We start from the raw sequence: 56,350 nt of genomic DNA, 5'->3' as shown, positions 1-56,350 counted from the left end.
GACGCCGCGCTGGCCGAGGCCAAGAAGAATGCGCAGCCGGGCCAGCTCGACGTGCGCACCGGCAACTTCAGCCTTTCGCCGCGCTACACCAAGGACGGCAAGATCAACGGCTGGCAGGGGTCGACCGAGCTCGTGCTCGAAGGCCGCGACTTCGCGCGCATCACCCAGACGGCCGGGCGCATCAGCACGCTCAGCGTGGGCAACGTCGGTTTCGGCCTGAGCCGCGAACAGCGCGCCAAGACCGAGACCGAGGCGCAGAACATCGCCATCGACAACTTCAAGCAGAAGGCCGGCGAGTTGGCCAAGGGCTTCGGCTTCGGCGGCTACACGCTGCGCGAGGTGTCGGTGAACGCGAACGACAGCGGCCCGATCCGTCCGCGCGTGATGGGCATGCAGGCCAAGTCGTTCTCGGCCGCCGATTCGGCCGTGCCGGTGGAAGCGGGCAAGACCAGCGTGGTCGTGAACGTCTCCGGCTCGGTGCAGCTCAAGTAAGAAGGCAAAGAGCGCAGCGCCGGCGAGCGAGTGCCGCCGGCGTTTTTTCGTTGTCTCTGTTTATTTACTGAGCCGTCCAGCCGCCATCCATGGCCCAGGCGACGCCCCGCACCTGATCGGCCGCGGGAGAGCTCAGGAAGACGGCCAGCCCGCCCAGTTGCTCGACCGTCGTGAACTGCAGCGAGGGCTGCTTTTCCCCCAGCAATTCGTTCTGCGCCTGGAGGGCTGAAATGCCTTCGCGGGCCGCGCGGTCGTCGATCTGCTTTTGCACCAGCGCCGTGAGCACCCAGCCCGGGCTGATCGCGTTGCAGGTGACGCCGGTGGTGGCGGTTTCGAGCGCCACCGACTTGGTCAGGCCGACGATGCCGTGCTTGGCTGCGACATAGGCGGACTTCTGCGCCGAGGCCACGAGCCCGTGCGCCGACGCCACGTTGATGATGCGGCCCCAGTTGGCCTCGCGCATCGCGGGGATCGCCAGGCGCGTCGTGTGGAAGGCGCTCGTGAGGTTGATCGCGAGGATCGCGTCCCAACGTTCGGTCGGGAAGTCCTCGACCTTGGCCACGTGCTGGATGCCGGCGTTGTTGACGAGGATGTCGACGCGGCCGAACTTCGACGCCGCGAACTTCATCATGTCCTCGATCTGGTCGGGCTTGCTCATGTCGGCCCCGTGGTACTCGGTGCGCACGCCGAGCGCCTCGATCTGGGCCTTGGGAGTGTCGGCGTCGCCGAAGCCGTTGAGCACGATGTGTGCGCCCTGTTGGGCCAACGCCTTGGCGATGGCGAAGCCAATGCCACTGGTGGACCCCGTGACAAGCGCGGTTTTGCCTTTGAGCATGAAGATCAATCTCCGGATGAATTAGGATGCAACGAGACCATTATCCGCACCCGAACCCCTCCGTTTCCATGACAGAACCGACCCTTCACGACGTGGCCTGCAACGACGCCCAGGGCGGTCATCGCATGGCCTATTGGCAATGGGGTGACGCGCAGAGCGCACATGTCGTGATCTGCGTGCACGGGCTGACCCGTCAGGGGCGCGATTTCGACGTGCTCGCGCAGGCCATCGTGGCGCGCGCGGGCGGCGACGTGCGCGTGGTCTGCCCCGACGTGGTCGGGCGCGGGCGCAGCGACTGGCTGCGCGATCCCGCTTTCTATCAAGTGCCCGTGTATGCCGCAGACATGGTGACGCTGATCGCGCAGTTGCATGGCGAGCATCCCATCGACACGCTCGACTACGTCGGCACCAGCATGGGCGGGCTGATCGGCTTCGTGCTGGCCGGTCACAAGGAGCTGCCGCTGCCACGGCCCATTCGCCGTTTCGTCGCGAACGATGTCGGTCCCACGGTCGAGCCCGCTGCCATCCAGCGCATCGGCGCGTATGTGGGCAAGAGCGGCCAGTTTCCGAGCGTGCAGGCCGCGGCCGACGCGATGTGGGCCCTGTCGACCACGTTCGGGCCGCACACGCCCGAGCAGTGGCGCGCGCTGTCGCAGCACATGGTGGTGCCGGCGTCCGAGCGCAGCGTCGACGGTGCCGCCAAGACCGCCAGCGCCGGCGCGGTGGGCGAGGGCGCCTGGGTGCTGCACTACGACCCGGCCATCGGCGTGCCGCTGCGCGCCATCACGCCCGAGATCGCGGCGCAGGGCGGGGCGGTGATGTGGAGCCTGTACGACGCCATCGAGGCGCGCGCGCTGCTCACGCGCGGCGCGGTGTCCGACCTGCTGTCGCCCGAGACGGCGGCGGCGATGACGCAGCGCGGGCCGCGTGCCACGCTCGTCGAGTTCGAGGGCGTGGGGCACGCGCCGACTTTCGTCGATCCCGCACAGGTCGCCGTCGTCACGAATTTCCTGTTCGATTGAGGGCATCGTGAAGCGAGAGTCTGCGAACCTTCAGACGGCACCCCTGTCCGACGGCGTCATGGTCGATTACCCGCTGTCGGCCGCCACGGCCGACCGCTCGCCGGTCATGGAGAACATGCTGGCGCGCGCCCGCGCGTTCGCCGAGCCGCTGATCGCCGACGAAAAGCTCGACACCGGCGAGAACACGCTGGCGCACGCCGATGCGGTGGCCGCCATCGTTGCGAAGATGGGCGGCTCCGAGGCGATGCAGGCCGCGAGCTACCTCGTGTATTCCTGCCAGCACCTGAACCGCCCGCAGGAAGTGATCGCCAAGGTCTTCGGCGACAACTTCGCAGCGCTCGCGGTCGAGACCACCAAGCTCGTGCGCGTGCAGGAGCAGGCACGCACCGCCTCGCAAGGGCACCACGCCGAAGGCGCCGGCGCGCAGACCGAGAACGTGCGCAAGATGCTGCTGGCGTTTTCGCGCGACCTGCGCGTGGTCATGCTGCGGCTGGCCTCGCGCCTGCAGACGCTGCGGCACGCGGCAGCCAGCAAGCAGCCCGCGCCCGAGAGCGTGGCGCGCGAGTCGCTGCAGGTGTTTGCGCCGCTCGCGAACCGGCTGGGCATCTGGCAGGTGAAGTGGGAGATCGAAGACCTCTCGTTCCGCTTTCTCGAGCCCGAAACCTACAAACTGATCGCCCGCCTGCTCGACGAGAAGCGCATCGAGCGCGAAGGCCACGTCGAGCAGTTGCGCTCGCAGCTGGAGCACGAACTGCAGGCCGAAGGCGTCAAGGCCACGGTGCAGGGACGCCCGAAGAACATCTACAGCATCGTCAAGAAGATGCGCGGCAAGTCGCTCGACTTCGAGCAGGTCTTCGACATCCTCGCGCTGCGCGTGGTGGTGCCGGACGTGAAGGACTGCTATGCCGCGCTGGCCTGGGTGCACTCGCACTTCCAGCCCATCGACGAAGAGTTCGACGACTACATCGCACGGCCCAAGCCCAACGGCTACCAGTCGCTGCACACGGTGGTGCGCGAGATCGTCGACGGCAAGGTGGGCAAGCCGATCGAGATCCAGATCCGCACCGAGGAAATGCACGACCACGCCGAACATGGCGTGGCCGCGCACTGGGCTTACAAGGAAGCGGGCCACAAGGGCTACGCCGGTGTCTGGGCGAGCGGCGAGTACGACGCCAAGATCGCCGTGCTGCGCCAGCTGCTGGCCTGGGAACGCGACCTGTCGGGTGGGTTGCAGGGGCAGGGGCTGTTCGACGACCGCATCTATGTGCTCACGCCCGATGCCGCCATCGTCGAGTTGCCGCAGGGCGCCACGCCGGTCGACTTCGCCTACACGGTGCACACGACGCTGGGGCATCGCTGCCGCGGTGCGCGTGTCGATGGCGCGATGGTGCCGCTGAACACGCCGCTGTCGAACGGGCAGACGGTCGAGATCATGGCGGCCAAGGAAGGCGGTCCGTCGCGCGACTGGCTGAATGCGGAGCTCGGTTATCTGGCGAGCCACCGCGCACGCGCGAAGGTGCGCGCCTGGTTCAACGCACAGATCACGCACGAGACCGTGGCGCGTGGACGCGAAGCCGTCGAGAAGCTGCTGCAGCGCGAAGGCAAGACGGCCATGCGGCTCGAAGACCTGGCTTCGCAGCTTGGCTTCAAGTCGGCGGACCATCTGTTCGAGGTGGTCGGCAAGGACGAGTTTTCGCTGCGCAACATCGAGACGCTGCTGCGTCCGCCCGAGCCGGCACTGAATCCCGACGACGGCGTGCAGATCAAGAAGGCGCGCGGCAGCGAGAAGTCGGGCAAGGGCGGCGTGCTCGTGGTGGGCGTGTCGTCGCTGATGACGCAGCTTGCCAAGTGCTGCAAGCCGGCGCCGCCGGACGCGATCCGCGGCTTCGTCACGCGTGGTCATGGCGTCAGCGTGCATCGCGCGGATTGCAGCAACTTCCGTACGATGGCCGCGAAGGACGGCGAACGCGTGATCGATGTCGAATGGGGCCTGCCGAAGAAGGGCGCCGATGCACCGGTCTACGCAGTGGATGTGGCTGTGGAAGCGGCCGACCGCCAGGGTTTGCTGCGCGATATCTCCGATGTCTTTGCGCGCGAGAAGATGAACGTGATCGGCGTGCAGACGCAGTCGATCAAGGGCACGGCGTGGATGACTTTCACCGTGGAAATCGCCGATGCCGCGCGTTTGACGCAGGTGTTGAGTGTGGTGACTGCAGTGACTGGTGTGCGATCTGCACGTCGGCGCTGAAAAGGGCCATTTCTCCTGCTATACTCGATGCTTCTCTTAGGCGCGTAGCTCAGTTGGTTAGAGCACCACCTTGACATGGTGGGGGTCGTTGGTTCGAATCCAATCGCGCCTACCAAATTCAAACACGGGTTGCAGCGATTTCGCTGCAACCCGTTCGTCGTTTGGACGACGTGTTTGTCTCTGGATTCGCCCGGTCGTCCTGAGTGATCGGTGCAAGCAAAAAACCTTTCGCGGGCAGCCCTTCACGCGGTGCAGGCAAGGTGCCTGAGCCATGTGGTTGTGCTACCTTGAGCGGTCTGCCAACCTTCTCGAATTTCCTTGATAAGCGATCTGATGAATACGCGATCAACGTCTGTTGATCGGGCGCACGCCGACCACCGCGTGGCCGCATTGCTCAAGCAGGCCCCTCTTGAATTCGCGCGCGCGGTCTACGGCATCAATGACCTTGCCGCCGGCCGTGCCGACACCATGGCCGCACGCGAAGTGGCGCGTGCGCAACGACAGGGCATGCCGGTGACCGAGGAGCGCGCCGAGCAGCGCGCACGCGCCTATCTTCCGACGGCGGGGCAGGAGCATTGCCCCCGGTGCTGGGTGGTCTACGGGCAGAAGATCCCGCTGCGATTCAGGTTGTCGACCCCGGAGCGTCCCGAAACTGCAGCGTGTCATGCGTGCGGCGCCGAGTACGCGACGGCGCCGGACGCCTGAAGAAGAATCACGGTCAGGGTAAACCTTGTCGCGATGCAGCAAAACCGCTCCCTAGAATCATCCGATGACATGGGCGTCCATGTGAAGGAGTCTGTAGTGCAGAGCAAGAAGTCCGGGGTGAAGCCGGTCCAGCGTGTGATCAAGAAGTACCCCAACCGACGGCTCTACGACACGGAGACATCCACGTACATCACGCTGACCGAGGTCAAGCAGCTGGTCATCAAGAACGCGCAGTTCGTGGTGCGCGACGCCAAGACCGGCGACGACCTCACGCGCAGCATCCTGCTGCAGATCATCCTGGAAGAAGAGGCCGGCGGCGCGCCGATGTTCACCGAGCAGGTGCTGGCCAACATCATCCGTTTCTACGGCCAGGCCATGCAGGGCTACATGGGCCCGTACCTCGAGAAGAACATCCAGGCCATGACCGAGATGCAGGCCCAGCTCGCCGAAAAGGCCGAGGGCCTGACGCCCGAGATGTGGTCGCGCTTCATGACCATGCAGTCGCCGATGATCCAGGGGCTGATGGGCAACTACGTCGAGCAATCGAAGAACGTTTTCCTGCAGATGCAGGAACAGATGCAGAAAAACACCGAGCAGGTGCTGGGCGCCTTTGGCATCAAGCGCCCCTGAGCGCCGCGCGGCGGCCCGCCCGAATGGGGTGACTGCCCGATGAATGCCCCGCTGTCACCGATAGCTGGGACAATAGAGGCCTATGAGCGAAGTTGCCTCCCCTGAACGTACCGTCACGCCGACCGCCCCCAAGGTCGGCTTCGTCAGCCTTGGTTGCCCCAAGGCCTTGACCGATTCCGAATTGATCCTGACCCAGCTGAGTGCCGAGGGGTATCAAACCGCCAAGACTTTCGAGGGCGCCGACCTCGTGATCGTCAACACCTGCGGCTTCATCGACGATGCCGTGAAGGAAAGTCTGGACACCATCGGCGAAGCCCTCGCCGAGAACGGCCGCGTGATCGTCACCGGCTGCCTGGGCGCCAAGACCGGCGACCAGGGTGGCAACCTCGTGCGCCAGATGCACCCCAGCGTGCTGGCCGTCACCGGCCCGCATGCCACGCAGGAAGTGATGGACGCGGTGCACGCCAACCTGCCGAAGCCGCACGATCCGTTCATCGACCTCGTGCCCAACACCTTCGGCGTGGCCGGCCTCAAGCTGACGCCGCGGCACTACGCTTATCTGAAGATCAGCGAAGGCTGCAACCACCGTTGCACCTTCTGCATCATTCCCTCGATGCGCGGCGACCTGGTCTCGCGTCCGGTGGGCGATGTGCTCAGCGAAGCCAGGGCCTTGTTCGAGGGCGGCGTGAAAGAGCTGCTGGTGATCAGCCAGGACACCTCGGCCTACGGCGTCGATGTGAAGTACCGCACTGGCTTCTGGGATGGCAAGCCGGTCAAGACCCGCATGCTCGAACTCGTGCGGACGCTGGGCGAAATTGCCGAGCCGTATGGCGCCTGGGTGCGCCTGCACTACGTGTACCCGTATCCGAGCGTCGACGAAATCATTCCGTTGATGGCGAGCGGCCTGGTGCTGCCGTACCTCGACGTGCCGTTGCAGCACAGCCACCCCGACGTGCTCAAGCGCATGAAGCGGCCGGCCAGCGGCGAGAAGAACCTGGAGCGGATCGCTCGTTGGCGCGAGGTCTGTCCCGAACTCGTGATCCGCAGCACCTTCATCGCCGGTTTCCCGGGCGAGACGGAGCAGGAGTTCGAGCACCTGCTCGACTTCATCCGCGAAGCCGAGATCGACCGTGCGGGCTGCTTTGCCTACAGCCCGGTCGAAGGCGCCACCGCCAACGACATTCCGGGCATGCTGCCCGAGACCGAGCGCGAAGCGCGCCGCGCCCGCTTCATGGAAGTGGCCGAGGCCGTGTCGATCGCCAAGCTGCAAAAGCGCATCGGCTCGACGATGCAGGTGCTGGTTGATTCAGCGCCGGCGCTGGGCCGCAAGGGTGGGGTGGGGCGCACGTACGCCGATGCGCCGGAGATCGACGGCACCGTTCGCCTCCTGCCGCCCGAGAAGATCAGCAAGACGATGAAGGTCGGCGAGTTCACGCGTGCACGCATCGTGGGCGCTGAAGGCCACGACCTGATCGCGTTGCCCGTTTGATGCGCCTGATTCAAACGGCCAAGAAAAAAGCCACCGGAGGCCGGTGGCTTTTTTCAGAAGACCTGGTAAGGGTCTGTTCAATCTTGGTGCCCAGAAGAGGACTCGAACCTCCACGATGTTACTCGCTAGTACCTGAAACTAGTGCGTCTACCAATTCCGCCATCTGGGCTGATTTTGCTTCTCAGCAAAGACTACGATTATATACACAAATTTGGCGCGCTCTTTTGAGCGTGTCGAAATTTCAGCTTCTGCGCGACATCGCTCGTGCGGCGGGTGTCCTGCCGAAGGCGGGTGGGTGCGATCGTGCGTGCATGGCCGGCGTCGAGGGGTGCGATCTGACGATCGCGTCGCCCGTTTGATGCAGTTTCGAGCGGCCATGAAAAAAGCCACCGGAGACCGGTGGCTTCAATCGGATGACCTGGTAAAGGTCTGTTTAAACTTGGTGCCCAGAAGAGGACTCGAACCTCCACGATGTTACTCGCTAGTACCTGAAACTAGTGCGTCTACCAATTCCGCCATCTGGGCCCACATGACTGCAGAAGCAGCCACATTTTGAATTTCAGGAAAGAAGGAGATCATATCAAAAATAATGTCACTTCCAGCAGCTTGTTGGATGAAATCGAAGGAACTGTTCAAGGACATCGCGACGGGCACGGCTTCGTGCAACGCGACGACGGCGAGGCAGACATCTACCTGCCGCCGAATGAGATGCGCGCGGTGCTGCACAAGGATCGCGTCAAGGCGCGCATCGTGCGACAGGACCGCCGCGGCCGCCCCGAGGGGCGCGTGGTCGAGATCGTCGAGCGACCCGAGCAGCCCATCATCGGCCGCTTGCTGCACGAAGGCGGGATCTGGCTCGTTGCACCGGAAGACAAGCGCTACGGCCAGGACGTCCTGATCCCGAAGGGCGCGACCGGCCCCGCCAAGGTGGGCCAGGTCGTGGTCGTCCAGCTCACCGAGCCGCCGGCCTTGTTCGGCCAGCCCGTGGGCCGCGTGAGAGAAGTGCTGGGCGAGATCGACGACCCCGGCATGGAGATCGAAATCGCTGTGCGCAAGTACGGCGTACCGCATGAGTTTTCCGCGGAGTGTCTGGCGCAGGCCAAGGCCCTGCCCGAGAAGGTGCGCCCGGCCGACAAGAAGGGCCGCATCGACCTCACCGACGTGCCGCTCGTCACCATCGACGGCGAGGACGCCCGCGACTTCGACGACGCCGTGTACTGCGAGCCCGCCAAGGTGGGCCGCGGCAAGGGCTGGCGCCTGCTGGTGGCCATCGCCGACGTCAGCGCTTATGTGCAGACCGGCTCCGCCATCGACATCGACGCCTACGACCGCGCCACCAGCGTCTACTTCCCGCGCCGCGTGATCCCGATGCTGCCCGAGAAGCTGTCGAACGGCCTGTGCTCGCTCAACCCCGAGGTCGAGCGCCTGTGCATGGTGTGCGACATGCTGGTTGCGGCCGACGGCGAGATCTACGCCTACCAGTTCTATCCGGCCGTGATGTTCAGCCATGCGCGCTTCACGTACACCGAAGTCGCCGCCATCCTCGGCAACACGCGCGGGCCCGAAGCGGCCAAGCGCAAGGACCGCGTCAAGGACCTGCTGAACCTCGCCGACGTCTACAAGGCCCTGCTCAAGCAGCGCGGCAAGCGCGGCGCGGTCGACTTCGAAACCACCGAGACGCAGATCATCTGCGACGACGCCGGCCGCATCGAGAAGATCGTGCCGCGCACGCGCAACGAGGCGCACCGCCTGATCGAAGAGGCGATGCTCGCCGCCAACGTCTGCAGCGCCGACTTCATCGCCGAAGGCAAGCACCCGGGCCTGTTCCGCGTGCACGAAGGCCCGACGCCCGAGAAGAAGGAAATCCTGCGCGGCTACCTGAAGGCCATGGGTGTCGGCCTGAGCATCACAGACGAGCCGCGTCCCGGCGAGTTCCAGGCGATTGCCGAAGCCACCAAGGAGCGCCCCGACGCGCAGCAGATCCACACCATGCTGCTGCGCTCGATGCAGCAGGCGATCTACACGCCGATCAACAGCGGCCACTTCGGTCTGGCCTACGAGGCCTACACGCACTTCACCAGCCCGATCCGTCGCTACCCCGACCTGCTGGTGCATCGCGTGATCAAGGCGATCCTCGGCAAGACGCGCTACCAGCTGCCGATGCTGCCCACGCCCGGCGAGGCGCATGCCAAGCTGGCCAAGCGGCTCGCTTCGCGCGTCAAGGCGCCGACCAACAAGCCGCAGAAGGCGACCGTCGCGCCCAGCAAGGAAGTGCTGGCCTGGGAAGCCGCCGGCCTGCATTGCAGCGCCAACGAGCGCCGCGCCGACGAGGCCAGCCGCGACGTCGAGGCCTGGCTCAAGTGCAAGTACATGCGCGAGCACCTCGGCGAGGAATACGGCGGCGTGGTCACGGCGGCCACCACCTTCGGCATCTTCGTCACGCTCGATGCGATGTACGTCGAGGGCCTGGTCCACATCACCGAGCTCGGCGGCGAGTACTTCAAGTTCGACGAGATGCGCCAGGAGTTGCGCGGCGAGCGCACCGGTATCCGCTACGCCATCGGCACGCGGGTGCGGGTGCAGGTGAGCCGCGTCGACCTCGATGGCCGCAAGATCGACTTCCGCCTCGTGCGCGAAGGCGAGGACCTGACTTCGCGCGCCATGAAGGACAAGGGCGGCGCGCCGGTGAAGGCGTCGGCCAAGCGAAGCTCCCGCCACAAGGCGGAGGCCGGTGGCGAGTCGCGTTCGGAGCACGGTGGCGGCGGCGCTGCCGCGGTGCCCGCCGGTCCGCAATCGGCCATGCAGGCCTTCAAGTCGGCGGTGAAGAAAGCCGCCAACAAGATGCAGGGCAAGGGCCGCAAGCCCCGCCGCGGATGAGACGCGCCGTGCACACTACCGGTTTGCTTACCGTGTGTATGGATCAGTTGAAAAGGAGACTTGGAGCATGAGCGTGGAAAACAACAAGGGCCGCATCGCGATCGTCACGGGCGCGGGGTCGGGCATCGGCCGTGCGGCCGCGCTGGCCCTGCTGGCGGACGGCTGGAGCGTGGCCCTTGCGGGGCGCCGCCTCGAGCCGCTGGAGCAGGTGGCGGAAGAATCGGGCGCGGGTGCGCGCGCCTTCGCGGTGCCGACCGACGTGGCCAATGCCGACTCGGTGCAGGCGCTGTTCGGCGCCACGGTCGAGCGCTTCGGGCGCGTCGACCTGCTGTTCAACAACGCCGGCGTGGGTAACCCGCCGGGACCGTTCGAGGACTGGACGCCCGAGCAGTGGAAGGGCGTAGTGGACATCAACCTCACCGGCATGTTCTTCTGCATCCAGCAGGCCTTTCGCACGATGAAGGCGCAGACGCCGCGGGGCGGCCGCATCATCAACAACGGGTCGATCTCGGCGACCACGCCGCGGCCGAATTCCGCGGCCTACACCTCGACCAAGCACGCGGTCGAAGGGCTGACCAAGACCGCTTCGCTCGACGGCCGCAAGTACGACATCGCGGTGGGGCAGGTGGACGTGGGCAATGCCATGACCGAGCTGGCCGCGCGCATGGCCACCGGCGTACCGCAGGCCAACGGCGAGCTCGCGATCGAGCCACTGATCGACGTCAAGATCGTCGGCCAGTCGGTGCTCTACATGGCGAACCTGCCGCTGGAAGCCAACGTGCTCTTTCACACCATCATGGCCACGAAGATGCCCTTCGTGGGGCGCGGCTGAGTCCTGCGCTCAGTAGGGCGCGCGGCGGGCCAGCGAGCCCGCCGTGAGCGGGGCAGCATCGGCCGGCCACAGGTCGGCGATGCGGCCGTGCTGCCAGACGGCCTCGCACGCCGCCTCGAACGCGGGGCGGCGCATCGCGAGCGCCGCGCCGATCATGCCGGCGAGCACATCGCCGGTGCCTGCGGTGGCGAGGCGGGCATTGCCGGTCGGATTGATGACCGGTGGTTCGTCGCCCGCATCGGCCATCACTGTTCCAGACCCCTTGAGCACTGTCACCGCGCCGAAGCGCGATGCCAGCGCACGGGCCGCGGCGAGGCGGTTGGCTTGCACGCCACCCGTCGTGTCGCAGAGCAGGCGCGCGGCTTCCAACGGATGCGGCGTGAGCACGGTGGGAGCGCCGGCCTGGCCTCGCGCGATCAGCTGCGCCTGAAGTGACGGATCGGCGGCGATGGCGTTGAGTGCGTCGGCGTCGAGCACCAGCGCGGCGGCCGTCGACAGCACGCGCGGCAGCAGTTCGCGCACGGCATCGCCGCCACCGCAGCCGCACACGACCGTCATGCCCGCGAGGTCCAGCGCGTGGGCGTCGCGCAGCATCAGCTCCGGCTGCGAGGTGTCGACCGGCGCTGCGCGGGGATCGAGCAATCCGACGAACACGCGTCCCGCGCCCCCATGGAGCGCGGCCGAGCCGGCCAGCAGCGCAGCGCCGGCCATGCCCGAAGCGCCGCCGATCACCGCGACATCCCCGTAGCTGCCCTTGTGCGAGGCGTGGGTGCGCGGCTGGATATCGGGCGCGCCTGCGAGGCGGGCCGTCGCTCGCTCCTGGATGAAAGCGCGGCAGCCCAGATCGTCGAACCACATCGTGCCGGCTGCGTCGCGGCCTTGCGCCGTGAACAAGCCGGGTTTCAGCGTGAGGAAGGTGAGGGTGGTGCGGACCGATGCCGGTGCTTGATCTGCGCTGGAGGCCAGCGTGCCAGTGTCGGCATCGAGGCCCGAGGGTACATCGATGCTGAGCACCGGCGAGGCGCTCGCGTGCATCCGCGCGAGCCATTCGGCCATCGTGCCCGAGGGTGGGCGGGTTGATCCGATGCCGAGCAGCGCATCCACCGCCAGCTCGAAGCTCGATGGTGGCTCCGAAGCGAAGCTGACGCCCGCATCGCGCGCACGCTGCAGCGATGCCTTGGCATCCGCTGGCAGCCGGCCTTCATCGCCCACGAAGGTGACGACCGGAAAGAAGCCGCGATGACGCAGTTGCGCCGCGGCTTCGAAGCCGTCGCCGCCGTTGTTCCCGGGGCCGCAGGCGATCCAGATCGTTCGCGCGTGCGGCGCGAGCGCCATTGCGAGCCGCGCCGCCGCGAGGCCGGCGCGCTGCATCAGCGTGTGAGGGGGAAGGGCGGAGGCGGCCGCCTGTTCGATGCGACGCGAGGCGGCAATGTCGAACAGGTCGGCGGCGCTAACGGACGTGATGCGATGCATCGAGCCATTGTGCCGCCGACGCCGCGCCTCCTATCATGGACCGATGATGCTCAAGACCTTCGGCTGGTTGCTGGTTCTGCTGCTGGCGTGCCTGGCCGGCTTCGTTGGCACGGCCGCAGCGACGATCGCTGGCGTGGTCTGGGCGGTCGGTCTGCTGATCGTGGTGTGGGGGCTGTTCCTGCTGGCCGAGCTGTTGCGCCGGGTGCCGCTGCGCGACGTCGCCTGGGCCCTGGGCGTGGGCTATGGCATCGGCGTGATCCGGTGGCTCGACGTGCCGGTCGAGGCAGGGTCCGGTACGCAGTGGCTAATGCTGGGGCTGGACCTGCTGGTGCTGGTGTTCTTCGGGCTGATCGCACCGGCGATCCTGGGGTTGATCGCCCAACGCTGGGCACCCCGGCCCGAACTGCCGATGGAAAAACCGGCCACCCCCGAGCAACTGCGCCGCTGGGGTCCTAAAGACTGAGCCGCTCGATCCCCAGGCCTTCGAGATCGATGCCCGGGTCTTGCCCCCCGATCAGGTCGCCGAGCACGCGCGCGCTGCCGCACGACAGCGCCCAGCCGCTCGAGCCGTGGCCCAGGTTGAGCCACACGCCGGGAATGCCGCTGGCGCCCAGCACCGGTGGGCCGTCGGGCAGCATCGGCCGGGCGCCTTTCCATTGCTGGATGCCCGACTGCAACGTGGCCGCGCCCGGAAACCAGTCGTGCAGCACCTTGTAGAGCGTCTGGATCGCGGCCGGGCTCATGGCGTCGGGCGAGCCGCCGATCTCGGCGCTGCCGGCCACGCGCACGCGCTGGCCCAGGCGGGAGATCGCGACCTTGTAGCGTTCGTCCATCACCGCGCTGCGCGGCGCGTTGAGTGGCTCGCGCACCGGGGCGCTGACCGAGTGACCGTAGACCGGCGCCAGTGGGATGCGCAGTCCCAGCGGACGCAGCAGTGTGGCGGACGACAGGCCGGCGCAGACCACGATGGCGTCGAACTGCAGCGCGTCCGAGCCGCTGGCCAGCGTCAGCGAGGTGGGCGCGGCGCGGCTCAGCGGCGCGATGTCGCAGTTGAAATGGAACTGCGCGCCCAAAGCCTCGGCTTCCCACTTGAGCAGCAGCGCGAACTGGCGGCAGTTCGCGACCTCGTCTTCTGGCAGGTGGATCGCGCCTGCCAGCGGGGTGTCGGGGTTGAGCGCGGGCTCGATCAGGCGGGCCTCGTCGGCGTCGATCTCGCGGAACACGCTGCCGGCCGAACGCAGCACCTCGAGTCCGGGCTGCACCAGTTTTTTCTCGCGCTTGGAACGCAGCAGCACCAGGTAGCCGTCGCTGCGTTCGTAGCTCAGCTCGCGCGCTTCGGTCACCGCGTGCAGCCGGGTGCGGCTGTAGAAGGCCAGGCGCTGCATGCGGGCGCGGTTGGCCAGGTAGGTCTCAAGCTTGCAGGCCTTCTGCCAGCGCGACATCCAGCCGAGGTCGCGCGAACTCAGCGGCCAGCGCAGCTTGATGGCGCCGTGCGAAGACAGCAGCGAGCGCAGCACCTTGCCGCGCATGCCCGGTGCGGCCCACGGCGTGACATAACCCGGCGCGACCACGCCGGCGTTGGCAAAGCTGGCCTCTTCGGCGGCGGCGCCGCGGCGCTCGAACACGCTCACTTCATGGCCGTCGGAAACCAGTTCCCAGGCGGTGGTGACGCCGACGATGCCGGCGCCCACGATCGCGATTTTCATTGAAATGTTCTAGATAGAAGAAGCGGCTGACGCCCGTGAGGCGGGCGGTGACAGCGGTTATTTCTGTAGCGTGCGTTCGGCCTGGAGGGCCACCGCGAGCACGGCGTCGTCGTGCATCGCGCCGTGCCACAGCATCAGGCCGACCGGCAGTTCGCCGTCGGCCTGGCAGGGCAGCGAAAGGGCGCAGCCGTCGAGCATGTTGATGATCGACGGGTTGCGCAGCAGCAGCGCGTTGACGCGGAAGAATTCGTCGTCGCGCTCGGCGCCCGGTGCCACGCTGGCGATGGACGGCGCCGCGATCGGCACAGTCGGCGACACCACGGCGTCGAACGGTGCCACCGCCTTCTCGACGCGGGCGATCCAGTCGCGGCGGGCGCGGACCAGGTCGATGTACTCGTGCGCCTTCATGCCCGCGCCGCGCAGGATGCGTTGCGCCACGCGCGGGTCGTAGCCGGCGCCGCTGCGTTCCAGCAGCAGCCTGTGCCAGGCGTACGACTCGGCCGCCGAGAAGCCGCCGGTGGCGTTGATGCTCTGCAGGTCGGCCAGCTCGGGCAGCACTATTTCCTGGATATGGGCGCCGGTGGCGCGCAGGGTGGCCAGGGAGCGCTCGAAGGCTGTGGCCACGGTGGGCTCGAGGTCGTCGAGGAAGACGTTCTTCACGACGGCCAGCCGGTAGGTCGACAGCGACGCCGAGCCAGGCGTCACCTGCCGCGCCGAGAGGATTTCGTGCGCGGTGACGGCGTCGCGCACCGAGCGGGTCATGGCGCAGACGGTGTCGAGCGTGGTCGACAGGGGCAGCGCGCCGTCGGCAGGCGTGAGGCGGGCGGTGTTCTTGAAGCCGACGATGCCGTTCAGCGCGGCCGGGATGCGGATCGATCCGCCGGTGTCGGAGCCCAGGCCGATGAAGGCCGCGCCGCTTGCCACCGAAATCGCCGCGCCGGACGACGAGCCGCCCGGAATGCGTGGCGTGGCGGTGTCGCTCGCGTTGGCTGGCGTGCCGTGGTGCGGGTTGACGCCGACGCCGGAAAAGGCGAACTCCGTCATGTTGGTGCGCCCGGTCAGCACGCCGCCGGCGGCGCGCAGCCGCGCCACGGCGAGCGCATCGGCCGGGGCGGCCGGTGCGTGCGAGAGCACGGCCGATCCGGCGGGTGTCGGCTGGCCGGCGATGTCGAACAGATCCTTGCTGGTGAAGGCAAGCCCGGCCAGCCGGCTTTCGGGCACCGATGCGGCGGCGGCCGCGCGGGCCTCGTCGAACATCGTGCGGGTGAAAACGTGGGCGCAGGCCGGGGATTCGGAGAGGGCGATGGCGCGCTCCATTTCGGTGCGCGCATCGGAACCGCCAGCCAGAAGGGTGAGACGGGTGGCGTGAAGGTCGTTCATGGCGTCGAGGGTACCTTGGAACGGCTCGGTTCGAGGGAGGAGGGGGTGGCCGCCGTGCTATACTCTTTGGGTTTCGCTGGTTATGCGACAGTTTTGTCGCCGCCAGTCAAGCACATCCGCAAACCGGCCCAATCAAGGTGTTGCGACCCCGTCGAAGGGGCGCAAAACGGGCTGGATTTTAGACCCAACCTTTGGAGTAAATTCAATGTCGACCACCATGCGCGAAATGCTGGAAGCCGGTGTCCACTTCGGTCACCAAACCCGCTTCTGGAACCCCAAGATGGCTCCGTTCATCTTCGGTCACCGCAACAAGATTCACATCATCAACCTGGAAAAGTCGCTCCCGATGTTCCAGGACGCGATGAAGTACGCCAAGCAACTCACGGCCAACCGCGGCACGATCCTGATGGTCGGCACGAAGCGCCAGGCCCGTGAAATCGTCGCTGCAGAAGCTCGCCGCGCCGGCGTGCCTTTCGTCGACACCCGCTGGCTCGGCGGCATGCTGACCAACTTCAAGACCGTCAAGACCTCGATCAAGCGTCTGAAGGACATGAAGGCCCAGCAAGAAGCCGGCCTCGACAGCCTGAGCAAGAAAGAACAGCTCACGTTCTCGCGCGAAATCGCGAAGCTCGAGAAGGACATCGGCGGCATCCAGGACATGGCTGCGCTGCCCGACGCCATCTTCGTGATCGACGTGGGCTTCCACAAGATCGCCGTGGCCGAAGCCAAGAAGCTCGGCATCCCGCTGATCGGCGTGGTCGACTCCAACCACTCGCCCGAAGGCATCGACTACGTGATCCCCGGCAACGACGACTCGTCGAAGGCCGTCACGCTGTATGCCCGTGGCATCGCCGACGCGATCATCGAAGGCCGCAATAGCGCCGGTGGTGACGTGGTCAAGGCCGTTGCCGAGGGCAGCGGCGACGAATTCGTCGAAGTCGAAGAAGGCGCTTCGGCCTGATAGGCGCGTTCGCGAGCCTGAAGAAGGGGCTTTGGTGCCCCTTTTTTTTAACCTGATTTTTGGATTTACGGAGATACACAAATGGCTGCAATCACCGCAAGCATGGTCGGCGAACTGCGCGCGAAGACCGATGCGCCCATGATGGAATGCAAGAAGGCCCTGACGGAGGCCGACGGCAACATGGAAAAGGCCGAAGAGCTGCTGCGCATCAAGCTCGGCAACAAGGCTGGCAAGGCATCGGGCCGCATCACCGCTGAAGGCGTGGTCACGGCTTTCGTCGACGGCGCTGCCGGCGGCATGATCGAAATCAACTGCGAAACCGACTTCGTCACCAAGAACGACAGCTTCCTGGCCATGGCCAACGCTGCCGCGATGCTGGTCGCCAAGAACAACCCGGCCGACATCGCCGCACTGGGCGCGCTGGCTTACGAGCAGGACGGCTTCGGCCCCACGCTCGAAGACGTGCGCAAGGGCCTGATCGGCAAGATCGGCGAGAACATGAGCTTCCGCCGCTTCAAGCACTTCACGGGCAACGGCAAGCTGGCGTCGTACCTGCACGGCACGCGCATCGGCGTGATGGTCGAATTCGAAGGTGACGACACCTCGGCCAAGGACGTCGCGATGCACATCGCCGCCATGAAGCCGGTCGCCATCCAGGCATCGGACGTGCCCGCCGACCTGATCGAAAAAGAGCGCGCAGTGGCCGCCGGCAAGGCTGAAGAAGACCGCAAGACGGCCGAAGCCGAAGGCAAGAAGCCGCAGCCGGCCGACATCGTTGCCAAGCGCATCGAAGGCGGCGTGCAGAAGTACCTCAAGGAAGTCTCGCTGCACAACCAGCCGTTCGTAAAGAACGACAAGCAGACCGTCGAGCAGATGCTCAAGGCCGCCAACACCACGATCAAGGGCTTCACCCTGTACGTGGTCGGCGAAGGCATCGAGAAGAAGGTTGACGACTTCGCTGCCGAAGTCGCTGCCCAGGTCGCTGCTGCCAAGGCTGCCGCCTGATCCGGCGGGCCTCCAAGCGGCGGTGCGCGACAGCGTGCCGCCGCTTTTTCACCGCCACGTTTTACACTCGCCCCCGCCAACCCCCTAAGGAAAATGCCCATGTCTGATGCCCGCCCAGCCCACAAGCGAATCTTGTTGAAGCTGTCGGGTGAGGCACTGATGGGCGATGACGCCTTCGGCATCAACCGCGCCACCATCGTGCGCATGGTCGAAGAAGTGGCCGAGGTCGTGAACATGGGCGTCCAGGTGGCGGTCGTGATCGGCGGCGGCAACATCTTCCGCGGTGTCGCGGGAGGCTCCGTCGGCATGGACCGCGCCACGGCCGACTACATGGGCATGCTGGCCACCGTCATGAACTCGCTGGCCCTGGCCGACGCCATGAACAAGCAGGGCCTCGTGGCCCGCGTGATGTCCGCCATCGCCATCGAACAGGTGGTCGAGCCCTATGTGCGCCCCAAGGCCCTGCAGTACCTCGAAGAGGGCAAGGTCGTGGTGTTCGCAGCCGGTACCGGCAACCCCTTCTTCACGACCGACACGGCCGCCGCGCTGCGCGGTGCCGAAATCGGCGCCGAGCTGGTGCTCAAGGCGACCAAGGTGGACGGCGTCTACACCGCCGATCCCAAGACCCACCCCGAAGCCACGCGCTACGCCTCGCTCACCTTCGACGAGGCGATTGCGCAGAATCTCGGCATCATGGACGCCACGGCCTTCGCGCTGTGCCGCGACCAGAAGCTGCCGATCAAGGTGTTCTCGATCTTCAAGAACGGCGCCCTCAAGCGCGTCGTGATGGGCGAGGACGAGGGCACGCTGGTGCATGCCTAGGAGTAATTGAGATGACCATTGCAGACATTCGCAGTGCGACCGACGCGAAGATGAACCAGTCGCTCGCCGCCTTCCAGAACAACCTCACCAAGATCCGCACGGGCCGTGCCAACTCGGCGCTGCTCGACTCGATCCACGTCGAGTACTACGGCTCGCAGGTGCCGCTGAGCCAGGTGGCCAACGTGTCGGTGCTCGACTCGCGCACCATCAGCGTTCAGCCCTGGGAAAAGGGCATGGGCGCCAAGATCGAGAAGGCTATCCGCGAAAGCGACCTGGGCCTGAACCCGGCGTCGATGGGCGACCTGATCCGCGTGCCGCTGCCCGCCATGAGCGAAGAGCGCCGCAAGGAAATGACCAAGCTGGTCCGCAACGAAGGCGAAAGCGCCAAGATCGCCACGCGCAACCTGCGCCGCGACGCGAACGAAGCCGTCAAGAAGCTCGTGAAGGACAAGCTGGCCTCGGAAGACGACCAGAAGCGCGCTGAAGGCGACATCCAGAAGGTCACCGACAAGCACATCGCGGAAATCGACCGTCTGGTCGCCGCGAAAGAAGCGGAGATCATGGCCGTTTGAGGCTCCGCATGGCCTCCTCGCCGCAGACGACGCCCCCTCCGCACCACGTTGCCATCGTCATGGATGGCAATGGCCGGTGGGCCACCAAGCGCTTCCTGCCCCGCGTGGCGGGGCACAAGCAGGGCGTGGAGTCGCTGCGGCGCTGCGTCAAGGCCTGCGCCGACCGTGGCGTGGGCGTGCTCACCGTGTTCGCGTTCTCCTCGGAGAACTGGAACCGTCCCCCTGAAGAAGTCTCCGGCCTGATGCAGCTGATGGTCGGGGCGTTGGCGCGCGAAGTGCCGCGCCTCAATGTCGATGGCGTGCGGCTGCATTTCGTGGGCGAACGCGCTGGCCTGTCCGACAAGATGGTGGCCGGCCTGGTGTCGGCCGAGCAGACCACGGCCCACAACACGCGTCTGATTCTCAACATCTGCTTCAACTACGGCGGACGCTGGGACATCGCGCGCGCCGCGGCCAAGCTCGCCGAGCAGGGCTTGCCCATGACCGAGATGAACCTCGATCGCGCCATGGCGCTGGCCCACGTGCCCGACCCCGACCTGTTCATCCGCACGGGTGGCGAGCAGCGGCTGTCGAATTTCCTGCTTTGGCAGAGTGCCTACGCCGAGCTGTTCTTCAGCGACAAGCTGTGGCCCGAGTTCGACGAGGCCGCGCTGGACGAGGCCATCGCCGCGTTCCAGGGCCGCGAGCGTCGTTTCGGCCAGACCTCGGCACAGGTCTCGGCTTCCGCGGCCTGACAACGGCCCGACACCACCTTCCGCATGCTCAAACAACGCATCCTCACGGCGATCGTGCTGCTCGCGATCCTGCTGCCGGCGCTGTTCTACCGAAACCACATTCCCTTCGCCTGCGTGATGCTGGTGCTGATCGGCGCCGCCGCGTGGGAGTGGGGGCGCCTGAACGGCTATGGGCAGGGCATGTCGCTGTTCCTGGGCGCCGAGATGGTGGCGCTGTGCGGGCTGTCGTGGTGGCTGGGGCTGCTGGAGCAGCGCTTGTTCCTCATGTGGTCCCTGGCCAGCGCGGCCTGGGTGCTCGGCGGCGCGGCGCTGCTGCGCGTCGCAGTGCCCGGCTGGCCGCGCATTCCGCGCGGACTGCGGCTGGTGGGCGGCCTGCTGGCGCTGTGGGTCGCATGGCTCGCGGCGGTGCAGGCACGCATGGTCGGCATCAACTTCCTGCTGTCGATCCTGGTGCTGGTCTGGGTGGCGGACGTGTTCGCCTATTTCGCCGGCCGCGCCTTCGGCCTGAAGTTCACGCGCGCCAAGCTGGCGCCGGCCATCAGTCCCGGCAAGAGCTGGGAAGGTGTCTGGGGCGGCATGGCCGGCGTCATCGTGCTGGCGTTCGCCTGGGTCTGGGCCGACAAGAGCCTGGGCGCCACGGTGCCCAGCCTCTACACCCGCCTGCATGAGCGCGGCTGGTGGCTGCTGTTGATCGGGGCGGTGTTCCTGGCGGCGATGAGCGTCGTCGGCGACCTCGTTGAATCGCTGATCAAGCGCAGCGCCGGCGCCAAGGACAGCAGCCGGCTGCTGCCCGGCCACGGCGGCGTGCTCGACCGCGTGGATGCCCTCTTGCCGGCACTTCCCATTGCCATGATGCTGGCTTTCCTGTGAACACTCCCAAACAACGTGTCACGGTGCTTGGCTCGACCGGTTCGGTCGGTGTCAGCACGCTCGACGTCATTGCCCGTCACCCCGAACGCTTCGAGGTGTTTGCGCTCTCGGCGGCCACCAAGGTCGACGAGCTGCTGGCCCAATGCGCGCGCTTCTCGCCGCGCTTCGCCGTCATGGCCAGTGCGCCGCATGCCGCGCTGCTGGCCGAAAAGCTCAAGCAGAACAACCTGCCGACCCGCGTCCTGATGGGCGACGATGCTCTCGAAAAAATAGCGTCGGATGACGAAGTCGACGCCGTGATGGCCGCCATCGTCGGTGCTGCCGGCCTGGCGCCGTGCCTGGCCGCCGCGCGCGCCGGCAAGCGCCTGCTGCTGGCCAACAAGGAAGCGCTGGTCGTCGGTGGCGAGCTGTTCATGCGCACGGTGCAGGAGGGCGGCGCCACGCTGCTGCCCATCGACAGCGAGCATTCGGCCATCTTTCAGTCGCTGCCCGAAGACCCGTCCACCTGGGCGCGGCGCATCGACAAGATCATCCTGACCGCCTCGGGCGGCCCGTTCCGCACCCGGGCACCCGACACGCTGGGCGCCGTGACGCCCGAGCAGGCCTGTGCGCACCCGAACTGGGTCATGGGCCGCAAGATCTCGGTCGACTCGGCCACGATGATGAACAAGGCGCTCGAGGTGATCGAGGCGCGACACCTGTTCGGCGTGTCGCCGGAGCAGATCGAGGTCGTCATCCACCCGCAGAGCGTGGTCCATTCGATGGTGCAGTTCACCGACGCCTCGGTCATCGCGCAGCTCGGCACGCCCGACATGCGCGTGCCGATCGCGGTCGGGCTGGCCTGGCCGGAGCGCGTCGAGAGCGGGGCGGCACGGCTCGATTTCCGCCAGATGGGCTCGCTGACCTTCGACGCGCCCGATCCCGCGCTGTTCCCCGGCCTGGGCCTGGCGTGGCAGGCCTTGCGCGCCGCGTCGGGCACCACGGCGGTGCTGAACGCGGCCAACGAGGTGGCTGTGGCCGCCTTTCTCGATCGGCGCCTGCGTTTCGATCGCATTCATGCGGTCAACCTGGAAACTTTGGAGGCGGTCATGCCCTCCAAGCCGGCATCGCTGGCCGACCTGCTGGCGCTCGACGCCAGCGCCCGCGAGGCGGCCAATGCCGCCGCGGCACGTTTCGCGGCCTGATTCCCTACAGCGCAGAGGACCCCGATGCTCACCGTCATAGCTTTTGTGGTCGCTCTCGGCGTCCTCATCGCGGTCCACGAATACGGCCACTACCGCGTGGCCGTGGCCTGCGGCGTCAAGGTGGAGCGCTTCTCGGTCGGCTTCGGCAAGGCCCTCCTGCGCTGGCAGCCCAAGCACCAGCATCCGGGGCAGCAGACCGAGTTCGTGATCGGCGCCTTTCCCTTTGGCGGCTACGTCAAGATGCTCGATGAGCGCGAAGGCCCCGTGGCGCCCGAGGAGCGGCACCGCGCCTTCAACACCCAGCCGCTGCGCTCGCGTGCGGCCATCGTGGCCGCCGGCCCGATCGCCAACCTGCTGCTGGCGGTCGTTCTGTACACGGCCGTCAACTGGATCGGCGTCGACGAGCCTGTGGCCAAGCTGGCCCGGCCGGTGGCGGCGTCGCTGGCCGAGGCGGCCGGCCTGCGTGGCGGCGAACACATCACCCAGGCCGGGTTTGACGGCGACCTGTCGCCGGTCCAGTCTTTCGAAGACCTGCGCTGGCGCATGACGCGCGGCGCGCTCGACGGCCGCGACCTCACGCTCGAAGTGGCGGGCGAGGGCGGTCGGCCCGGCCGCCAGCTGGTCCTGCCGCTGAGCCGTATGGAGGCCAAGGACGCCGATCCGCAGATGTTCCGCAAGATCGGCGTGGTCGCGCCGCTGACCCGTCCCGAGATCGGCGAGGTCATGGCCGGCAGCGCGGCGGAGCGGTCGGGCCTTCGCAACGGCGACCTGGTCCTGGCCATCGGCGACACCCCCATCCTCGACGGACAGCAGCTGCGCGAAGTCATTCGCGCCTCGCTCGATGCCACCGGCCAGGCGCGCACGCAGACCTGGCAGCTCCAGCGCGGCGGCCAGCCGCTCTCGCTCGAAGTCAAGCCGGAAGTGCGCGAAGAGGGCGCCGCCAAGGTCGCGCGCATCGGCGCGTACGTCGGCGCGCCGCCTGAGATGGTCACGGTGCGCCAGGGCGTGATCGACGGCGTCTGGCGCGGCGTGGTGCGCACCTGGGAGGTGTCCGCGCTCACGGTTCGCATGATGGGCAAGATGCTGATCGGCGAGGCCTCGATCAAGAACCTGAGCGGTCCCTTAACAATTGCTGATTACGCCGGCAAGTCCGCCAGCCTCGGTCTGACGCAGTACCTGGTCTTTCTCGCGCTCATCAGCGTGAGCCTCGGGGTGCTCAACCTGATGCCGCTGCCGGTCCTCGATGGGGGGCACCTGATGTATTATCTTTGGGAGGGCCTGACCGGGAAAAGCGTCTCCGACGCCTGGATGGAACGGCTGCAGCGTGGCGGTGTCGCCTTGCTGCTGGTGATGATGTCGGTCGCACTCTTCAACGACGTCACGCGGCTCTTTGGTTAACTTTCTGCCGGCCCTTTCCGTGCCGGCCCAATTCACAGATGAACACAAACTTCAGTCGCTTTCGCCTGCGTAGCGTTGCCGCGGTGGTGGCCAGCACGCTGGCGGCCACGGCCGCTTGGGCCGTCGAGCCTTTCACGGTGCGCGATATCCGCGTCGAAGGCTTGCAACGCGTCGAGGCCGGCACGATCTTCGGGTCGCTGCCCCTGCGTGTGGGCGACACCTACAGCGACGAACGCGGCTCGGCCGCGATCCGCGCGCTGTTCGACCTGGGGTTGTTCAAGGACGTGCGTATCGACGTCAACGGCAACGTGCTGGTGGTGATCGTCGAAGAGCGGCCCACCATCGCCGACGTCGACTTCGTCGGCGCCAAGGAATTCGACAAGGCGGCGCTGCAGAAGGCGCTGCGTGAAATCGGACTGGCCGACGGCCGCCCGTACGACAAGGCGCTGGCCGACCGCGCCGAGCAGGAGCTCAAGCGCCAATACGTGAGCCGCAGCCTGTACAACGCGAACGTCGTGACCACCGTCACGCCCATCGAGCGCAACCGCGTGAACCTGACGTTCACCGTGACCGAAGGCGAATCCGCCCGCATCCGCGAAGTGCACGTGGTCGGCAACAAGGCCTTCAGCGAATCGACGCTGCTGAGCCTGTTCGACCAGGACAGCGGCGGCTTCATGAGCTGGTACACCAAGTCGAACCAGTACTCGCGCGCCAAGCTCAATGCCGACCTCGAGACGCTGAAGAGCTACTACATCACCCGCGGCTACCTCGAGTTCCGCATCGATTCGACCCAGGTCGCCATTTCGCCGGACCGCAAGGACCTGAGCGTCACGGTGAACATCACCGAAGGCGAGAAGTTCGTGGTGGCGGGCATCAAGCTCGACGGCAACTACCTGGGCCGCGACGACGAGTTCAAGTCGCTCATCACGATCAAGCCCGGCGAGCCCTACAACGGCGAGCAGGTCACCGAGACCACCAAGGCCTTCAGCGACTACTTCGGCACCTTCGGCTACGCCTTCGCCCGCGTGCAGGCGCGTCCGGACATCGACCGTGTGAACAACCGCGTCACGCTCACGCTGCAGGCCGAGCCCTCGCGCCGCGTGTACGTGCGCCGCGTGTCGGTCGGCGGCAACAACAAGACGCGCGACGAAGTGATCCGCCGCGAGTTCCGCCAGTTCGAAGCCTCGTGGTACGACGGCGACAAGATCAAGGTCTCGCGCGACCGCGTGGACCGCCTGGGCTTCTTCACCGAAGTGAACGTCGAGACCCAGGAAGTGCCCGGCTCGCCCGACCAGGTCGACCTGACCGTCAACGTGGCCGAAAAGCCCACCGGCACGCTGCAGCTGGGCGCCGGCTACTCGAGCGCGGAAAAGGTCGCGCTGACCTTCGGCATCTCGCAGGAGAACGTGTTCGGCTCGGGCAACTTCCTGGGCGTGCAGGTCAACACCAGCAAGTACAACCGCACGCTGTCGCTGACGACCACCGACCCGTACTTCACGAAGGACGGCATCTCGCGCACGATCAGCGTGTACCACACGACGACGCGTCCGTACTCCACGAACGAAGACGGCGACTACAAGCTGGTGAACCAGGGCGCCTCGATCCGTTTCGGCGTGCCGTTCAGCGAACTCGACACCGTCTTCTTCGGCGTCGGCCTGGAGCGCTACGCGTTCGACCCGAACCGCTCGGCGCTCGCCGGCCTCACCACGCCGCAGTCGTACCTGAACTACTTCCATTGCGGCAAGGACGCGACCGGCTGGTTCGTCACCAGCTGCGACCAGAAGAGCGTCTGGGGCATCCCGCTGACCGTGGGCTGGGGCCGCGACAGCCGCGACAGCGCGCTGGTCCCGACCACCGGCCGTCTGCAGCGCGCCAACCTCGAGCTGGGCGTGGGCGGGGACATGAAGTACCTGAAGACCAGCTACCAATACCAGCAGTTCTTCGCGATCAACAAGCAGTACACCTTCGCCATCAACGGCGAAGTGGGTTATGCCAAGGCCTTCGGTGGCAAGGTCTACCCGATCTTCAAGAACTTCTACGCCGGTGGCCTGGGTTCGATCCGCGGTTTCGAGCAGAACTCGCTGGGCCCGCGCGACCAGCCGCTGCTCGGCCAGACCGAAGGCGCGGCACTGGGCGGTACCAAGAAGGCCATCTTCAACGCCGAGCTGAGCACGCCGTTCCCCGGCGCCGGCAACGACCGCACGCTGCGCCTGTACGGCTTCTTCGACGTCGGTAACGTGTTCGGTTCCCGCGCACCCAACGTGACGGACGAACAGTGGAAGGCCCAGAAGAAGCTGCGCGCCTCGGTCGGCCTGGGCATCAGCTGGATCTCGCCGCTGGGCCCGCTGCGCCTGGCCTATGCCTTCCCCGTCAAGTCCCAGAAGGAAGTGACGGATCCGAGCACCGGGTTCGTCGTGATCCCGAAGGATAGAATTCAGCGCCTCCAATTCCAGATCGGAACGTCTTTCTAAATGAAGCATTTGATTCGCGCCGCCGCCGGCGCGTTCCTGATTCCCGCTTTTGCCCTCATGGCTGCGCCCGCGCAGGCCCAGGAAAGCTTTCGCATCGGTTTCGTGAACCCCGACCGTGTCCTGCGTGAAGCGCAGCCGGCCAAGACCGCGCAAGCCAAGCTCGAGGCTGAATTCCTCAAGCGCGAAAAGGACCTGACCGTGCAGGGCGATGCGCTGAAGACGGCCTCTGAGAAGTTCGAGCGCGAGGCGCCGACCCTGTCGGAAAGCCAGCGCGTCTCGCGCCAGCGTTCGCTGGTCGACCAGGACCGCGACTTCCAGCGCAAGCGCCGCGAGTTCCAGGAAGACCTGAACGCGCGCAAGAACGAAGAGCTCCAGCAGGTCTACGAGCGCGCCAACCGCGTGGTCAAGCAGGTCGCCGAAGCTGAAAAGTACGACGCCATCCTCCAGGAAGCGATCTACATCAACCCGAAGCACGACATCACCGACAAGGTGATCAAGGCGCTCAACGCGTCGGTCGGCTCCTCTGCGCCTGCGGCCGGCAAGTAACGCCGCGAACCGGCGTGTCGCTGCAGCTCGGAGCCATCGTTGACGCCCTCGGGGGCGAGCTTCATGGAGATGCCACGCTGTCCATCGAGCGGCTCGCGCCGCTGCAGAATGCGCAGCCCGATGCGCTCAGCTTCCTGAGCCATCCCAAATACCAGCAGGAACTGGCCGCCTCCAAGGCGGCCTGTGTCATCGTGTCGCCCGCCATGCGCGAGGCTGCCGCGGCGCGTGGCGCCTACATCGTCACGCCCGACCCGTACTACTACTTTGCGCGCCTGACGCAGCTGTGGAAAGCGCACCATGCGCGCCCGGAAGCCGATCGCATCCATCCCTCCGCCGTGATCCATCCCGAAGCCCATGTCGACGCCACCGCGCGCATCGGCGCGCTGTGCGTGGTGGAGCGGGGCGCGCGCATCGGCGCGGGCACCGTGCTGAAGTCGCGCGTCACGGTCAGCGAAGACTGCACCATCGGCGAGCGCTGCCTGCTGCATCCCGGCGTGGTGATCGGGGCCGACGGCTTCGGCCTCGCGCCGCGCCAGGGCGCCTGGGTCAAGATCGAGCAGCTGGGCGCGGTGCGCATCGGCAACGACGTCGAGATCGGTGCCAACACCTGCATCGACCGCGGCGCGCTCGACGACACCGTCATCGAAGACGGCGTGAAGCTCGACAACCTGATCCAAATCGGCCACAACGTGCGCGTCGGCAAGCACACCGCCATGGCGGGCTGCGTCGGCGTGGCCGGCAGCGCCACCATCGGGGCCCACTGCACCTTCGGCGGCGGCGCCATCGTGCTGGGTCACCTCACGGTGGCCGACGGCGTGCACGTGTCGGCGGCGACCGTGGTGACGCGCTCCATCCGCAAGGCCGGCCAGTACACCGGCATGTTTCCGATCGATGACAATGCGAACTGGGAAAAGAATGCGGCAACACTCAAGCAGTTGCACAGCCTGCGCGAACGACTGAAGGCGCTGGAAAAAGCCCCCTCGAAACAATGACGACGATGCAGGAACAGAACACCATGACGGACACGACGCTCGATATCCACCAAATTCTCAAGTTGCTGCCGCATCGCTACCCGTTTCTCCTGGTGGACCGGGTGTTGAGCATGGAGAAGGGCAAGCGCATCACGGCGCTCAAGAACGTGACGATGAACGAGCCCTTCTTCAACGGCCACTTCCCGCACCGTCCGGTGATGCCGGGCGTGCTGATGCTCGAAGCCATGGCGCAGGCCGCGGCGCTGCTGTCGTTCCGCTCGCTGGACATCGTGCCCGACGACAACACGGTCTACTACTTTGCAGCCATCGACGGCGCGCGCTTCAAGCGCCCCGTGGAGCCAGGCGACCAGCTCACGCTGGAAGTCGAGATCGAGCGCATGAAGGCCGGCATCTCGAAGTTCAAGGGCCGTGCGCTCGTGGGCAGCGAACTGGCGTGCGAAGCCTCGCTGATGTGCGCCATGCGCCAGATCAACAGCTGATCCGGCTCATCGTCTCTTGCAAGGCATGACCCAGGTTCATTCGACCGCGATCGTCGACCCGAAGGCCCAGCTCGACGCCTCGGTGTCGGTCGGTCCCTACACCGTGATCGGCCCGCACGTGCGGATCGGCGCGGGCACCACCATCGGCGCGCATTGCGTGATCGAAGGGCGCACGACCATCGGGCGCGACAACAGGATCTTCCAGTTCTCGTCGCTCGGTGCGATCCCGCAAGACAAGAAGTACGCGGGCGAGCCGACCGAGCTGACCATCGGTGACCGCAACGTGATCCGCGAGTTCTGCACCTTCAACCTCGGCGTGCCCGGGGCAGGGGGCATCACGCGTGTCGGCAACGACAACTGGATCATGGCGTACACGCACATCGCGCACGACTGCCGGGTCGACAACCACACGACGCTGTCCAACAACACCACGCTGGCCGGGCACGTGCATCTGGCCGACTGGGTCACGATCGGCGGCCTGACGGGCATCCATCAGTTCGTCTCGGTCGGCGCGCACGCCATGGTCGGCTTCGCGAGCGCGATCTCGCAGGACGTGCCGCCGTTCATGCTGGTCGACGGCAATCCGCTGGCGGTTCGCGGGTTCAACATCGTGGGCCTGCGCCGGCGCGATTTCTCGGCGCAGCGGCTCGCGGCGGTCAAGCAGATGCACCGCCTGCTGTACCGCCAGGGCAAGACGCTCGAAGAGGCGCGTGCCGCCATCGCCGAGCTCGCGGCGGAAATGCCCGAGGCCGCCGGCGATGTCGCGCTGATGGAGGCCTTCCTCGCTCATTCAACGCGCGGCATCGCGCGCTGACATGGGCGCGATGAGCACGAACGAACAGCGCCGCTTCGCGCTGGTCGCGGGCGAAGCGTCCGGCGACCTGCTCGCGGGTTTGCTGCTCGACGGCCTCGAAGCCCGCTGGCCGGCCTTGCAGACCGTCGGCATCGGCGGTCCGCGCATGCTGGCCCACGGCTTCCAGAGCTGGTGGCCGCAGGAAAAGCTGGCCGTGCGCGGCTACATCGAGGTGCTTCGGCACTACGCCGAGATCGCCGGTATCCGCCGCCAGCTCAAGGCCCGACTGCTGCGCGAGCGCCCCGAGCTGTTCATCGGTGTCGACGCGCCCGATTTCAATCTCGACCTCGAAGCCGGCCTGCGCAGCGAGGGCATCAAGACGGTTCATTTCGTCTGTCCCTCGATCTGGGCCTGGCGCGCCGACCGCATCGACAAGATCCGCGCCGCCGCCGACCACGTGCTGTGCATCTTCCCGTTCGAGCCCGAATTGCTCGAAAAGCAGGGCGTGGCCGCGAGCTATGTGGGCCATCCGATTGCCAACGTGATCCCGATGACGCCCGACCGCGCCGCCGCCCGCGCTGCGCTGGGGCTGGACCCCGAGGCGCAGGTCGTCGCGCTGCTGCCCGGCAGCCGCCGCTCCGAGATCCGCTACCTCGCGGCCCGCTTCTTCGCGGCCGCGGCGCTGATGCAGAAGGCCAAGCCGAAGCTGCAGTTCATCGCGCCGATCCTGCCGGGGTTGCGCACCGAGGTCGAAAGCCTGCTGCAGGCCGCCGGCATGGCAGGGCGGGTGAAACTGCTCGACGGCCAGTCGCATGCCGCGCTCGCCGCCTGCGACGTCACGCTGATCGCCAGCGGCACGGCCACGCTCGAGGCGGCGCTGTTCAAGCGGCCGATGGTCATCGCGTACAACATGAACGGGCTCTCGTGGCGCCTCATGCAGCGCAAGCAGCTGCAGCCCTGGGTCGGGCTGCCGAACATCCTGTGCCGCGAGTTCGTGGTGCCTGAGCTGCTGCAGGAAGCCGCCTCGCCCGAGGCCCTGGCCAACGCCACGCTCGAGTGGCTCGACGCGCCCGCGAAGACGCAGGCGCTGCAACAAAGATTTTCAGCGCTGCATGTGCAATTGCAGCGCGACACGCCCACACTGTGCGCCGATGCGATCCAGAAAGTTCTTGAAGGCTGAGCAGGCCCCACTGGTGTGGGACGCGCCCGGCCTGATGGCGGGCGTCGACGAGGCAGGGCGCGGACCGCTGGCCGGCCCCGTCGTGGCCGCGGCCGTGATCCTCGACGACCTGCGCCCGATCCGTGGCCTGGCCGACTCCAAGACGCTCACGGCCCTGCAGCGCGAACGCCTGCACGACCAGATCCTGGCCAAGGCGCTGTGCTGCTCGATCGCCCAGGCCTCGGTCGAGGAGATCGACAGCCTCAACATCCTGCAGGCCACCATGCTCGCGATGCGCCGCGCGGTCGAAGGCCTGCGGCTCAAGCCCGTCAAGGTGCTGGTGGACGGCAACCGGCTGCCCCGGCTCGACGTGCTGGCCGAGGCCATCGTCAAGGGCGACGCGCGGGTCAAGGCGATTTCGGCCGCGTCCATCCTGGCCAAGGTGCACCGCGACCGGCTCTGCACGCAACTGCACGACGAATTCCCGCACTACGGCTTCGCTGGCCACAAGGGCTATGGCACGCGTGAGCACCTCGAGGCGCTCCAGCGTCACGGGGCCTGCGTGCATCACCGGCGGTCGTTCAGCCCGGTGGCGGCGGCGCTGGCGCGCACGGCCGCTGCAACGTCAGGCGTCAACGTCATGGCCGGCGAGGTTTCGGTCGCCCACGTGATCGGCGCCGCCGAAAACCACAGCGCACGCCTCGATCCGCGCGCCGCCCCCTGAGCCCGCCATGACAACCGACGCCGGCCCGAGCCACATCAGCTCGCGCGACAACCCCTTGCTCAAGGATTTGCGCAAGCTCGCGCAAGACCCGGGCGCCTATCGCAAGCTCGGCCGGCTCTGGCTCGAAGGCGATCACCTGTGCCGCGCGGCGCTGGCCCGCGGCGTCCGGCCGGCGGTGGCGGTGTTTTCGGAAGCGTTCTGGCCCTCGGCTCCCGCCGAATGGGTACAGAGTGCTATCAAAACGGTAGTGGTCGCCGACGATCTGCTGCGCGCAGTGAGTGGCCTGGAGTCGCCCGCGCCGATGGGCTTCGTGCTCGATCTGCCACCGCGGCCCGAAATCCTGCCCGACGCGCCGAGCGTGGTGCTCGACCGCCTGCAGGACGCCGGCAATGCCGGCTCCATCCTGCGCAGCGCGGCGGCTTTCGGCTTCACCCAGGTGATCGCGCTCAAGGGCACGGCCGCGCTGTGGGCGCCGAAGGTGCTGCGCGCCGGCATGGGGGCCCACTTTGGCCTGCGGCTGGTCGAAGGCGTGGACATCGACGCGCTCGATGCGCTGCAGGTGCCGCTGGTGGCCACCAGCTCGCACCGGGGCGAATGGCTGCACAAGGCCGATCTGCCGCACCCCTGTGCCTGGCTGATGGGCCACGAAGGGCAGGGCGTTTCGGCCGCGCTGGAAGCCCGGGCCGCCCACCACATCCGCATTGCGCAACCGGGCGGCGAGGAGTCGCTCAACGTGGCGGCGGCGGCCGCCATCTGCCTGCACGCAAGCGGAGCAGCCCTGCAGGCCAAATAACACACCCAGTCCGAGCTACAATCGGGGGCTTACTCGCAAATCAGCGTCGCCCGGCCGCCTTCAACGCCAAAATCCCCTTAAGCAGCAGTCCGCAGGCAACGCGCCTGGGGCTCCGGGCGACCGTAACCATCCGGAGAACCCAGTGCTTTTGTCTCTCAAGGGAAGTTTCCCGCCCGCCATCCTGGCGCTCGCAGACGGCACGGTCTTTCTCGGCAACTCGATCGGAGCCGCCGGCTCCACGACCGGTGAAGTGGTGTTCAACACTGCCATGACCGGTTACCAGGAAATCCTCACCGACCCCAGCTACTGCCAGCAGATCGTCACCCTGACGTATCCGCACATCGGCAACTATGGTGTCAACGGCGAGGACATCGAAGCCGACAAGATCCATGCCGCGGGCCTGATCATCAAGGACCTGCCCCTCGTCGCGTCCAACTTCCGCAAGACCGCCACGCTGACCGAGTACCTCGTGTCCGGCAACACGGTGGCCATCGCGAACATCGACACCCGCAAGCTCACGCGCCACCTGCGCACCCACGGCGCGCAGAACGGCTGCATCCTGGGCCTGGCCGCGGGCGAGACCGTGACGCAGACGCTGATCGACAAGGCCATCGCCGCCGCCAAGGCCGCGCCCAGCATGGCCGGCCTCGACCTGGCCAAGGTGGTGTCGGTCAAGCAGACCTACGAATGGACCGAGACCGAGTGGAAGCTCGGCGCGGGCTACGGCGTGCAGATCACGCCGCAGTTCCACGTGGTCGCGTTCGACTACGGCGTCAAGAAGAACATCCTGCGCATGATCGCGCAGCGCGGCGCGCGCATCACCGTGGTGCCGGCGCAGACGCCCGCGGCCGACGTGCTCAAGCTCAAGCCCGATGGCATCTTCCTGGCCAACGGCCCCGGCGACCCGCAGCCCTGCGACTACGCCATCAGCGCCGTCAAGGAACTGATCGAAACCGGCATCCCCACCTTCGGCATCTGCCTGGGCCACCAGATCATGGCGCTGGCCTCGGGCGCGAAGACCTTCAAGATGAAGTTCGGCCACCACGGCGCGAACCATCCGGTGAAGGACCTGGACAACGGCCGCGTGAGCATCACCAGCCAGAACCACGGCTTCGCGGTCGACGAGAAGTCGCTGCCGGCCAACCTGCGTCCCACCCATATCAGCCTGTTCGACAACACGCTGCAGGGCCTGGCGCGCACCGACAAGCCCGCGTTCTGCTTCCAGGGCCACCCCGAAGCTTCGCCGGGCCCGCACGACATCGGCTACCTGTTCGATCGCTTCACGGCACTCATGGAAAAGCACAAGACGGAGCACAAGCATGCCTAAGCGCACCGACCTCAAATCGATCCTCATCATCGGCGCCGGCCCGATCATCATCGGCCAGGCCTGCGAGTTCGACTACTCCGGCGTGCAGGCCTGCAAGGCGCTGCGCGAAGAGGGCTACAAGGTCATCCTGATCAACAGCAACCCCGCGACGATCATGACCGACCCGGCCACGGCCGACGTCACCTACATCGAGCCCATCACCTGGCAGACGGTTGAAAAAATCATCGCCAAGGAACGCCCCGACGCGATCCTGCCGACCATGGGCGGCCAGACCGCGCTGAACTGCGCGCTCGACCTGTGGCGCAACGGCGTGCTCGACAAGTACACCGGCACGGCCACGAACCGCCCGATCGAGCTGATCGGCGCCACGCCCGAAGCCATCGACAAGGCCGAGGACCGCCTGAAGTTCAAGGACGCGATGACCAAGATCGGCCTGGGCTCGGCGCGTTCGGGCATCGCCCACACGCTCGACGAAGCGTGGGCCGTGCAGAAGACGGTCGGCTTCCCGGTCGTCATCCGCCCCAGCTTCACGCTGGGCGGCACCGGCGGCGGCATCGCCTACAACCCGGAAGAGTTCGAGACCATCTGCAAGCGCGGCATCGAAGCCTCGCCGACCAACGAGCTGCTGATCGAAGAGTCGCTGCTCGGCTGGAAAGAGTACGAGATGGAAGTCGTGCGCGACAAGGCCGACAACTGCATCATCGTCTGCTCGATCGAAAACCTCGATCCGATGGGCGTGCACACCGGCGACTCGATCACCGTGGCCCCCGCGCAGACGTTGAGCGACAAGGAATACCAGATCCTGCGCAACGCCTCGCTGGCCGTGCTGCGCGAGATCGGCGTCGATACGGGCGGCTCGAACGTGCAGTTCTCCATCAACCCGAAGGATGGCCGCATGGTCGTCATCGAGATGAACCCGCGCGTGTCGCGCTCCTCGGCGCTGGCCTCCAAGGCCACGGGCTTCCCGATCGCCAAGGTCGCGGCCAAGCTGGCCGTGGGCTACACGCTCGACGAGCTGCGCAACGAGATCACCGGTGGCGCCACGCCCGCGTCGTTCGAACCCTCGATCGACTACGTGGTCACCAAGATCCCGCGTTTCGCGTTCGAGAAATTCCCGCAGGCCGACTCGCGCCTCACGACGCAGATGAAGTCGGTGGGCGAGGTGATGGCCATGGGCCGCACTTTCCAGGAATCGTTCCAGAAGGCCCTGCGCGGCCTCGAAGTGGGCGTCGATGGCCTGAACGAGAAGACGCAGGACCGCGAAGTGCTCGAGAAGGAACTGGGCGAGCCCGGTCCCGAGCGCATCTGGTACGTGGGCGACGCCTTCGCCATGGGCCTGAGCGTGGATGAAGTGTTCGCGCTGACCAAGATCGACCCGTGGTTCCTGGTGCAGATCGAAGAGATCGTGAAGATCGAACTCGAGCTGGAAACCAAGTCGCTCGACGACATCGACAAGGACACGCTGCTTGCGCTCAAGAAGAAGGGCTTCTCTGACCGTCGCCTGGCCAAGCAGCTCAAGACCACCGACACGGCCATCCGCGAAAAGCGCCGCGCCCTGGGCGTGCGCCCGGTCTACAAGCGCGTGGACACCTGCGCAGCCGAGTTCGCGACCAACACCGCCTACATGTACTCGACCTACGAGGACGAGTGCGAGGCCGACCCGACGGACAAGAAGAAGATCATGGTGCTCGGCGGCGGTCCCAACCGCATCGGCCAGGGCATCGAGTTCGACTACTGCTGTGTGCACGCCGCGCTCGCCATGCGCGAAGACGGCTACGAGACCATCATGGTCAACTGCAATCCCGAGACCGTGTCGACCGACTACGACACCTCGGACCGCCTGTACTTCGAGCCGTTGACGCTCGAAGACGTGCTCGAGATCGTCGACAAGGAAAAGCCGCTCGGCGTGATCGTGCAGTACGGCGGCCAGACGCCGTTGAAGCTCGCGCTCGACCTCGAAGCCAACGGCGTGCCGATCATCGGGACCTCGCCCGACATGATCGACGCGGCCGAAGACCGTGAGCGCTTCCAGAAGCTGCTGCACGAGTTGGGCCTGCGCCAGCCGCCGAACGCCACCGCGCGCACCGAACCCGAAGCGCTCGAAAAGGCTGCGGCACTGGGCTATCCGCTGGTGGTGCGTCCGAGCTACGTGCTCGGCGGCCGTGCGATGGAAATCGTGCACGAGCAGCGCGACCTCGAGCGCTACATGCGCGAGGCCGTGAAGGTCAGCAACGACTCGCCGGTGCTGCTCGATCGCTTCCTGAACGACGCCGTCGAGTGCGACGTCGACTGCATCCGCGACGCCGAAGGCGGCACGCTGATCGGCGGCGTGATGGAGCACATCGAACAGGCCGGCGTGCACTCGGGCGACTCCGCCTGCTCGCTGCCGCCCTACAGCCTGAACGCCGACACGGTGGCCGAGCTGAAGCGCCAGAGCGCCGCCATGGCCAAGGCGCTGAACGTGGTCGGCCTGATGAACGTGCAGTTCGCCATCCAGCAGAAGGACGGCAAGGACGTCATCTACGTGCTCGAAGTGAACCCGCGTGCGTCGCGCACTGTGCCTTACGTGAGCAAGGCCACGGGCATCCAGCTGGCCAAGGTGGCCGCACGCTGCATGGCCGGCCAGTCGCTCGCGTCGCAGGGCGTGACCAAGGAAGTGACGCCGCCGTACTTCAGCGTGAAGGAAGCCGTGTTCCCGTTCGTCAAGTTCCCGGGCGTGGACACCATCCTCGGCCCCGAGATGAAGTCGACCGGCGAAGTCATGGGCGTGGGCAAGACCTTCGGCGAAGCCTTCGTGAAGTCGCAGCTGGGCGCGGGCACGTTGCTGCCCAAGTCGGGCAAGGCCTTCATTTCGGTGAAGAACAACGACAAGGCACGTGCCGTCGAAGTGGCGCGCGGCCTGGCCAAGCTGGGCTTCGAGCTGGTCGCCACCAAGGGCACCGCCGCGGCCATCAGCGCCGCCGGCATCGCCTGCGAGACGGTCAACAAGGTGACCGAAGGCCGCCCGCACATCGTGGACATGATCAAGAACAACGAGATTGCCTTGGTCATCAACACGGTGGAAGAGCGCCGCAACGCGATCACCGACTCGCGCCAGATCCGCACCTCGGCACTGCTGGCACGCGTGACCACCTTCACCACGATCTTCGGCGCCGAAGCCGCGGTCGAAGGCATGGGCTTCATGGACGAGCTGGGCGTGATCTCGGTGCAGGAGATGCACGCGCAGCTGGCCGCCGCCTGACCGGGCACCGCCATGGAAACGCAGCTGGTCGAACTGGACCTCGCGGACTGGAACGCGGCCACGCCCAACGAGGCGTGGATCGCGGAACTGGAAGCCGGCAAGGTGCTGTACTTCCCGCGGCTGGGCTTCGAGCTGCTGCCCGAAGAGCGCAGCCTGCTGACGCCCAGCCTGCTGTCGCCCGACGTGCGCAACATCAGCCTCGACGCCCACGGCAAGCTCAAGGGCGCCGTGGGTGACGAGGCGGTGCAGCGCGCCGCGGCGGCGATGGTGAAGCGTTTTCGCACGCAGGCGCAGCAGCTCATCCATGGGCTGCTGCCGCACTACACGCCGGCCTTGCGCCTGGCGCCGACCAGCTACAGGCCGGCCCAGGTCGAGACGCGCGTGCAATCGTGGCGCGCCGACGACCGGCGCCTGCACGTCGATGCATTCCCGTCGCGCCCCAACTACGGCGAGCGCATCCTGCGCGTGTTCACCAACGTCAATCCCGACGGCGCACCGCGCGTGTGGCGCGTGGGCGAGCCTTTCGAGGACATCGCCAAGCGCTTCCTGCCACGGGCCAAGCCCTATGCGCGCTGGCAGGCCAAGCTGCTGCAGGCGCTGCACGTCACCAAGTCGTTCCGCAGCGAGTACGACCACCTGATGCTGCAGCTGCACGACGGCATGAAGTCGGACATGGCGTACCAGGAAAACTCGCCCCAGGAAACGGCGAAATTCCCGCCCGGTTCGGTGTGGGTGTGCTTCTCGGACCAGACCTCGCACGCCGTCATGGCGGGCCAGTACATGCTCGAGCAGACCCTTCATCTGGCCGCATCGAAGCAATACAATCCCGAATCGAGCCCGCTCGCCATCCTGAGCCGGCTGACCGGACGCACACTCGTCTGATCAATTCCCTCAATCGACCGCCGAACGGCAGCGTTCGGCGGTTTCGCTTTATGGAGAACCAACAACATGGCCACCATTCCGATCACCAAGCGCGGCGCTGAAAAACTGCGCGCCGAACTGCATCAGCTCAAGACGGTCGACCGTCCCTGGGTCATCAACGCCATTTCCGAGGCACGCGCCCAGGGCGACCTGAGCGAAAACGCCGAGTATGAAGTCGCCAAGGACCGCCAGGGCTTCATCGAAGGCCGCATCCAGGAAGTCGAAGGCAAGCTCTCGGCCGCCCAGATCATCGATCCGAGCGAGCTCGACGCCGGCGGCAAGGTGGTGTTCGGCTCGACCGTCGAACTCGAGGAAGAAGAGTCGGGCGATGCCGTCAAGTACCAGATCGTGGGCGAAGACGAAGCCGACCTGAAGCTCGGCCTGATCAACATTTCCAGCCCGATCGCGCGCGCGCTGATCGGCAAGGAAGAGGGCGACACGGCCGAAGTGCAGGCGCCGGGTGGCCTCAAGCGCTACGAGATCGTGGCGGTCCGCTACCTCTGAGCCGGATGAAAGACCGCGTCGCGCTGATGCTGGCGGCCCTCTGGTGGGGCAGCCTCAGCACCATCGGTTTCCTGGTGGTGCCGATGCTGTTCGCCAGGCTCGGCAACCCGGCGGTGGCCGGCAATTTCGCCGCCCAGCTGTTCGAGGCGCAAAGCTGGATCGCCATCGGCTGCGGGCTGATCCTGCTGATCCATTTCCGCCAGAAGGCCGACGATGGCATGACCAAGCCGGTGTTGACGGCCATCTTCCTGGTGCTGGCGGCGCTGCTGCTGGCGCTGCTGCAGCAATACGCCGTGGCGCCGCGCATCGTGGCGCGCGACAACCTCAAGCTGTGGCATGCCGTGGGCACGGGCATGTACTTTGTTCAGTGGGCGTGCGCCGGCACGTTGTTGTGGCGCATGGGCGGCGCCGCTCGGGCGCCACGCTGAACCGGGGCGGCGACACGCATCGCCGCCTCCGGCTTTACTCTTTCCAGTGCTTAGCGACCCAGCTCGCCGGCCGGATGTAGCGGAAGGCGCGGTTGCGCCGCCCCGCCAACGCATCGGGCGGGTTGCACTCGCCGTGGAACACCATCACGCGGGCGCCTTCGGGCACGAAGGGCTCTTCCCAGTAGTTGGTCGGCCAGGTCGGGATGCCGTGGTACTTGAAGCTCGGGCACCAGGCGGCCGGCCAGTAGGCCAGCTTGCCCTGCTTGTGCAGCACGTCGGACAGGTAGGCCTGCTCGTTGCGGTATTCGGCCTGCACCTTGTCCATGTTGGCGCGAAAGTACGCCAGCACGTCGGCATGGGCGCCCAATTCAAAGCGGTAGACCGATGAATTGCCCGTGATCCGCTCGCGCCGCCAGGGGCGGGCGTAGTCGTGAATGATCAGGAACTCGCCGGGCTGCTCGAAGAAGGCGTCCAGGCTGCCGACGATCACCACGTCGACGTCCAGGAAGAGGGCGGTGCCGCGCAGGCCATGCAGGTCTTGCTCGAAGGTCGTGAGCTTCTTCCAGGCGCCGTCGCGCTGGCCCGGGGCCAGCTGGAGGTTGAGCGGTGGAATCGGCAGGCACGTCACTTCGGGGCGGATGCCGTTGCCGTCGTCGGTCAGGCAGACGAACTTGAAGTCGCCGCTGAGGTGGCGGCGCACCATGGCGTAGAGCCGGTTGACGTACTCGGGGCCGTACTTGGTGCCCCACTTCATGCAGAGGATATGGCGCTGGGCGCCTTGCGCTGCCACCAAGTTCAGTCCGCCTGGTTGCGTTTCTTGGCCGACAGCGGACGCTTGGCCTTGGCGCGCTTGATGGTGCCGCCAGGGGTCAGGCGCTGGTTGCCGAGCACGCGCAGGGTCTTGATTTCGGGGCGCTGGCCGCCGCGCTTGCTGTACTTGACGATCTTCACGTCGCGCGGGCCGGGCATGCGGTCTTCGTCGATGACGCGCTCTTTTTCGGGCTTCGGGCGCCACAGCACGAGCAGCTTGCCGATGTGCTGGATCGGGGCGGCATTGAGCTCGTCGGCGAGCTCCTGGAGCATGGCGTCACGGGCGAGGCGGTCGTCGGAGAAGACGCGCACCTTGATCAGGCCATGGGCCTTCAGGGCCGCGTCGGCCTCCTTTTTCACGGCAGGGGTGAGCCCGTCTCCACCGACCATGACGATCGGATCCAGGTGGTGAGCTTCGGCGCGGTGCACCTTGCGCTCGGCAGGGGTAAGTTGAATGGCGGGCATCCCCGTATTATCGACGCGTACACGAACACCCTCATGAGCACCAAAGCCAAAAGCAAAAAAGTCAACAAGGCGTGGCTTCACGACCACATCAACGACCCCTACGTGAAGCTCGCGACCAGAGAGGGCTACCGCGCCCGCGCGGCTTACAAGCTCAAGGAAATCGACGAGTCGCTCGGGCTGGTCAAGCCCGGCCAGCTGGTGGTCGACCTGGGCTCGACCCCGGGGGCCTGGAGCCAGTACCTGCGGCGGCGCATGTCGCCGGGCGGGGCGGCGGTCGGCGACCTCAACGGCACCATCATCTCGCTCGACCTGCTGCCGATGGAGCCCATCGAAGGCGTGACCTTCCTGCAGGGCGATTTCCGCGAAGATGCGCTGCTGGCGCAGCTCCTGGCGGTGCTGGACGGCCGCAAGGCCGACCTGGTGGTGTCCGACATGGCGCCCAACCTGTCGGGCATCCATTCGGCCGACGCCGCCCGGGTGGCGCACCTGATCGAGCTGGCCATCGACTTCGCCCAGCACCACATGAAGCCCGAAGGGGCATTGGTGGCCAAGGTCTTCCACGGCAGCGGGTACGACGAATTGGTCAAGATGTTCAAGGCCAATTTCCGCGTCGTGAAGCCGCTCAAGCCCAAGGCATCGCGCGACAAATCGGCCGAGACCTTCCTCATCGGCAGGGGATTGAAGGCGCTCGATACGCATTGATACCTTGCCGCAGCGTGCCCTCCAGGGGCGCAAACCCTTGTCAGCCTATGGCTGCTATAGGGAAATGTCCGCTTTTCGCAGCTTGAAAAGCCTAAAATGGGGCGCAATTGCGTACCCTCAGCGCGTATTTCATATTCCCGTCACGCGCTTTCGACTGGAGCTTCGTTTGAACAATCAGTGGTTTTCCAAAGTTGCCGTATGGCTCGTCATTGCCATGGTGTTGTTCACTGTGTTCAAGCAGTTCGACACCCGCGGTGGCGTCGGCTCGGGAACGGTGAGCTATTCCGAGTTCCTGGACCAGGTCCGCAACAACCAGATCAAGAGCGCCATCATTCCTGAAGGCGCCGGCGGCGGCGAGATCGTCGCCGTCACCAACGACGATCGCAAGATCCGCACGACCGCCACGGTGCTCGACCGCGGCCTCGTGGGCGACCTGATCGACCACAATGTCAAGTTCGACGTCAAGCCGCGTGAAGAAGGCTCGCTCCTCATGACCTTGCTGGTCAGCTGGGGCCCGATGCTGCTGCTGATCGGCGTCTGGATCTACTTCATGCGCCAGATGCAGGGCGGCGGCAAGGGCGGGGCGTTCAGCTTCGGCAAGAGCAAGGCCCGCATGATGGACGAGAACAACAACACGGTGACCTTCGCCGACGTCGCAGGCTGCGACGAGGCCAAGGAAGAAGTCCGTGAAGTCGTCGACTTCCTGAAAGACCCGCAGCGCTTCCAGAAACTCGGCGGTCGCATTCCGCGCGGCCTGCTGCTGGTCGGCCCTCCGGGCACCGGCAAGACGCTGCTGGCCAAGTCGATCGCCGGCGAAGCCAAGGTGCCATTCTTCTCGATCTCGGGTTCCGACTTCGTTGAAATGTTCGTCGGCGTGGGTGCGGCCCGCGTGCGCGACATGTTCGAGAACGCCAAGAAGAACGCGCCCTGCATCATCTTCATCGACGAAATCGATGCAGTGGGTCGCCAGCGCGGTGCCGGCCTCGGCGGCGGCAACGACGAGCGCGAGCAAACGCTCAACCAGATGCTGGTCGAGATGGACGGCTTCGAAACCAACCTCGGCGTGATCGTGGTGGCTGCCACCAACCGCCCCGACATTCTGGACGCCGCACTGCTGCGTCCGGGCCGTTTCGACCGTCAGGTGTACGTCACGCTGCCCGACATCCGCGGCCGCGAGCAGATCCTGGCCGTCCACATGCGCAAGGTCCCGCTGGGCCAGGACGTGAACCCGAGCGTGATCGCCCGCGGCACGCCCGGCATGTCGGGCGCCGACCTGGCCAACCTGTGCAACGAAGCCGCCCTGATGGCCGCCCGCCGCAATGCGCGCGTGGTCGAGATGCAGGACTTCGAGAAGGCCAAGGACAAGATCTTCATGGGCCCCGAGCGCAAGAGCATGGTCATGCCCGAGGAAGAGCGCCGCAACACGGCCTACCACGAGTCCGGCCACGCCCTCATCGGCAAGCTGCTGCCCAAGTGCGACCCGGTCCACAAGGTCACGATCATTCCGCGCGGCCGCGCCCTCGGCGTGACCATGAGCCTGCCGTCGCAGGACCGCTACAGCTACGACCGCGAGTACATGCTGAACCAGATCAGCATGCTGTTCGGCGGCCGCATCGCCGAAGAAGTGTTCATGCACCAGATGACCACCGGCGCCAGCAACGACTTCGAGCGTGCGACCTCCATCGCCCGTGACATGGTCACGCGCTACGGCATGACCGACGCGCTGGGCCCGATGGTCTATGCCGAGAACGAAGGCGAAGTGTTCCTGGGCCGCTCGGTCACCAAGACCACGAACATGAGCGAACAGACCATGGAAAAGGTCGACGGCGAGGTGCGCCGCATCATCGACGAGCAGTACGCCCTGGCGCGCCGCCTCATCGAAGAGAACAGCGACAAGATGCACGCCATGGCCAAGGCGCTGCTCGAATGGGAAACCATTGACAGCGAACAGCTCGACGACATCATGGCCGGCCGCGCACCGCGTCCGCCCAAGGACTGGACGCCGCGCATTCCGCCTTCGGGCAGCGGCGGCAGTGGTGGCACGCCGGCCGTCAATCCTGATCCGGCGCCGACCGCCGCTTGAGGTGGGCTTGAAATCAAGCAACAACGGGGCCCCTGGCCCCGTTTTCCATGGTGAGCCAGATGGTGCGGTTTGGCAGACCTCGCGTTTCAGGATTGATCTCGCGCAGCCGCGCGTGATGGGCATCGTCAACGTCACGCCCGATTCCTTCTCCGACGGCGGCGCGCACGCGTCGACCGAGACGGCGCTGAAGCACTGCGAGCAGCTGCTGAAGGAGGGCGCCGACATCCTCGACATCGGCGGCGAATCGACCCGCCCCGGCAGCCCCGCCGTGCCGCTGGACGCCGAGCTGGCGCGCGTGCTGCCCGTGGTGCGCGAGGCGGTGAAGCTGAACGTGCCGCTGTCGATCGACACCTACAAGCCCGAGGTGATGCGCGCCGTGCTCGACCTGGGCGCGGACATCGTCAACGACATCTGGGCCCTTCGCCAACCCGGCGCGCGCGAGGCAGTGGCGGCGCACCCGACCTGCGGCATCTGCCTGATGCACATGCACCGCGACCCGCAGACCATGCAGGCGCTGCCGATGCAGGGTGACGTGATTCCCGAGGTGCTGGCTTTCTGGGACGCGCAACTGGCGCCCTTGAAGGCGCTGGGCATCGACCCCGCGCGCATCACGCTCGATCCGGGCGTCGGTTTCGGCAAGAGCGTGGCGCAGAACTTCGCGCTCCTCGGTCGACAGCGGGAATTGTTGGCAACCGGTTACCCCTTGTTGCTAGGTTGGTCCCGCAAGTCCTCCATCGGGGCCGTCACCGGCATCGAGAATGCATCCGGGCGTACCGTGCCCAGCGTGGCAGCCGCCGTGCTGGCCGTGGACCGGGGTGCAGCGGTCGTGCGGGTGCACGACGTGCGCGACACCGTCGCCGCCCTCGCCGTATGGCGTGCCATGCGCGCGGAAGCACCGCAAGAACACCTTCAAAGAGCAACAACATGACCCGTAAGTATTTCGGCACCGACGGCATCCGCGGCACGGTCGGCCAATCGCCCATCACCCCCGATTTCGTGCTGCGCCTCGCACACGCCGTCGGCCGCGTGCTCAAGAAAACCCAGGCCCGTCCCACGGTGCTGATCGGCAAGGACACCCGCATCTCGGGCTACATGCTCGAGTCGGCGCTCGAGTCGGGCTTCAACTCCGCCGGCGTCGACGTGGTGCTGCTCGGCCCGCTGCCCACGCCGGGCGTGGCCTACCTTACGCGCGCCCAGCGCGCCAGCCTGGGCGTGGTGATCAGCGCCAGCCACAACGCCTTTCCCGACAACGGCATCAAGTTCTTCAGCGCGCAGGGCACCAAGCTCGACGACGCCTGGGAGCTGGCCGTCGAGGCCGTGCTCGAGGAAGAGCCCGTCTGGGTGGATTCGGCCAACCTGGGCAAGGCCCGCCGCCTGAACGATGCAGACGGCCGCTACATCGAGTTCTGCAAGAGCACCTTCGCCAACGACCTGTCGCTGCGCGGCATGAAGCTGGTGGTCGATGCGGCCCACGGCGCGGCCTACCAGGTGGCGCCCAACGTATTCCACGAACTGGGCGCGGACGTCACCAGCATCGGCTGCGCACCCGACGGGCTCAACATCAACAAGGGTTTCGGCGCCACGCATCCCGAGGCGCTGGTCGCCACTGTGACGGCGCAAAAGGCCGACTACGGCATCGCCCTCGATGGCGACGCCGACCGGCTGCAGCTGGTCGATGCCAGCGGTCGACTGTTCAACGGCGACGAGCTGCTGTACCTGATGGTGGCCGAACGCGTCGCGCGCGGCGAGAAGCCGGCGGGCGTGGTCGGCACGCTCATGACCAACAAGGCTGTCGAGATGGCCCTGCGCGCGCAGGACATCGAGTTCGTGCGCGCCAAGGTCGGCGACCGCTACGTGCTCGAAGAGCTCGACAAACGCGGCTGGCTGCTCGGCGGCGAGGGCTCCGGCCACCTGCTGGCGCTCGACCGCCACACCACGGGCGACGGCATCGTCAGCGCGCTGCAGGTGCTGCAGGCCTGCGTGCGCAGCGGCAAGACGGTGGCGCAGCTGCTCGAAGGCGTCACGCTGTTTCCGCAGACGCTCATCAACGTGCGCCTCGCGCCCGACCAGGACTGGAAGAGCAACCAGGCGCTCGCCAGCGAAACCAAGCGCATCGAGGCCGAGTTGGGCGATGCGGGCCGCGTGCTGATCCGTGCGAGTGGCACCGAGCCGCTGGTGCGCGTGATGGTCGAGGCGCGCGATCCGAAGCAATCGCAGTCTTGCGCCGAGCGCCTCGCGGCCACGCTCAAGCCCGCCGCATGACGACGGCGGGCCGCATCGAAATCCGCCTGGCCGACTACCGCGATCCGCTGCAAGCGGCGGCGCTGGTCGAGTTGCTCGACAGCTACGCGCGCGACCCAGCCGGCGGCGGCACGCCATTGCCTGCATCGGTGCGCGAAGGCCTGCCCGCCGCGCTGGCGGCGCGTCCGCAGGCGTTCAGCGTGCTCGCCTTCGACGGCGACACGCCCGTGGGCCTGATCAACTGCATCGAAGGTTTTTCGACCTTCGCCTGCCAGCCGCTGGTCAACGTGCACGACGTGGTCGTGCGCGCCAGCCACCGTGGCCAGCGCGTGGCGCAGCAGATGTTCGCGCAGGTCGAGCAGGAAGCCCGCCGGCGCGGCGCCTGCAAGCTCACGCTCGAGGTGCTGTCGGGCAATGCGCCTGCGCTGCGCAGCTACGAGCGCGAAGGCTTCGTCAGCTACCAGCTCGACCCGGAATTCGGCCACGCTGTCTTCCTGCAGAAGAAGCTCTGACCGAATCAGGCCAATGAAAATGCCGCCGACGCGCAAGGCGTGGGCGGCATGGCCGAAGCAGACAAGAGAAGGGCGCGGCGAACGCGCCCTTTCTTTTTTTCGGGATCAGAAGCGCGTGACAGGCGCGTCGGCGGTGGCGCCCGACTTATCGGCGGCGTACTTGCCCAGCTCCCACTTGGCGATCGCGTTGCGGTGCACTTCGTCCGGACCGTCGGCAAAGCGCAGGGTGCGCGCCTGGGCATAGGCCGAGGCCAGCGGGAAGTCGTCGCACATGCCGCCGCCGCCGTGGACCTGCATGGCCCAGTCGATGACCTGGCAGGCCATGGTGGGCGCCACCACCTTGATCATGGCGATCTCGGTGCGCGCGACCTTGTTGCCGGCCACGTCCATCAGCCAGGCGGCCTTGAGCGTGAGCAGGCGGGCCATGTCGATCTTGCAGCGCGCTTCGGCGATGCGTTCCTGCGTGACGGTCTGCGAGGCGACGGTCTTGCCAAAGGCCACGCGCGACGAGGCACGCTTGCACATCAGCTCGAGCGCGCGCTCGGCCAGGCCGATCAGGCGCATGCAGTGGTGGATGCGTCCGGGGCCAAGGCGGCCTTGGGCGATCTCGAAGCCGCGGCCTTCTCCCAGCAGGATGTTGCCGACGGGCACGCGCACGTTCTCGAAGTACATCTCGACGTGGCCGTGCGGCGCGTCGTCGTAGCCCATCACGTTCAGTGGACGCACGATGCGGATGCCCTTGGTGTCGGCCGGCACGATGACCATGCTCTGCTGCGAGTGCTTCGGCGCCTCGGGGTCGGTCTTGCCCATGGTGACGAACACGGCGCAGCGCGGGTCGGCGGCACCGGAGATCCACCACTTGTGGCCGTTGATGACGTACTCGTCGCCCTGGCGCTCGATGCGGGTGGCGATGTTGGTGGCGTCGCTGGAGGCGACGTCGGGTTCGGTCATCGCGAAGGCCGAGCGGATCTGGCCTTCGAGCAGCGGCTTGAGCCAGCGCGCCTTGATCTCTTCCGAGCCGTAGCGGGCGATGGTTTCCATGTTGCCGGTGTCGGGCGCCGAGCAGTTGAAGGCTTCGGAGGCCCATGGCACCCGGCCCATGATCTCGGCCAGCGGGGCGTATTCCTGATTGGTCAGGCCCGCACCCTCATAGCCCGAGGCCGAGGCGCTGTCGACTGGCAGGAACAGGTTCCACAGGCCTTGTGCCTTGGCCTTGGCCTTGAGTTTCTCGACGGTCTGCAGGGCGCTCCAGCGCTTGCCTGCGACCGTGTTGGCGGCCAGTTCGGCGCTGTACTCGGCTTCGGCCGGGTAGATGTGGTCTTCCATGAAGGCGAGAACGCGCTTCTGAAGCTCCTTGGTTTTGGCCGAATACTCGAAATCCATGCTGTCTCCTGGTGGGGTTAAGGGGGAGGGCTGGCTATGCCTTTTGGGCAAATTGCCAGGCCATCTCGGCCATCGGCCGTGCGCCACGGGCGGACGCCACGGCTTGCTCGCTCGATGCAGTACCGGCTTCGACCCGTTTCGCAATGCCCTGCAGGATGGCGGCCATGCGAAACAGGTTGTAGGCCTGGTAGAAATTCCAGTCGGGCGCCAGCGCCTCGGGCGTGCTGATGCGCGTGCGCTCGCAATAGCGGGCGATGTATTCGCTCTCGGTGGGAATGCCCAGCGCCGCCACGTCCACGCCGCCGATGCCGCGGCCGGTGGTGGGGGGCATGTGCCACGACATGCAGTGGTAGCTGAAGTCGGCCAGCGGGTGGCCCAGTGTGGAGAGTTCCCAGTCGAGCACCGCGATGATGCGCGGCTCGGTGGCGTGGAACATCACGTTGTCCAGGCGGTAGTCGCCATGGACGATCGAGACCTTGCTTTCGTCGCGTGCGCTCGCGGGCATGTGGGCGGGCAGCCAGTCGATCAGGCGCTCCATGGCTTCGATGGGCTGCGACAGTTCGCCGGCACCGTCGGCCGAGGCTTTGTACTGCTTGCTCCAGCGGCCGATCTGGCGCTCGAAGTAGTTGCCGGGCTTGCCGTAGTCGCCCAGGCCGCGGGCGGCGAAGTCGACCGTGTGCAGCGCCGCGATGACGCGGTTCATCTCGTCGTAGTAGGCCGCGCGTTCGGCGTTGCTGAAGCCGGGCAGCGACTGGTCCCACAGCACGCGGCCCTGCATGAACTCCATGATGTAGAAGGCGCGCCCGATGATGGATTCGTCTTCGCACAGGCAGTACATGCGCGGCACGGGCACGTCGGTGCCCTGCAGGCCGCGCATGACCTTGTATTCGCGCTCGACCGCATGGGCCGAGGGCAGCAGCTTGGCGACCGGGCCGGGCTTGGCGCGCATCACGTAGCTCTGCGTGGGCGTGACGAGCTTGTAGGTCGGGTTGGACTGACCGCCCTTGAACATCTCGACCGTCAGCGGACCCTGGAAGCCCTCGAGGTTCTTTTCGAGCCAGGGCGCAAGCGCGTCCACGTCGAAGGTGTGCTGTTGGGACACCGCGCGGGTGCCGATGAAACTGGAGAAGTCCTGGCTCATGTCGAATCTTTTTTAGTTGTCTGCTTCAGAGATGTGCATCAGCGCCGAGCGGTCCAGCACGACCAGTCCGGCCGGCTCGATCCGGATGGTGCCCTCGCGCTCCATCGTCTTGAGTTCCTGGTTGACCCGCTGGCGCGAGGCGCCGAGCAGCTGCGCGAGTTCTTCCTGCGCCAGTTGCAGGCCGATGCGCGTCTGACTGCCGTCGTCCAGGTTGGGCACGCCGTAGCTGCGCACCAGATGGATGAGCTGCTTGGCCAGGCGTGCGCGCAAGGGCAGGGTGTTGAGGTCTTCCACCAGCCCGAACAGCGTGCGGATGCGGCGCGCCTGCAGCCGCATCAGCGCTTCGTACAGCTCGACGTGCGTGGCCAGGATCTTCTGGAAATCGGCCCGCGCCACGCACAGCACGGTGGTGTCGCCGTGCGAGTACGTGTCGTGCGTGCGCCGCTCCCCGTCGAACATCGCCACGTCGCCGAACCAGATGCCCGGCTCGACGTAGGTCAGCGTCACCTGCTTGCCCGACACCGCGGTCGAGCTCACGCGCAACGCCCCCTTGGCACAGGCGATCCAGTGCTCGGGCGGGTCGCCGCGCGCGGCGAGCAGGTCGCCGTCCTTGTAGCGTTTGACAAAGGCGCATCGGAGGATGTCGTGCCGTAGCGATGGAGATAGGGAAGAAAACCAGCGACCACTGTTGATCGCTTCACGTTCTTCGATGGTAAGAATGGGGTCGTCCATGGTCTGTCCTCTCGGCGACTGAAAAGCTGTGGGGTGTCTCGGGAGCGACGCCGTCAGGCGTCACTCGTAGCGTGGCGGTGTCTTGTCGAGGAACGCGGCGATGCCGATGCCCGCGTTCGCGTGGTGCAGGTTGCGCACGAAATGATCGCGCTCCTGCGATAGCTGCGACGCCAGTGTGGCGCCACGCGCGTCGCTCAGCAGCTCCTTGATGCTGGCCAGCGAGTTCGGCGCGCGCGCGTTCAGGCGAGTGGCCAGGGCCAGCGCGCCGGCCAGCGCCTGTCCGCTGTCGGTGAGCTCGTTGACGAGGCCGAAGGCATGCAGGCGCGCGGCCTCGATGCGCTCGCCGTTCATCAGCCATTCGCTCGCCAGCTGGCGCGGCAGCGCCTGTCCGAGGTGCCAGCTGAGGCCGCCGTCGGGCGAGAGCGCCACGTTGCTGTACGAGGCCGCGAACACGGCGTCGCGCGCGGCCACGACGAAGTCGCAGGCCAGCGCGAGCGAGAAGCCGGCGCCGGCCGCCGCGCCCTCGACGGCCGCGATGACCGGCTTGGGAAAGGTACGGATCGAGTCGATCCAGTTGTGCAGGCCCTCGATGCTCTCGGCCTGCACCGAGCGGTCGAGCTGGCGGTTGGCCAGCAGCCGCTGCAGCGAGCCGCCGGCGCAGAACCAGGCGCCTTCGCCCACGATGACGACGCTGCGGATCTCGTCGCTGCTCTCGGCGCCGTTCAGCGCCTCGATGCCGGCGGCATAAATCTCGGGGCCCAGCGCATTGCGCTGGGTCGGGTTGACGATGGTCAGCACCATGGTGCTGCCTTCGCTGGTGCTCTTGAGTTCGGCGGTCATGGTGTGCGTGCTTATTCTTCTTCGTGCAGCAGGCTCAGGCCCAGCGCGCCGCGGCGGCGCAGCCACGGGCTCGGGCGATAGCGCGGATCGCCATACACGGTCTGCAGGTTGAACAGCACTTCGAGCATGTTGGTCGGCCCGTAGAGGTTGCCCATGGCGAGCGGGCCGCGCGGATAGCCCAGGCCCAGCTGCACGGCGGTCTCGAGGTCGGCCGGCGTGCACACGCGCTGCTGGCACATGTCGGCGGCGATGTTGACGATGGCGCCGATCACGCGCTGCGTGACGAAGCCCCCGCTGTCGCGGATCACGCTCACGGTCTTGCCGTCGCGCGCGAAGAGGGCGTGCGCGGCGTCGCGCACGTCGCGGCGCGTGGCCGGGTTGGTGGCGAGCACGCGGCGCTTGGTGGCGGCGTCGTCGATGAGCATGTCGATGCCGACGGTGCGCGTGGCGTCCAGCCGCTCGACGGCCGCGACCGTCGTCACGTCGAAGCCCAGCGGCGCGACCAGGATGATCGACTGCGGTGCGGGAGCGCTGCCGCTGTCGATCTGCGCACCCAGCGTGTTCACCAGGCGCAGCAGCTCGGCGCGGCGCGCGGCGCGCGGCGACACCCAGACCGCGGGCGTGCCTTCGATCACCGGCGCCGGCGCTTCGGGCGTTTGCTGCATCACGCCGTTGTCGTAGCGGTAGAAGCCTTCGCCCGTCTTGCGGCCGAGTGCGCCGGCGGCCAGGCGCTGCGCGGTGATCACGCTGGGTCGGAAGCGCGGCTCTTCGAAGTACTGGTGGTAGATCGACTCCATCACCGGATGCGACACGTCGAGCGCCGTGAGGTCGAGCAGCTCGAACGGGCCGAGGCGAAAGCCTGCCTGGTCCTTCAGGATGCGGTCGATGGTGGCGAAGTCGGCCACGCCTTCGCCGACGATGCGCAGCGCCTCGGTGCCGTAGCCGCGGCCCGCGTGGTTGACGATGAAGCCCGGCGTGTCCTGCGCCTGCACGGCGCTGTGGCCCATCTGCGTGGCGTAGCCGGCCAGTTGCTGGCAGACCTCGGGCGAGGTCTTGAAGCCCGCCACCACCTCGACCACCTTCATCAGCGGCACGGGGTTGAAGAAGTGGAAGCCCGCGAAGCGCGCGGGGTGCTGCAGGCCGGCCGCGATGGTCGTGACCGACAGCGACGAGGTGTTGGTGACCAGCGTGGCGGTGGGCGCGACCACGTCCTCGAGCTCGCGAAACAGCGTGCGCTTGACCTCGAGGTTCTCGACCACGGCCTCGACCACGAGGTCGCAGCCCGCGAGCGCCTGCATGCCGTCGACCGCCTTCACGCGCGCCACGTAGGCGTCGCGCGTGGGGGCATCGATCTTGCCCTTCTCGTGCAGCTTGTTCCATTGGGCGGCGAGGGCTTCGCGGCCGCGCTCGGCGGCGCCTGCGAAGCTGTCGAGCAGCAGCACTTCGCTGCCGGCCTGGGCGGCGATCTGCGCGATGCCGCGCCCCATGGCGCCGGCGCCGATCACGCCGATTCGGGGGTAGTTCACTGTCATGGGATCAGGGTTCTCATGGGTTGGTGGGTGTCTGGGGCGGCCGCGCCGGCGCGGGTGCGCGACACGGACGAAAGCTCCGATTTTGCAATCTCGCGGGAGGCCCGCGCCCCGGGTGTTACGCGGGGCATCGGAATCAGGCCGGGCGGCGGCTGCGATCGATGGCGATGCTCAGGCCCATCGCCAGCAGCATCAGTGCAAAACCGACCCGGCTCATCCACTCGGTGGCGTCGTTCGCCAGCAGCCAGCCGCCCAGCGCCGCACCCAGGGCCTGGCCGATGTAGATGCCCGAGCTGTTGAGCGCCACCGAGCCCGGCGCCAGGGCGGGCGCCAGCCCCACGAGGCGCGCCTGCTGCGAGGAGTTGGTGGCAAAGCAGCCCAGGCCCCAGGGCACGAGCACCACCGCCAGCCACGCCAGCGTGCTGGCCAACGGCCACAGCAGCAGGCTCAGCGCGATCAGCCCGGTCGTCAGCAGCACCATGCGCCCGGCGCCGACGCGGTCGATGTAGCGGCTCACCACCATGTTGCCCAGCAGGCCGAAGGCGCCGAATAGCGCCCACATCAGGCTCAGCGTGTTGGCGTCGGCGCCGAAGCCCTGCTTGAGCAGCGGGCCGAAATAGCTGAACAGCACGAACTGGCCGACGCCCTGCAGCGCCGTGACCGACACGATGCCCATCAGCACCGGGCTGCGCAGCACGCGCGACCAGGCGGCAGCCGTGAGCGCGGCGGGCCGGATGCCGCTGGGCAGCGTGAGCCAGACCGAGGCGGCGCTCACGACGCTGAGCGCCGCGATGGCCATGAAGGCCATGCGCCAGCCCAGGTGGCCGCCGATCAGCGCGCCTATCGGCAGGCCCAGCACCGAGGCCACCGACCAGCCGAGAAAGACGAAGGTGACGGCGCGCCCGCGCTGCTCGGGCGGCACCAGCATGCCGGCGCAGGCCGCGGCCTGGGGCGTGAAGATGGCGGGCGCGATCACCGTCAGCATGCGCACCGGCAGCAGCGCGCCGAAGCTGGGCACGAGCGCCGCGACCACGTGCCACGCGGCGTACCAGAGCAGGGTGAGGGCCAGCAACTTGCGGCGGTCCCAGCCGGCGACCGCGGCGGCCAGCAGCGGGGCGCCCAGGCACATCACGAAGGCGGCCGCGCTGATCAGCTGGCCTGCAGTGGCGACCTTGATGGCCAAGGAGGCGCTGATCTCATTGAGGGTGCCGGGCACGACCATCACGCCCGTGCCGATCACGAAATTGCCGGCCAGCAGCGCCCAGAGCGCGCCTCGCTGCGGCGCGGGCCGGCTCATGCGCTCACCGCCGGACCTGCAGCGCGCCGGGGTTCACGATGTTCGTGGGGTTGCCCTTGATGAAGCTCACGACGTTGTCGAACGCCTGGCCGAAGTAGCTTTCGTAACTTTCCTGCTCGACGTAGCCGATGTGCGGCGTGCAGATGCAGTTTTCGAGGCGCAGCAGCGCATGGCCCTGCAGCGGCGGTTCGCTCTCGAACACGTCGATGGCCGCCAGCCCGGGGCGGCCGCGGTTGAGCGCGGCCAGCAGGGCATCGGCCTCGACCAGCTCGGCGCGCGAGGTGTTGACGAACAGCGCCGTCGGCTTCATGCGCGAGAGGTCTTCGAGCTTGACGAGGCCCTGGGTGTCCTCGTTGAGCCGCAGGTGCACCGACAGCACGTCGGCGGCGGCAAAGAATTCGTGGCGGTTCTGCGCCACCTGGAAGCCGTCGGAGCGCGCCTTGGCGCAGCTGGCCTCGCGGCCCCAGATCACGACCTGCATGCCGAAGGCCTGCCCATAGCGGGCCACCAACTGGCCGATGCGGCCGTAGCCCCAGATGCACAGCGTCTTGCCCTTGAGCACCGAGCCCACGCCGAAATTCGGAGGCATCGACGCCGACTTGAGGCCCGACTGCTGCCAGGCCCCGTGCTTGAGGTTGCTGATGTACTGCGGCAGGCGGCGCATGGCCGCCATGATCAGCGCCCAGGTGAGTTCGGCGGGCGCCTGCGGCGAGCCCGAGCCTTCGGCCACCGCCACGCCGCGTTCGGTGCAGGCGGTGACGTCGATGTGGCCACCGACGCGACCGGTCTGGGAAATCAGCTTGAGCTTGGGCAGCTTCTCGATCAGCTGGCGGGAGATCTGGCTGCGCTCGCGGATGAGCACGATGACGTCCGCATCCTTGAGGCGAACCGACAGTTGGCCGATGCCCTTGACCGTGTTGGTGTAGACCTTGGCGGCGTAAGCGTCCAGCTTGGCAGCGCACTGCAGCTTGCGCACGGCGTCCTGGTAGTCGTCGAGGATCACAATGTTCATGGCATGCCATTGTGCCTCGCAGCATCGGCACGTCGCACGTGTGAACGTTTGGATACCCCATGCCAGATGGCGCCCGGGAGGCCTGTTTCAGACCATTGGGGGTGAATCCGCCATGCGCGTGCGGGGCGCGCAGGCACGGCGGGTTCGTTCGCACCTTCTCAGTGCAGGTGGCTGGGGCGGGGCGTGCCGCTCCCGGTTTCCGCAGCTTCCAGCGCGGCGAGCCGGTCGAGTTCGGCGCACACGTCGGCCATGCGGCCGGAGATCACGACCCGGTTGGCACAGCCGCGCTGCGGGCCTTGCCGGTCGACCACGCGGACCACGCGCAGCGGGCGGGCGGGCGTGGCGGCGGCGGACGGCGACGTGGCCGGCGTCGGGCTGCCGGTGGTGCGCGCCGTGCAGGCCGGGCGAATGGCCACGTAGCGCAGGCCGGCCGCTGCGTCGCCGCTCTCACCATGCGACGGGCGGCGGGCGGGCATCCAGCGGGTGGCCAGCGATTGCAGGGGCGACCAGAGGTCGGCGATGGCGAGGAGGGCGATTCCCATGTGAACTCCAAAAAAGTATGAGGTTGAACACAGGCAGGATTTCTTGAATCGGCCACGACAGGGTGATGGCGACTTCGCGCCATACGCCCGCCACCTGTCGCGGCCGGATGAGGTGCTGCTGCCGTTGGCAGCAGGCCAGGGGCCTACATCAGCATGGTGTTGCGGATGAGGCCGACCGCGAGGCCTTCGATTTCAAAGGGCTCGCCGGGCTGGACGATGATGGTCGGGTAGTCGGGGTTCTCCGCGTGCAGCTCGATCACCTGCTTGTTGCGCTTCAGGCGCTTCACGGTGACTTCTTCGCCCAGGCGTGCCACCACGATCTGGCCGTTGCGCGCTTCCTTGGTGGCCTGCACGGCGAGCAGGTCGCCGTCCATGATGCCGGCGTCACGCATCGACATGCCGCGCACCTTGAGCAGATAGTCGGGCTGGCGCTGGAACAGCGTGTTCTCGACGTAGTAGGTCTGGTCGACGTGCTCCTGCGCGAGGATGGGTGAACCCGCTGCGACGCGGCCGATGAGCGGCAGCGCGAGCTGGGCCATGCCGGGCAGCGAGAGCGAGAACTGGTTGCCTTCGCGGTGGCGCGTTTCGTGGAGCGAGCGCAGCGCATCGCCCTTGAGGCGGATGCCGCGCGAGGTGCCGCTGACGAGTTCGATGACGCCCTTGCGGGCCAGGGCCTGCAGGTGCTCTTCGGCGGCATTGGCCGACTTGAAGCCCAGCTCGTTGGCGATTTCGGCGCGCGTCGGCGGCGCACCGGTGCGTGCGATGGCGGCCTGGATCAGGTCCAGGATCTGCTGCTGGCGGGCGGTAAGCTTCACTGCGAACTGCATAGTGGTTTCCTTGCGGCACTGGCTAGATATCCAGTACCTGTATTTTTAACCAGTTTTCAAAAGTTGACAAGCCATGACTCATTCCTCTTCGTCCGAGACGCGCCGCGTGGTGGTGCTGGGCACCGGCGGCACCATTGCCGGCAAGGCTGCCAGCAGCGGCGACAACATCGGCTACACCGCCGGGCAGGTGGGGGTGGCGGACCTGCTGGGCGGCATCGAGGCGCCGGCCGGCGTGACGCTGGTGGCGGAGCAGGTCGCGCAGCTCGACAGCAAGGACATGGACGCCGACACCTGGCGCCAGCTGGCCGCGCGCTGCGCACACTGGCTGGCGCAGCCTGATGTGGCTGGCATCGTGGTCACGCACGGCACCGACACGCTGGAGGAAACCGCCTTCTTCCTGCACGCCGTGCTGGCGCCCGCCAAGCCGGTGGTGCTGACGTGCGCGATGCGTCCGGCGACGGCGTTGTCGCCTGATGGTCCGCAGAACGTGCGCGACGCGCTCGTGGTGGCTTCGACGCCGGGCGCGCATGGCGTGACGGTGGTGTGCGCGGGTGCGATCCACAGCGGGCTCGATGTGCAGAAGGTGCACACCTACCGCCTCGATGCCTTCGCGTCGGGCGATGCCGGGTCGGTCGGCTACGTGGAAGAGGGCGAAGTGCGGCGCGTGCGTGCGTGGCCGCAGGGAGCGCCGTTCGATGCGGCGCGGCTGGAGGCGGTATCGAAGCCGTGGCCCCGCGTCGAGATCGTCATGAGCCACGCGGGCGTGAGCGGCGCGATCGTGGAGGCGCTGTTGCTCCCGTCGGCTGAGCCCTTGCGCGGCCTGGTCGTGGCCACGACCGGCAACGGCACCATGCACCACGCGCTGGAAGCTGCAGCGCTGAAGGCTCAGGATGGCGGCGTGTCGGTGTTGCGCGCCACGCGCTGTGCGAACGGACGCATCCTGCCGAAACCCGGTGACGGGCTGCGGGATGCGGGCGCACTCACGCCGGTGAAGGCGCGGGTCGCGCTGGTGCTGGAACTGTTGGGAGTGGCCGCCCTGCCTGAGTCGGAGGGCGGCTGAGGGGCTGACGGATCAGCCGCTGTCGAATCAGCTGTTCAGTGCGGCAAGCGCGCGCTGCGTGATCTCGTCGACCGTGCCTACGCCCTGGATGGCGCGGTACTTCGGCGCGGCGGCCGGATCGGCCTTGGCCCAGGCCGAGTAGTAGTCGACCAGCGGACGGGTCTGCTGGCTGTAGACGTCGAGCCGCTTGCGCACGGTCTCTTCCTTGTCGTCTTCGCGCTGGATCAGCTCTTCACCGGTCACGTCGTCCTTGCCTTCCACCTTCGGCGGATTGAACTTGACGTGGTAGGTGCGGCCCGATGCCGGGTGCGAGCGGCGACCGCTCATGCGTTCGATGATGTCGCCGAAGGGCACATCGATCTCAAGCACGTAGTCGAGCTTGACGCCGGCCGCCTTCATGGCGTCGGCTTGAGGAATGGTGCGCGGGAAGCCGTCGAACAGGAAGCCGCCGTTGCAGTCGGGCTGCGCGATGCGTTCCTTCACGAGGTTGATGATCAGGTCGTCGCTGACCAGTGCACCCGAATCCATGATCGTCTTGGCCTGCAGCCCGAGGGGGGTGCCTGCCTTGACGGCGGCGCGCAACATGTCGCCGGTCGAAATTTGGGGAATGCCGTATTTCTGGCAGATGAAGGTCGCTTGCGTGCCTTTGCCTGCCCCGGGCGCGCCCAGCAAAATAAGTCTCATGGTGTCCTCGGAAGGTTCTTAGATTTTGTGTCGCGCCCCATGCGCACCCTCAGGCGCGCCGAGGCGGAATTGCGTCGAGGATAGCATGCGTGCCCGTGACAAATTGCCGCCGTTCCCTCGGGGACGGCGGGCAGTTCACGCAGGCGAGCCGGCTGCGAAGACCGCGCGCACGCGCGCCAGGTCTTCGGGCGTGTCGATCCCGGGGCCCGGGGCGACATCGCTCACATGCACCGCGATGCGGTGCCCGTGCCACAGCGCGCGCAGCTGTTCGAGCGCTTCGGTGGCTTCGACGGGTGCTGGCGACAGCAACGGAAATTGCCGCACGAAGCCAGCGCGATAGCCGTAGATGCCGATGTGGCGCAGCGGTGCGGGGCTGGGCAGCACCGTGGGCGCCGCACCGCCCGAAGAACCGTCGCGCCACCAGGGGATCGGTGCGCGGCTGAAATAGAGCGCATGACCTTGGGCGTCGAGCACGGCCTTCACGACGTTCGGATTCATGAAGTCGGCCAGCGAGTCGATCGCATGGACGGCGGTGCTCATGGCGGCCTGCGGTCGCGCAGCCAGCGTGGCGGCCACGGCGTCGATCAGCGCGGGGTCGATCAGCGGCTCGTCGCCCTGCACGTTGACGACGATCGCGTTACCGTCGAGCCCGAGCTGTTCGCAGGCTTCGGCCAGCCGGTCGGTGCCGCTGGCGTGGTCCTGGCGGGTGAGCAGGGCCTCGATGCCGTGCGCCTTGCAGGCGTCGATGATGGTGGCGTCGTCGCCGGCCACCACCACGCGAAGGGCGCCGGATTGGCGGGCACGCTGTGCCACGCGCACGACCATCGGCAGGCCGGCGATGTCGGCCAGCGGTTTGTTGGGAAGTCGCGTCGAAGCC

Annotated in this window: 53 protein-coding genes and 3 tRNA genes (2 of these 56 running past the window's edge); 37 read left to right on the top strand and 19 right to left on the bottom strand. The window is 67.0% G+C overall.

Annotated elements, in window-relative coordinates:
- On the top strand, positions 1-492 hold the 3' portion of the coding sequence (locus AC1RLW_RS05585) for an SIMPL domain-containing protein (protein ID WP_492685569.1). The gene continues 216 nt to the left of window position 1, outside the view; 492 of the gene's 708 nt are visible here — the last part of the coding sequence; its start codon lies off the left edge, out of view; it ends in the stop codon at positions 490-492.
- Positions 493-556: 64 nt separating this feature from the next.
- Here AC1RLW_RS05585 and AC1RLW_RS05580 read toward each other — a convergent pair whose 3' ends face one another.
- Positions 557-1,327 carry a 3-hydroxybutyrate dehydrogenase gene (locus AC1RLW_RS05580; RefSeq protein WP_492685570.1) on the bottom strand — a complete coding sequence of 257 codons (771 nt, stop codon included), beginning with the start codon at positions 1,325-1,327 and terminating at the stop codon, positions 557-559.
- Positions 1,328-1,395: 68 nt separating this feature from the next.
- Between AC1RLW_RS05580 and AC1RLW_RS05575 the strand changes: the two genes are divergently transcribed.
- From AC1RLW_RS05575 to rimO, 6 genes are all read left to right on the top strand, one after another.
- Positions 1,396-2,349 (top strand): alpha/beta fold hydrolase, encoded by a 954-nt coding sequence (locus AC1RLW_RS05575; protein ID WP_492685571.1) that lies wholly within the window; start codon positions 1,396-1,398, stop codon positions 2,347-2,349.
- Between the two features lie 58 nt (positions 2,350-2,407).
- Complete coding sequence (locus AC1RLW_RS05570; RefSeq protein WP_062480706.1) at positions 2,408-4,597, top strand: RelA/SpoT family protein; 2,190 nt, start codon at positions 2,408-2,410, stop codon at positions 4,595-4,597.
- A 38-nt stretch (positions 4,598-4,635) separates the two neighbouring features.
- Positions 4,636-4,712: transfer RNA gene (locus tag AC1RLW_RS05565), tRNA-Val, on the top strand.
- A 266-nt stretch (positions 4,713-4,978) separates the two neighbouring features.
- A complete protein-coding gene (locus tag AC1RLW_RS05560; RefSeq protein WP_223301311.1) occupies positions 4,979-5,302 on the top strand; it encodes a hypothetical protein in 324 nt (107 codons plus the stop codon).
- A 69-nt stretch (positions 5,303-5,371) separates the two neighbouring features.
- Positions 5,372-5,932 (top strand): polyhydroxyalkanoate synthesis repressor PhaR, encoded by a 561-nt coding sequence (phaR, locus tag AC1RLW_RS05555; RefSeq protein WP_062480702.1) that lies wholly within the window; start codon positions 5,372-5,374, stop codon positions 5,930-5,932.
- A gap of 82 nt (positions 5,933-6,014) precedes the next feature.
- The gene (rimO, locus tag AC1RLW_RS05550) at positions 6,015-7,421 is read left to right on the top strand and encodes a 30S ribosomal protein S12 methylthiotransferase RimO (protein ID WP_493192433.1); all 1,407 of its coding nucleotides are present in this window, start codon (positions 6,015-6,017) and stop codon (positions 7,419-7,421) included.
- Positions 7,422-7,505: 84 nt separating this feature from the next.
- On the opposite strand, the gene AC1RLW_RS05545 is transcribed toward rimO, so the two are convergent.
- Both AC1RLW_RS05545 and AC1RLW_RS05540 read right to left on the bottom strand, forming a co-directional pair.
- Positions 7,506-7,590: transfer RNA gene (locus tag AC1RLW_RS05545), tRNA-Leu, on the bottom strand.
- Positions 7,591-7,861: 271 nt separating this feature from the next.
- Positions 7,862-7,946 (bottom strand) — tRNA-Leu (locus AC1RLW_RS05540).
- Between the two features lie 81 nt (positions 7,947-8,027).
- On the opposite strand from AC1RLW_RS05540, the gene rnr reads away from it, so the two are divergent.
- Positions 8,028-10,298, top strand: a complete 2,271-nt coding sequence (gene rnr, locus AC1RLW_RS05535; RefSeq protein ID WP_070060522.1) for a ribonuclease R — start codon at positions 8,028-8,030, stop codon at positions 10,296-10,298.
- Positions 10,299-10,365: 67 nt separating this feature from the next.
- Positions 10,366-11,130: an SDR family oxidoreductase gene (locus tag AC1RLW_RS05530; RefSeq protein ID WP_062471631.1), complete on the top strand. Its 765-nt coding sequence runs from the start codon at positions 10,366-10,368 to the stop codon at positions 11,128-11,130.
- Positions 11,131-11,139: 9 nt separating this feature from the next.
- Here the strand turns inward: AC1RLW_RS05530 and AC1RLW_RS05525 are convergent, their stop codons facing one another.
- Positions 11,140-12,603, bottom strand: coding sequence for an NAD(P)H-hydrate dehydratase (locus AC1RLW_RS05525; protein WP_492685575.1), 1,464 nt, complete (start codon positions 12,601-12,603; stop codon positions 11,140-11,142).
- Positions 12,604-12,646: 43 nt separating this feature from the next.
- Here AC1RLW_RS05525 and AC1RLW_RS05520 point away from each other — a divergent pair, with 43 nt between their 5' ends.
- A complete protein-coding gene (locus AC1RLW_RS05520) occupies positions 12,647-13,066 on the top strand; it encodes a hypothetical protein (protein WP_492685576.1) in 420 nt (139 codons plus the stop codon).
- On the opposite strand, the gene AC1RLW_RS05515 is transcribed toward AC1RLW_RS05520, so the two are convergent.
- Complete coding sequence (locus AC1RLW_RS05515; RefSeq protein ID WP_095745186.1) at positions 13,056-14,309, bottom strand: D-amino acid dehydrogenase; 1,254 nt, start codon at positions 14,307-14,309, stop codon at positions 13,056-13,058. The genes AC1RLW_RS05520 and AC1RLW_RS05515 overlap by 11 nt on opposite strands.
- Positions 14,310-14,366: 57 nt before the next feature.
- Complete coding sequence (locus AC1RLW_RS05510) at positions 14,367-15,689, bottom strand: amidase (RefSeq protein ID WP_493192432.1); 1,323 nt, start codon at positions 15,687-15,689, stop codon at positions 14,367-14,369.
- 205 nt (positions 15,690-15,894) lie between these two features.
- Between AC1RLW_RS05510 and rpsB the strand changes: the two genes are divergently transcribed.
- The 21 genes from rpsB (at position 15,895) to AC1RLW_RS05405 (ending at position 37,613) form a co-directional block, all read left to right on the top strand.
- Positions 15,895-16,650, top strand: coding sequence for a 30S ribosomal protein S2 (gene rpsB, locus AC1RLW_RS05505; RefSeq protein ID WP_062471618.1), 756 nt, complete (start codon positions 15,895-15,897; stop codon positions 16,648-16,650).
- Between the two features lie 81 nt (positions 16,651-16,731).
- Entirely contained in the window at positions 16,732-17,655 is a 924-nt protein-coding gene (tsf, locus tag AC1RLW_RS05500; protein ID WP_493192431.1) for a translation elongation factor Ts, read from the top strand.
- A 99-nt stretch (positions 17,656-17,754) separates the two neighbouring features.
- Positions 17,755-18,477: a UMP kinase gene (gene pyrH, locus AC1RLW_RS05495; RefSeq protein WP_095947731.1), complete on the top strand. Its 723-nt coding sequence runs from the start codon at positions 17,755-17,757 to the stop codon at positions 18,475-18,477.
- Between the two features lie 11 nt (positions 18,478-18,488).
- Positions 18,489-19,049, top strand: a complete 561-nt coding sequence (frr, locus tag AC1RLW_RS05490) for a ribosome recycling factor (RefSeq protein WP_062471609.1) — start codon at positions 18,489-18,491, stop codon at positions 19,047-19,049.
- 8 nt (positions 19,050-19,057) lie between these two features.
- Entirely contained in the window at positions 19,058-19,783 is a 726-nt protein-coding gene (uppS, locus tag AC1RLW_RS05485; protein WP_493192430.1) for a polyprenyl diphosphate synthase, read from the top strand.
- Between the two features lie 24 nt (positions 19,784-19,807).
- Complete coding sequence (locus tag AC1RLW_RS05480; protein ID WP_070060528.1) at positions 19,808-20,653, top strand: phosphatidate cytidylyltransferase; 846 nt, start codon at positions 19,808-19,810, stop codon at positions 20,651-20,653.
- Positions 20,650-21,837 carry a 1-deoxy-D-xylulose-5-phosphate reductoisomerase gene (gene ispC / locus AC1RLW_RS05475; RefSeq protein ID WP_390344158.1) on the top strand — a complete coding sequence of 396 codons (1,188 nt, stop codon included), beginning with the start codon at positions 20,650-20,652 and terminating at the stop codon, positions 21,835-21,837. Before AC1RLW_RS05480 ends, ispC begins: the two co-directional genes overlap by 4 nt.
- Before the next feature lie 24 nt (positions 21,838-21,861).
- The gene (gene rseP, locus AC1RLW_RS05470) at positions 21,862-23,235 is read left to right on the top strand and encodes an RIP metalloprotease RseP (RefSeq protein ID WP_493192429.1); all 1,374 of its coding nucleotides are present in this window, start codon (positions 21,862-21,864) and stop codon (positions 23,233-23,235) included.
- A 38-nt stretch (positions 23,236-23,273) separates the two neighbouring features.
- Positions 23,274-25,706: an outer membrane protein assembly factor BamA gene (gene bamA, locus AC1RLW_RS05465; RefSeq protein WP_062471595.1), complete on the top strand. Its 2,433-nt coding sequence runs from the start codon at positions 23,274-23,276 to the stop codon at positions 25,704-25,706.
- Entirely contained in the window at positions 25,707-26,252 is a 546-nt protein-coding gene (locus AC1RLW_RS05460; protein ID WP_070060531.1) for an OmpH/Skp family outer membrane protein, read from the top strand.
- 14 nt (positions 26,253-26,266) lie between these two features.
- Positions 26,267-27,244: a UDP-3-O-(3-hydroxymyristoyl)glucosamine N-acyltransferase gene (gene lpxD / locus AC1RLW_RS05455; RefSeq protein WP_493192428.1), complete on the top strand. Its 978-nt coding sequence runs from the start codon at positions 26,267-26,269 to the stop codon at positions 27,242-27,244.
- 23 nt (positions 27,245-27,267) lie between these two features.
- Positions 27,268-27,723 carry a 3-hydroxyacyl-ACP dehydratase FabZ gene (gene fabZ / locus AC1RLW_RS05450; protein WP_056582588.1) on the top strand — a complete coding sequence of 152 codons (456 nt, stop codon included), beginning with the start codon at positions 27,268-27,270 and terminating at the stop codon, positions 27,721-27,723.
- A gap of 25 nt (positions 27,724-27,748) precedes the next feature.
- Positions 27,749-28,537: an acyl-ACP--UDP-N-acetylglucosamine O-acyltransferase gene (lpxA, locus tag AC1RLW_RS05445; protein WP_095745191.1), complete on the top strand. Its 789-nt coding sequence runs from the start codon at positions 27,749-27,751 to the stop codon at positions 28,535-28,537.
- Positions 28,538-28,547: 10 nt separating this feature from the next.
- Positions 28,548-29,696 (top strand): lipid-A-disaccharide synthase, encoded by a 1,149-nt coding sequence (gene lpxB, locus AC1RLW_RS05440; protein WP_493192427.1) that lies wholly within the window; start codon positions 28,548-28,550, stop codon positions 29,694-29,696.
- Entirely contained in the window at positions 29,668-30,399 is a 732-nt protein-coding gene (rnhB, locus tag AC1RLW_RS05435) for a ribonuclease HII (RefSeq protein ID WP_062471584.1), read from the top strand. The genes lpxB and rnhB overlap by 29 nt, the downstream gene beginning before the upstream one ends.
- Before the next feature lie 7 nt (positions 30,400-30,406).
- Entirely contained in the window at positions 30,407-31,192 is a 786-nt protein-coding gene (locus tag AC1RLW_RS05430; RefSeq protein ID WP_493192426.1) for a TrmH family RNA methyltransferase, read from the top strand.
- Positions 31,193-31,334: 142 nt separating this feature from the next.
- On the top strand, positions 31,335-32,519 hold the full coding sequence (gene carA, locus AC1RLW_RS05425; RefSeq protein ID WP_493192425.1) for a glutamine-hydrolyzing carbamoyl-phosphate synthase small subunit: 1,185 nt from the start codon (positions 31,335-31,337) through the stop codon (positions 32,517-32,519).
- A complete protein-coding gene (carB, locus tag AC1RLW_RS05420; RefSeq protein WP_095745193.1) occupies positions 32,512-35,760 on the top strand; it encodes a carbamoyl-phosphate synthase large subunit in 3,249 nt (1,082 codons plus the stop codon). Before carA ends, carB begins: the two co-directional genes overlap by 8 nt.
- Positions 35,761-35,772: 12 nt before the next feature.
- Positions 35,773-36,642, top strand: coding sequence for a Kdo hydroxylase KdoO (gene kdoO / locus AC1RLW_RS05415; protein ID WP_095947722.1), 870 nt, complete (start codon positions 35,773-35,775; stop codon positions 36,640-36,642).
- Positions 36,643-36,708: 66 nt separating this feature from the next.
- Entirely contained in the window at positions 36,709-37,185 is a 477-nt protein-coding gene (gene greA, locus AC1RLW_RS05410) for a transcription elongation factor GreA (protein ID WP_056518766.1), read from the top strand.
- Between the two features lie 5 nt (positions 37,186-37,190).
- A complete protein-coding gene (locus AC1RLW_RS05405; RefSeq protein ID WP_159277091.1) occupies positions 37,191-37,613 on the top strand; it encodes a DUF4149 domain-containing protein in 423 nt (140 codons plus the stop codon).
- A gap of 34 nt (positions 37,614-37,647) precedes the next feature.
- Here AC1RLW_RS05405 and AC1RLW_RS05400 read toward each other — a convergent pair whose 3' ends face one another.
- Positions 37,648-38,367, bottom strand: a complete 720-nt coding sequence (locus AC1RLW_RS05400; RefSeq protein ID WP_167395020.1) for a glycosyltransferase — start codon at positions 38,365-38,367, stop codon at positions 37,648-37,650.
- Between the two features lie 41 nt (positions 38,368-38,408).
- Positions 38,409-38,888, bottom strand: a complete 480-nt coding sequence (locus tag AC1RLW_RS05395) for a YhbY family RNA-binding protein (protein ID WP_056581270.1) — start codon at positions 38,886-38,888, stop codon at positions 38,409-38,411.
- A gap of 33 nt (positions 38,889-38,921) precedes the next feature.
- Here AC1RLW_RS05395 and AC1RLW_RS05390 point away from each other — a divergent pair, with 33 nt between their 5' ends.
- The 5 genes from AC1RLW_RS05390 to AC1RLW_RS05370 all read left to right on the top strand — a co-directional run bounded on the left by AC1RLW_RS05390 (position 38,922) and on the right by AC1RLW_RS05370 (position 44,426).
- On the top strand, positions 38,922-39,590 hold the full coding sequence (locus AC1RLW_RS05390; protein WP_095947720.1) for an RlmE family RNA methyltransferase: 669 nt from the start codon (positions 38,922-38,924) through the stop codon (positions 39,588-39,590).
- Positions 39,591-39,756: 166 nt separating this feature from the next.
- Positions 39,757-41,673 (top strand): ATP-dependent zinc metalloprotease FtsH, encoded by a 1,917-nt coding sequence (ftsH, locus tag AC1RLW_RS05385; RefSeq protein WP_062471558.1) that lies wholly within the window; start codon positions 39,757-39,759, stop codon positions 41,671-41,673.
- A 115-nt stretch (positions 41,674-41,788) separates the two neighbouring features.
- Positions 41,789-42,601: a dihydropteroate synthase gene (gene folP / locus AC1RLW_RS05380; protein WP_493192424.1), complete on the top strand. Its 813-nt coding sequence runs from the start codon at positions 41,789-41,791 to the stop codon at positions 42,599-42,601.
- On the top strand, positions 42,598-43,935 hold the full coding sequence (gene glmM / locus AC1RLW_RS05375; protein WP_493192423.1) for a phosphoglucosamine mutase: 1,338 nt from the start codon (positions 42,598-42,600) through the stop codon (positions 43,933-43,935). The genes folP and glmM overlap by 4 nt, the downstream gene beginning before the upstream one ends.
- Positions 43,932-44,426, top strand: a complete 495-nt coding sequence (locus tag AC1RLW_RS05370; RefSeq protein ID WP_062471549.1) for a GNAT family N-acetyltransferase — start codon at positions 43,932-43,934, stop codon at positions 44,424-44,426. Before glmM ends, AC1RLW_RS05370 begins: the two co-directional genes overlap by 4 nt.
- A gap of 105 nt (positions 44,427-44,531) precedes the next feature.
- Here AC1RLW_RS05370 and AC1RLW_RS05365 read toward each other — a convergent pair whose 3' ends face one another.
- From AC1RLW_RS05365 to lexA, 9 genes are all read right to left on the bottom strand, one after another.
- Positions 44,532-45,809 (bottom strand): acyl-CoA dehydrogenase family protein, encoded by a 1,278-nt coding sequence (locus AC1RLW_RS05365; protein WP_139706559.1) that lies wholly within the window; start codon positions 45,807-45,809, stop codon positions 44,532-44,534.
- Positions 45,810-45,843: 34 nt separating this feature from the next.
- Positions 45,844-46,950, bottom strand: a complete 1,107-nt coding sequence (locus AC1RLW_RS05360; RefSeq protein ID WP_493192422.1) for a phosphotransferase — start codon at positions 46,948-46,950, stop codon at positions 45,844-45,846.
- A gap of 12 nt (positions 46,951-46,962) precedes the next feature.
- Positions 46,963-47,682, bottom strand: coding sequence for a Crp/Fnr family transcriptional regulator (locus tag AC1RLW_RS05355; protein ID WP_062471540.1), 720 nt, complete (start codon positions 47,680-47,682; stop codon positions 46,963-46,965).
- Positions 47,683-47,742: 60 nt separating this feature from the next.
- Entirely contained in the window at positions 47,743-48,522 is a 780-nt protein-coding gene (locus tag AC1RLW_RS05350; RefSeq protein WP_062471537.1) for an oxepin-CoA hydrolase, alternative type, read from the bottom strand.
- An 11-nt stretch (positions 48,523-48,533) separates the two neighbouring features.
- A complete protein-coding gene (locus AC1RLW_RS05345; RefSeq protein WP_493192421.1) occupies positions 48,534-50,054 on the bottom strand; it encodes a 3-hydroxyacyl-CoA dehydrogenase in 1,521 nt (506 codons plus the stop codon).
- A 133-nt stretch (positions 50,055-50,187) separates the two neighbouring features.
- The gene (locus AC1RLW_RS05340) at positions 50,188-51,348 is read right to left on the bottom strand and encodes an MFS transporter (RefSeq protein WP_159277084.1); all 1,161 of its coding nucleotides are present in this window, start codon (positions 51,346-51,348) and stop codon (positions 50,188-50,190) included.
- A gap of 4 nt (positions 51,349-51,352) precedes the next feature.
- Positions 51,353-52,360, bottom strand: a complete 1,008-nt coding sequence (locus AC1RLW_RS05335; RefSeq protein WP_062471528.1) for a D-2-hydroxyacid dehydrogenase family protein — start codon at positions 52,358-52,360, stop codon at positions 51,353-51,355.
- A 158-nt stretch (positions 52,361-52,518) separates the two neighbouring features.
- Complete coding sequence (locus tag AC1RLW_RS05330) at positions 52,519-52,902, bottom strand: hypothetical protein (protein ID WP_493192420.1); 384 nt, start codon at positions 52,900-52,902, stop codon at positions 52,519-52,521.
- A 143-nt stretch (positions 52,903-53,045) separates the two neighbouring features.
- A complete protein-coding gene (lexA, locus tag AC1RLW_RS05325) occupies positions 53,046-53,729 on the bottom strand; it encodes a transcriptional repressor LexA (protein WP_056581233.1) in 684 nt (227 codons plus the stop codon).
- A gap of 73 nt (positions 53,730-53,802) precedes the next feature.
- Between lexA and AC1RLW_RS05320 the strand changes: the two genes are divergently transcribed.
- The gene (locus AC1RLW_RS05320; protein ID WP_493192419.1) at positions 53,803-54,789 is read left to right on the top strand and encodes an asparaginase; all 987 of its coding nucleotides are present in this window, start codon (positions 53,803-53,805) and stop codon (positions 54,787-54,789) included.
- Between the two features lie 27 nt (positions 54,790-54,816).
- On the opposite strand, the gene adk is transcribed toward AC1RLW_RS05320, so the two are convergent.
- A complete protein-coding gene (gene adk / locus AC1RLW_RS05315; protein ID WP_056581227.1) occupies positions 54,817-55,473 on the bottom strand; it encodes an adenylate kinase in 657 nt (218 codons plus the stop codon).
- A 135-nt stretch (positions 55,474-55,608) separates the two neighbouring features.
- Positions 55,609-56,350 carry the 3' portion of a 3-deoxy-manno-octulosonate cytidylyltransferase gene (gene kdsB / locus AC1RLW_RS05310; RefSeq protein WP_493192418.1) on the bottom strand. Its footprint extends 32 nt past the window's final position, so 742 of the gene's 774 nt are visible here — the last part of the coding sequence; its start codon lies beyond the right edge, outside the window; its stop codon occupies positions 55,609-55,611.

The sequence above is a fragment of the Variovorax sp. GW822-FHT04A09 genome, assembly GCF_058801005.1.
This window is presented reverse-complemented; position numbering and strand designations above follow the sequence as displayed.

Bases quoted from the DNA above. Each gene is read 5' to 3' on its own strand.
- AC1RLW_RS05580 (WP_492685570.1), bottom strand. From the start codon at position 1,327: ATGCTCAAAGGCAAAACCGCGCTTGTCACGGGGTCCACCAGTGGCATT.
- AC1RLW_RS05575 (WP_492685571.1), top strand. From the start codon at position 1,396: ATGACAGAACCGACCCTTCACGACGTGGCCTGCAACGACGCCCAGGGC.
- AC1RLW_RS05570 (WP_062480706.1), top strand. From the start codon at position 2,408: ATGGTCGATTACCCGCTGTCGGCCGCCACGGCCGACCGCTCGCCGGTC.
- phaR (WP_062480702.1), top strand. From the start codon at position 5,372: ATGGGCGTCCATGTGAAGGAGTCTGTAGTGCAGAGCAAGAAGTCCGGG.
- rimO (WP_493192433.1), top strand. From the start codon at position 6,015: ATGAGCGAAGTTGCCTCCCCTGAACGTACCGTCACGCCGACCGCCCCC.
- AC1RLW_RS05530 (WP_062471631.1), top strand. From the start codon at position 10,366: ATGAGCGTGGAAAACAACAAGGGCCGCATCGCGATCGTCACGGGCGCG.
- AC1RLW_RS05525 (WP_492685575.1), bottom strand. From the start codon at position 12,603: ATGCATCGCATCACGTCCGTTAGCGCCGCCGACCTGTTCGACATTGCC.
- AC1RLW_RS05520 (WP_492685576.1), top strand. From the start codon at position 12,647: ATGATGCTCAAGACCTTCGGCTGGTTGCTGGTTCTGCTGCTGGCGTGC.
- AC1RLW_RS05515 (WP_095745186.1), bottom strand. From the start codon at position 14,309: ATGAAAATCGCGATCGTGGGCGCCGGCATCGTCGGCGTCACCACCGCC.
- AC1RLW_RS05510 (WP_493192432.1), bottom strand. From the start codon at position 15,689: ATGAACGACCTTCACGCCACCCGTCTCACCCTTCTGGCTGGCGGTTCC.
- rpsB (WP_062471618.1), top strand. From the start codon at position 15,895: ATGTCGACCACCATGCGCGAAATGCTGGAAGCCGGTGTCCACTTCGGT.
- tsf (WP_493192431.1), top strand. From the start codon at position 16,732: ATGGCTGCAATCACCGCAAGCATGGTCGGCGAACTGCGCGCGAAGACC.
- pyrH (WP_095947731.1), top strand. From the start codon at position 17,755: ATGTCTGATGCCCGCCCAGCCCACAAGCGAATCTTGTTGAAGCTGTCG.
- frr (WP_062471609.1), top strand. From the start codon at position 18,489: ATGACCATTGCAGACATTCGCAGTGCGACCGACGCGAAGATGAACCAG.
- uppS (WP_493192430.1), top strand. From the start codon at position 19,058: ATGGCCTCCTCGCCGCAGACGACGCCCCCTCCGCACCACGTTGCCATC.
- AC1RLW_RS05480 (WP_070060528.1), top strand. From the start codon at position 19,808: ATGCTCAAACAACGCATCCTCACGGCGATCGTGCTGCTCGCGATCCTG.
- rseP (WP_493192429.1), top strand. From the start codon at position 21,862: ATGCTCACCGTCATAGCTTTTGTGGTCGCTCTCGGCGTCCTCATCGCG.
- bamA (WP_062471595.1), top strand. From the start codon at position 23,274: ATGAACACAAACTTCAGTCGCTTTCGCCTGCGTAGCGTTGCCGCGGTG.
- AC1RLW_RS05460 (WP_070060531.1), top strand. From the start codon at position 25,707: ATGAAGCATTTGATTCGCGCCGCCGCCGGCGCGTTCCTGATTCCCGCT.
- fabZ (WP_056582588.1), top strand. From the start codon at position 27,268: ATGACGGACACGACGCTCGATATCCACCAAATTCTCAAGTTGCTGCCG.
- lpxA (WP_095745191.1), top strand. From the start codon at position 27,749: ATGACCCAGGTTCATTCGACCGCGATCGTCGACCCGAAGGCCCAGCTC.
- lpxB (WP_493192427.1), top strand. From the start codon at position 28,548: ATGAGCACGAACGAACAGCGCCGCTTCGCGCTGGTCGCGGGCGAAGCG.
- rnhB (WP_062471584.1), top strand. From the start codon at position 29,668: ATGCGATCCAGAAAGTTCTTGAAGGCTGAGCAGGCCCCACTGGTGTGG.
- AC1RLW_RS05430 (WP_493192426.1), top strand. From the start codon at position 30,407: ATGACAACCGACGCCGGCCCGAGCCACATCAGCTCGCGCGACAACCCC.
- carB (WP_095745193.1), top strand. From the start codon at position 32,512: ATGCCTAAGCGCACCGACCTCAAATCGATCCTCATCATCGGCGCCGGC.
- kdoO (WP_095947722.1), top strand. From the start codon at position 35,773: ATGGAAACGCAGCTGGTCGAACTGGACCTCGCGGACTGGAACGCGGCC.
- greA (WP_056518766.1), top strand. From the start codon at position 36,709: ATGGCCACCATTCCGATCACCAAGCGCGGCGCTGAAAAACTGCGCGCC.
- AC1RLW_RS05405 (WP_159277091.1), top strand. From the start codon at position 37,191: ATGAAAGACCGCGTCGCGCTGATGCTGGCGGCCCTCTGGTGGGGCAGC.
- AC1RLW_RS05400 (WP_167395020.1), bottom strand. From the start codon at position 38,367: ATGAAGTGGGGCACCAAGTACGGCCCCGAGTACGTCAACCGGCTCTAC.
- AC1RLW_RS05395 (WP_056581270.1), bottom strand. From the start codon at position 38,888: ATGCCCGCCATTCAACTTACCCCTGCCGAGCGCAAGGTGCACCGCGCC.
- AC1RLW_RS05390 (WP_095947720.1), top strand. From the start codon at position 38,922: ATGAGCACCAAAGCCAAAAGCAAAAAAGTCAACAAGGCGTGGCTTCAC.
- folP (WP_493192424.1), top strand. From the start codon at position 41,789: ATGGGCATCGTCAACGTCACGCCCGATTCCTTCTCCGACGGCGGCGCG.
- glmM (WP_493192423.1), top strand. From the start codon at position 42,598: ATGACCCGTAAGTATTTCGGCACCGACGGCATCCGCGGCACGGTCGGC.
- AC1RLW_RS05370 (WP_062471549.1), top strand. From the start codon at position 43,932: ATGACGACGGCGGGCCGCATCGAAATCCGCCTGGCCGACTACCGCGAT.
- AC1RLW_RS05365 (WP_139706559.1), bottom strand. From the start codon at position 45,809: ATGGATTTCGAGTATTCGGCCAAAACCAAGGAGCTTCAGAAGCGCGTT.
- AC1RLW_RS05360 (WP_493192422.1), bottom strand. From the start codon at position 46,950: ATGAGCCAGGACTTCTCCAGTTTCATCGGCACCCGCGCGGTGTCCCAA.
- AC1RLW_RS05355 (WP_062471540.1), bottom strand. From the start codon at position 47,682: ATGGACGACCCCATTCTTACCATCGAAGAACGTGAAGCGATCAACAGT.
- AC1RLW_RS05350 (WP_062471537.1), bottom strand. From the start codon at position 48,522: ATGACCGCCGAACTCAAGAGCACCAGCGAAGGCAGCACCATGGTGCTG.
- AC1RLW_RS05345 (WP_493192421.1), bottom strand. From the start codon at position 50,054: ATGACAGTGAACTACCCCCGAATCGGCGTGATCGGCGCCGGCGCCATG.
- AC1RLW_RS05340 (WP_159277084.1), bottom strand. From the start codon at position 51,348: ATGAGCCGGCCCGCGCCGCAGCGAGGCGCGCTCTGGGCGCTGCTGGCC.
- AC1RLW_RS05335 (WP_062471528.1), bottom strand. From the start codon at position 52,360: ATGAACATTGTGATCCTCGACGACTACCAGGACGCCGTGCGCAAGCTG.
- AC1RLW_RS05330 (WP_493192420.1), bottom strand. From the start codon at position 52,902: ATGGGAATCGCCCTCCTCGCCATCGCCGACCTCTGGTCGCCCCTGCAA.
- lexA (WP_056581233.1), bottom strand. From the start codon at position 53,729: ATGCAGTTCGCAGTGAAGCTTACCGCCCGCCAGCAGCAGATCCTGGAC.
- AC1RLW_RS05320 (WP_493192419.1), top strand. From the start codon at position 53,803: ATGACTCATTCCTCTTCGTCCGAGACGCGCCGCGTGGTGGTGCTGGGC.
- adk (WP_056581227.1), bottom strand. From the start codon at position 55,473: ATGAGACTTATTTTGCTGGGCGCGCCCGGGGCAGGCAAAGGCACGCAA.